Consider the following 57,671-nt stretch of genomic DNA (forward strand, 5'->3'; position numbering starts at 1 on the left):
TGAAACAGATGACTCCGCAAGAAACAACTTTAAGCCGTCAGCCGGAAGTTAATCTGGAGACAAGAGTGACCGATATGATACATGAGATTGGTATACCGGCCCATATCAAAGGATACCATTATCTGAGGGATGCGATCATTATGGCAGTGGAAGATATGGATGTGTTGAACGCCATAACAAAGGTACTGTATCCCACAGTAGCGAAGATGCACCAGACAACAGCAAGCAGAGTAGAACGGGCAATACGCCATGCGATCGAGGTTGCGTGGAGCAGAGGTAAACTGGATACACTGGACGATCTGTTCGGTTATACAGTAAGCAACGGAAAGGGAAAACCAACGAATTCGGAGTTTATCGCGCTGATAGCCGACACGATTCGTCTGGAATATAAAAACAGATAAGACTTTCCTTCTGAAATAAAATACGGTATAATAATACATATCGTGAGGTTGGGAGGAAAATCTGATGGAAAAAATATTATTTGTGGCTTCTGAGTCAGTGCCTTTTATAAAGACCGGGGGACTGGCCGATGTAGTCGGTTCTTTACCAAAATATTTTGATAAAGAAAAGTATGACGTACGAGTGATGTTACCGAAGTATATGTGCATGAAGGATGAATGGAAAGAAAAACTGACGTACTGTACCCACTTCTATATGGATTTGAACTGGAGAACACAATACGTCGGTATACTGGAATTAGAATACGATGGAATTACGTTCTATTTTATAGATAATGAATACTATTTTAATGGATTTGCGCCATATGGGGATATGTATTCGGATATTGAGAAGTTTGCATTTTTTTCAAAAGCAGTGCTCAGCGCTCTGCCTCTGATCGATTTCAGACCTGACATTTTACACTGCCACGACTGGCAGAGCGGTCTCGTCCCGGTATATCTCGATAACTTCCGCTATGGCAATGAGTTCTACAGGGGCATAAAGACGATCATGACCATACATAACCTGAAATTCCAGGGTACATGGGATACGAAGAGAGTAATGGATATTACCGGCCTGCCGAGATATTATTTCGCGCCGGATAAGCTGGAAGCATATAAGGATGCCAACTATCTGAAAGGCGGCATCGTATATGCCGACCGGATCACGACGGTGAGCAGTTCTTATGCGGAAGAGATCAAGACGCCGTTTTACGGAGAGAAGCTTGACGGGCTTATGAACGCCAGGGCAAACAGCTTATCCGGAATTGTGAACGGGATCGATTATGAAGATTATGATCCGGCGGACGACCCGCACATTGAGAAGAATTACACAGTGGACAATTTCCGCAAGGAGAAAGTAAAGAACAAGACCGCGCTTCAAAAAGAGCTCGGACTCGAAGCAGACCATCGGGTGATGATGATAGGTGTCGTATCGAGGCTGACCGATCAGAAGGGATTTGACCTTATCTCCTATGTCATGGACGAGTTGTGCCAGGACGCGGTACAGCTTGTAGTGCTCGGCACAGGGGAAGAACAGTATGAAAATATGTTCCGGCATTATGCGTGGAAGTATTCGGATAAGGTGTCGGCCAACATTTTCTATTCTGAGCCGATGTCACATAAGGTATACGCGTCCTGTGACGCATTCCTCATGCCGTCGCTGTTTGAGCCGTGCGGATTGAGCCAGCTTATGAGCCTGCGGTACGGGACTGTCCCGATCGTGAGAGAAACAGGCGGCCTCAAAGATACGGTCGAGCCGTATAATGAGTTTGAAAAGACGGGAACCGGGTTCAGCTTCATGAATTACAACGCACATGAGATGCTTGGAACCGTCCGTTATGCAGAGCGCATCTACTACGATAAAAAGAGAGACTGGAACAAGATCGTGGAAAGAGGCATGCAGAAGGATTTCTCATGGAAGAATTCGGCGAAGCAGTATGAAGAATTATACGAAAGCATACTCTGTTAACAGCAGAAAGAATTGATTACATCAAGAGGAGAACAGATGAAGATAAAAGATATACTGAGAGATGAGGAACCACACATTTCATTTGAGGTGTTTCCTCCGAAAACGGATGCGGGATATGAAAGTGTGCTGTCTGCGACAGAAAAAATAGCAGCATTAAAACCGTCATTTATAAGTGTAACCTATGGTGCAGGCGGCGGCACGAGCAAAAATACAGTCAATATCGCATCACATATACAGAACGATCTGGGCGTTGTGAGCCTGGCGCATCTGACCTGTGCTTCATCCACGAAGGAAGAGGTACATCAGGTGATCGAAAAGCTCAAGGAAAAGGGAATTGAAAACGTACTGGGACTTCGGGGCGATATACCCGATGATGTACAGTTCCCTGTGTCAAACCAGTATAAATATGCATTTGAACTTATTCGGGATATAAAATCTCAGGGCGACTTCTGTGTCGGAGCGGCCTGTTATCCCGAAGGACATGTGGAGACGGAACATAAGAAAGACGATATTGAGAATTTAAAAAACAAGGTGGAGTGCGGGGTCGATTTTCTCACAACACAGATGTTTTTTGACAACAATATTCTGTACAACTTTCTATACCGTATCCGCGAGAAGGGAATCACTGTTCCGGTGCTTCCGGGCATTATGCCGGTGACGAATTCCAAGCAGATGAAGAGAATATGCTCTCTGTCCGGAACGGCGCTGCCGGAGAGATTCCGCGCTATCGTGGACCGCTTTGGAGATGATCCGAAGGCCATGCAGCAGGCTGGAATCGCATATGCAACCGATCAGATCATAGACCTGATCGCCAACGGAATAAACAACATACATATTTATTCAATGAACAAGCCTGAGGTTGCAGGGGCGATCATGAAGAATCTGTCGGACATAGTAAAAGTATAAGCTTAGCATAAGGGGAAGACATGGATACAAGGACGAAGGAGGCAGTTCGTTACTTGGGTTATGGGAAACATGCGGTAGATGATTCTACACTTGCGCTGATCGGGGAAGCATTTGAAGAGCTGGACCGATTGGCAGCCAGGCGGATCGTCTACCGTATTTTTGATCTGACCGTAAAAGAACCGGACTGCATAGAGATTGGAAAGTTATGCATCAGAAGCAGAAGCCTCGGCAGAAATATGAAAGGCTGCGAAAAGGCCGTCCTGCTCGGGGCTACGCTCGGTATTGAGATAGATATGTATATGCGAAAACTGAGCATTACAAATATGGCCAAGGCAGTTGTCGTACAGTCGTGTGCGGCAGCTCTGCTGGAAGAATACCTGGACGGCTGTCAGCTTGCCATCGAGCAGGAGGCGGGCGGGCAGGGACTGTATCTGAGGCCCCGGTTCAGTCCCGGATACGGAGACTTTTCCATTGAGCATCAGGAGGAAATTGTCAGGATGCTGGATACAGCCAAGACGATCGGTCTGTCGGTGACTGGAAGCAGCATGCTGACGCCGTCAAAGTCTGTGACGGCCGTGATGGGACTGAGCAGGACAAAGGAACCGTGTCACAGAAAAGGCTGTGAGGAGTGCGGGATGACGGACTGTCCGTACCGAAGATGAAAAAGACAAGGGCAAAGGAGAAAGTGAATGATATCGCAGAGACTTGGTAGAGAATTATTATTTTTTGACGGCGGAATGGGCACACTGCTTCAGTCGAAGGGACTGAAGCCGGGAGAATTGCCTGAGACGTGGAATCTGACCCACCGGGAAGAAATTATTGATATCCACCGGCAGTACGTTGAGGCAGGCAGTGACATTGTGCTGACAAATACGTTTGGCGCCAATGCGCTGAAATTCCATGATACAGAGTATGATCTCGAGGAAATTGTAACTTCTGCGGTCGGAAATGTGAGGGAAGCGGCCAGGACCGGTGTGAACGACGGACGCAGGGTGTACACGGCGCTCGATATCGGTCCTACGGGAAAGCTGCTGAAGCCGATGGGAGATCTGGGGTTTGAGGAGGCGTACGAGGCGTTTAAGGAGGTTGTGCGGTACGGGGAGGCAGCCGGCGCAGATCTCGTTCATATTGAGACGATGAGCGACACGTATGAGGTGAAGGCTGCAGTGCTGGCGGTGAAGGAAAACACGGACCTCCCGGTATTTGCCACCATGATCTTTGATGAGAGAGGGAAGCTTCTGACGGGCGCAGATGTGCTCTCCGTCGTAGCCCTGCTGGAGGGGCTTAGAGTGGACGCGCTCGGGATCAACTGCGGGATGGGTCCTGAGCAGATGATGTCTATATTGGATGAGATCATGAGATACACGTCCATACCGGTCGTCGTAAAGCCGAATGCCGGTCTTCCGAAGCAGCGGGAGGGAGAAGTGTATTATGACGTGGACCCGGAGCATTTTGCAGAGGCAATGTGCAGGATCGTGAAAAAGGGAGCGTGTGTGATCGGCGGCTGCTGCGGCACAACGCCCGCACATATCAAGGCAATGACCGAGCGGTGCGCGGGGCTTGTGCCTGCTGTGCCGACGAGTAAGAAAGAGACCGTTGTTTCCTCCTACGGGCAGGGAGTCGTCCTCGGGGACAGGCCGGTGATCATAGGCGAACGGATCAATCCGACAGGAAAAAGTAAATTTAAGCAGGCGCTGAAAGAACATGATCTTGATTATATTCTGAGAGAAGGAATCACCCAGCAGGAGAAGGGCGCGCATATACTGGATGTGAATGTCGGCCTTCCGGACATAGACGAAGTGTCCATGATGAGGGAAGTCGTCTGTGAGCTGCAGAGTGTCACGAGCCTTCCGCTTCAGATCGATACGGTAGACATAGAGGCGATGGAAGCGGCCATGCGCATATACAACGGTAAACCGATGGTCAATTCCGTCAACGGAAAAAAGGAATCCATGGATGCTGTATTTCCTCTGATCCAAAAATACGGCGGCGTAGTCATCGGACTTACGATCGATGAAAATGGCATTCCGGATTCCGCAGACGGGAGAGTGAAGGTCGCCGGAAACATCATCGAGGAAGCTGCAAAATATGGCATCGACAGAAAGGATATTGTCATTGATGTGCTTGCGATGACGATCAGTTCCGAGCCGGAAGGGGCGAAGGTAACGCTTGAGGCGCTCCGCAAAGTAAGGGAATGCTACGGCGTGCGCACGGTGCTCGGTGTCTCCAATATCTCCTTTGGCCTCCCGTTCCGTCCGGCGGTCAATGCAAACTTTTACACGATGGCTATGCAGAGCGGGCTGAGCGCAGGGATCATCAATCCATCCTCGGAGGACATGATGCGGTCTTATTATTCCTTCTGCGCACTCATGAACTTCGACCATAACTGTGAGCAGTATATTGCACAGTACGGCAGCCAGACGTCTGCGCCTGTGCAGATGTCGGAGATGACGCTTAAAAGCGCGATAGAAAAGGGCCTGAAAGAGGAGTCGTACCAGGCGGCTCTCCGGCTTGTGAAAGAGAAGGCTCCGCTTGAGATCATCAATGAGTATCTCATTCCTGCGCTTGACGTGGTCGGGAAAGGATTTGAGAAAGGTACTGTTTTTCTCCCGCAGCTGCTCATGAGCGCGGATGCGGCAAAGCTTGCATTTGCCGTGCTGAAAGAGGAACTTGCCAGAAGCGGGGAGAGCGCGCAGAAAAAAGAAAAGGTCATCCTGGCGACTGTCAAAGGGGATATTCACGATATCGGGAAGAACATTGTAAAAGTGCTGCTGGAAAACTACAGCTTTGATGTCATTGATCTTGGGAAGGACGTGCCGCCGGAGGAAATTGTCCTCAGGGCTGTCTCGGAGGATGTGCGCCTCGTCGGACTAAGCGCGCTCATGACGACGACGGTGGTCAGCATGGAGCGTACGATAAAGCTCCTTCGCAGGGATAAGCCGGACTGCAAAGTCATGGTGGGCGGAGCGGTGCTGAACGAAGAATATGCGGAAATGATCGGCGCAGATTTTTACGGGAAGGACGCGATGCAGTCTGTTTATTACGCGCAGAAGATCTTGCAGACAGCGGAGTAAGATGAGTACCGGCGCTGCCGTAGTCTAAGCGGGGAATAAATTGCGCTTCATGTTTTTGATTTAGTACAAGTGCGGTTGTTGACAGAAATTTAACGATTCAGTATAGTGGTGGAAGAAGTAAATTAGTGGAAAATATTCAGGAGGAAACTGCTTTATGATGAGAGGACTGGATACGACGGTCAGGAAGCTGAGAAGAAGAGTATTCGAGGAAGTTGCCAGACTTGGTTTTAAGGCGAATGCAGAGACGCTGAACGATGATATGGAGGCTATTCCTTATAAGATGGTAAATGAAGATACCGCGAAGTACAGGGAGAGTGTGTACCGGGCCCGGGCGGTCGTGCGGGAAAGGCTGAGACTGGCCATGGGGCTGTCTCTTCGGCCGGAGAATAAGCCGGTGCATCTGACCGCCGGCGTGGAATCCAGTAATATTTCCGACAAATATTATGAGCCGCCTCTCATGCAGGTGATACCTTCTGCCTGTGAAGCGTGTGAAGAGCGGGGATATGAGGTCAGCAACATGTGTAAGGGCTGCCTGGCTCATCCGTGTATGGAAGTCTGTCCGAAGGACGCTGTTTCCATGGTAAAGGGCCGTTCTTACATTGACCAGGAGAAGTGTATCAAATGCGGTAAGTGTAAGTCTGTCTGCCCCTATGACGCTATTTCAAGGAAAGAACGCCCGTGCCAGAAGGCGTGCGGCGTGGGAGCGATAGAATCGGACAACTGCGGGCGCGCGCGCATCAACAATGAAAAGTGTGTATCATGCGGAATGTGTATGGTGAGCTGTCCGTTCGGCGCCATATCGGACAAGTCGCAGATATTCCAGCTGGCCCGCGCGCTTACAGAGGGGGATGAGATCGTAGCTGAGATCGCGCCGGCCTTTGCCGGCCAGTTCGGGGACAATATCACGCCGAGAAATCTAAAGGCCGCGCTTCAGGAACTGGGATTTTCAGAGGTGTACGAGGTGGCTCTGGGCGCCGACATCGGGGCGGTGGCGGAGGCACATCATTATGTCAATAAAGTGACAACAGGAGAGCTTCCTTTCCTTCTTACTTCCTGCTGTCCGTCCTGGGCCATGCTTGCCAAGAAGTATTTCCCGGATCTGATCGACCAGGTTTCACAGGAGCTGACGCCGATGGTGGCCACCGCCCGGACGATCAAACAGGAACACCCGGAGGCAAGGGTGGTATTTGTAGGTCCCTGCGCGGCGAAGAAGCTGGAGGCTATGCGCAGGACCGTCCGAAGCGATGTGGATTTCGTAATAACTTTTGAGGAGCTTCAGGCGATGTTTGACGCGAAAGAGATAGACCTGACCAAATATGAGGCGGAATCCTCCTTCCACAATGCGACCGGGGCCGGGCGCGGTTATGCGGTAGCCGGCGGTGTGGCGGAAGCCATCGAAAAATGTGTGAAGGAATACTATCCGGGCGTGGAAGTGAGTATTGAACACGCGGAAGGACTTGCAGAGTGCAAGAAGACGCTGGCGCTGGCAAAGGCAGGGAAGATGAACGGCTGTCTCATTGAAGGAATGGGCTGTCCGGGCGGCTGCGTGGCCGGGGCCGGAACGAACATCCAGGTTGTGAAAGCGCAGAAAAAGATAAAAGAGTTCGTGGCAGCATCCTCGAAACAGCTGCCGCCGAAAGAGTTAGAAGAAATAGAGCTGAAATAACAGCCAGGGACAGGGCAAAATGAGCTGGGGACGGGGGAAAATCGATTTTCCCCCGTCCCCAGCTCATTTTGCCCTGTCCCCGCCCGTTGACAAACAGCCGGGTTCTCTTTATAATTAAGACTTAAGTATCAAATAGTCCCGGACGCTTGCGGCTGACGGGGATTTTGGATATAGAAGCAGGAGGGCATATATGCAGAAATACGGAGTAAATGAATTGAGGAAAATGTTCCTGGAGTATTTTGAGAGTAAGGGACATCTGATTATGAAGAGTTTTTCACTCGTACCGCACAATGATAAGAGTCTGTTGCTGATCAACTCGGGAATGGCGCCGCTGAAGCCATATTTTACCGGCCAGGAGATTCCGCCGAAAAAGCGGGTCACTACGTGCCAGAAATGTATTCGTACAGGCGACATTGAAAATGTAGGAAAGACTGCCAGGCACGGGACGTTTTTCGAGATGCTCGGCAATTTCTCGTTTGGGGATTATTTTAAAAAGGAGTCCATCCGCTGGACGTGGGAGTTTTTGACAGATGTGGTCGGCCTTGAGCCGGACAGGCTCTATCCGTCTGTCTATCTGGATGACGATGAAGCCTGGGAGATCTGGAACAAGGATATAGGGATCGCACCGGAGCGGATCTTCCGTTTTGGAAAAGAGGACAATTTCTGGGAGCATGGTTCAGGACCGTGCGGGCCTTGCTCGGAAGTATATTATGACCGAGGGCCAAAATACGGCTGCGGCAGTCCGGATTGTACGGTGGGCTGTGAATGCGACCGGTATATGGAGATCTGGAACAATGTATTTACCCAATTTGACAATGACGGCAATAATAATTATACGGAGCTTGAACAGAAAAATATAGATACCGGCATGGGTCTGGAACGTCTGGCCTGTGTTGTACAGGGCGTGGATTCCATGTTTGATATTGATACGATCAAAGCGCTCAGAGACCATGTCTGCCACATTACAAAGACAGAATATGGACAGGATGATGAGACAGATGTATCCCTGCGCGTTATCACAGACCATATCCGCTCTGTGACCTTTATGATCTCGGACGGAATTATGCCGTCCAATGAAGGAAGGGGCTATGTACTGCGCCGTCTGCTGCGCCGCGCGTGCCGTCATGGAAGGCTGCTCGGCGTGGAAGGAGAATTCCTCGTAGAGCTGGCCCGTACTGTTATTGAAGGCTCCAGAGACGGATATCCCGAACTGGAAGAAAAGAAAGATTTTATATTTAAAGTCATAGCAAAGGAAGAGGAACAGTTTAACAAAACGATAGATCAGGGACTGTCTATTCTTGCTGAGATGGAAGCAGAGATGGAGAAGAACGGGGAAAAAACACTGTCGGGCGATCATGCGTTCAAGCTCTATGACACGTACGGATTTCCGCTGGACCTCACAAAAGAAATTCTTGAGGAGAAGGGCCTGTCTGTCGATGAAGAAGGCTTCAGGGCGTCTATGGAAGTTCAGCGCCGGACGGCGAGAGAAGCAAGAGAGGTGACGAACTATATGGGCGCGGACGCTACGGTGTATGAGTCCATCGCTCCGGAGGTAACGTCAGAGTTTGTCGGCTACGATAATCTGAGCTTTGAATCTTCTGTGACAGTTCTCACGACAGAGACGGAGATCACAGATGCATTGTCAGATGGAGACAGGGGGACGGTATTTGTAGAGAAGACACCGCTTTATGCCACGAGCGGCGGCCAGGAGGCTGATAAAGGGTATATACGTACGGCGGACGGAGAATTCCGTGTGGAGGATGTTGTAAAGCTTTTAGGCGGCAAGATCGGTCATGTCGGCTATGTGACAAAAGGTATGATCAAGACAGGAGATACGGTTACACTTGAGGTCGATGAGGAGAACAGGGCGCTGTCCGCGAGAAACCACAGCGCGACACATCTGCTTCATAAAGCGCTGCGGACTGTCCTTGGAACACATGTAGAGCAGGCCGGTTCTTCTGTAAATGCAGAGAGGCTCCGCTTTGATTTCACTCATTTCTCCGCGTTGACGAAGGAGGAACTGAAGAAGGTCGAAGAGATCGTCAATGCGCAGATCATGGCTGCTCTGCCGGTCAAGGTAGAAAATCTGCCGATCGAGGAAGCAAGAAAGACAGGAGCGGCTGCGCTGTTTGGGGAAAAATATGGCGATATCGTACGTGTTGTCAGCATGGGAGATTTTTCTGTAGAGTTCTGCGGCGGTACGCATGTGGAAAATACCGGTGTCATCACGGCGTTTAAGATCATTTCCGAGACGGGCGTCGCAGCCGGTGTGCGCCGGATCGAAGCGCTGACATCCAAGGGGCTGCTGGACTATTACGACGAGCTTGAGAAGCGGCTTGCGGAGGCGGCAAAGCTTGTAAAAGCCTCACCGGATAAGCTTGCGGAAAAAATCACACATCTTCTGGCAGAGAACAAGACACTGCACAGTGAGGTGGAAAGCCTTAAGAGCAAGCTCGCTCAAGATGCAATGGGCGATGTGATGGATCAGGTCACAGAAGTGAAAGGCGTGAAACTCCTTGCCACGGAAGTGGAGGGAGTGGATATGAACGGACTGCGCGACCTCGGCGACCAGTTGAAGGATAAGCTGGGCGAAGGAGTGATCGTCATTGCATCCGCTGCCGGAGGGAAGGTAAATCTGATGGCAACTGCCACGAAGGGCGCCATAGAAAAAGGAGCCCACGCCGGAAACCTTATCAAAGCGATCGCAGGCCTTGTCGGCGGCGGAGGCGGAGGACGCCCGAACATGGCGCAGGCCGGAGGTAAAAATCCGGACGGAATCAGCAGCGCGATCGCCAAAGCGGGAGAAGTTCTTGAGGAACAGTTATCATAGGGCATAAACTTCTTTGTCATAAGATTAACGTCATAAAAATAACTATGGTTGACAAATTTACCGGGCACACATATACTAAGTAAAGAATAAAGCCAGGTGAAGCGGCGAGGAAGATTTCTGCCTGATATACGGCAGAAAACCGATGAAGCAATTGGGAAGGCTCCTAATCTTTCCAAGAAACTTTCAGGTGCAGGTACCCGCCGTGGATGGGACTCTGGAAAGAGCCTTTAAAGGCCACCGTAGAAGTAAAGCTTTCAGGTAAAAATACAGAGGGTATAGGATACGCTATCAGTACGCCTATACCCTCTTTTGTATTGTCTGAATAGTGTGAGAATCTTCATAGGGGTCAGACCCCTGTGGGCAAAGGGGTCTGACCCCTATGAAAATTTCGGCGAAGGAGAATGTATTATGGAACAAAAACGGGAATTGAAGAAAAATTTAGGTGTGGCGACTGCCATGGCTCTGGTCGTGGGCTGTGTGATCGGGTCCGGCGTGTTTTTTAAGCCGCAGGCTATTTATACGGCAACGGGAGGGGCTCCCGGGCTTGGAATGATCGCCTGGGTCATCACAGGTCTCGCAAGTATTGCCGCGGCTCTTACTTTTGCGGAAGTAGCGATCATGATACCGAAGACAGGGGGAATGGTTGCTTACCTGGAAGAAATCTATAATCCGGTAGTTGGCTTTCTGGCGGGATGGGTACAGACGATCCTGTTTTACCCTGCTATGATCTCGGCGCTTGCGGTTGTGTGCGCGCAGCAGGCAGGTCTTTTTATCGGGGAAGGCTTTACTGTGCCGCTTGCGATCGGCATCATAATTTTGATCATATTTTTAAATAACCTCGGCTCGAAGGTCGGGGGGAGCATCCAGGTTGTATTTACCATATGTAAACTGATCCCGCTCATTCTTCTGATGATTTTTGGATTTGTAAAAGGCAGCGGCGCAAACCCCATCTTCAGCCCTATGGTTGGTGACGGACTGAGTCCGGCGGTGGTGCTCGGGCAGCTCATGGTCGCCATATTATTTGCCTTTGAAGGGTGGACCGGGGTCGGCGCGATCGCGGGAGAGATGAAAAATCCAAGCAGAGACCTTCCGATCGCGATCGTCGGCGGTGTGTCTGTGATCATGGGCGTATACTTTATCATCAATATCGCTTATCTGTGGGTGCTTCCGGCAAGTGAACTGGCGACGCTCACGGCTCCGGCATCCGCGGTGGCTCTGAAGGTGTTCGGTGACATCGGCGGGAAGATCATCTCGGTCGGCATCATGATATCCGTGTTCGGAGCCTGCAACGGCTTTGTGCTGTCCGGCTCGAGAGTGGCCTATTCTCTGGCAGCGGAAGGCAATTTCCCGTACAGCCGTAATCTTGCGAAGCTGAACAATGCACAGGTTCCAACAAATTCGATCATCCTCGTCGGCGGGATCGGCTGTATCTATGCCATCAGCGGGCAGTTTAACCTGCTCACAGACCTGGCCGTATTCTCAAGCTGGACCTTCTATACGCTGACCTTTATCGGTGTGATGAAGTTAAGGAAAGACCGCCCGGACGCAGTGAGAACATATAAGGTGCCGCTGTACCCGGTCGTGCCCATCATTGCTGTCGTCAGCGGAGTGTATGTGATCATTAACCAGCTGTTCATGTCGGGGCTCCAGTCAACGGTGCTCTCAGTGGGAAGTATTGTCATTATGTTAATAGGCCTTCCGGTGTATTCTGTAGTTATGAAAAACAAAGAAAAGAAAAAAACTGCAGCAAATGCCGAAAAAATATTGACGTAGTAGAAATATGTGCTATAATCTTATGTAGTGCAATAAATATACCCGAACAGTCGTATGGTGCACAATATAGGACTGGAGGGAGGTTAGGTGTGAGTCTATGTCAAATGTAATCGTAAAAGAAAACGAGACGTTAGATAGCGCTTTACGCAGATTCAAAAGAAACTGCGCCAAAGCGGGCATTCAGCAGGAAATTCGTAAAAGAGAACATTACGAAAAGCCAAGCGTAAGACGTAAGAAAAAGTCTGAAGCTGCTAGAAAACGTAAGTATAACTAATATGTGCAGATAAATAGAGTGTTGGGGTACAACACTCTATTTTTACGTTAATGAAACCTTTCGGCAGAAGTACCTAAGGAAGAGCAGAGGTGATAAACATGTGGTGGAATAAAGTGATATTTGGCTGGAGCGCGTATCATGTCGTGCTGTGGTTCCTTGTTTACAGTATACTCGGATGGTTTGTGGAATCTGTCTACATGTCATTGTGCAACCGGAAAATAACAAACCGGGGGTTTGCGCGGTGTCCGGTATGTCCCATTTACGGCGTTGGAGCGCTGACTGTATTTTTTATGCTGCAGCCGTACAGTGAACATCCCGTGAAGCTGTTTTTTATGGGAATGCTGCTTGCCACGTCTATCGAATTTATCACAGCCGGAATCATGAACAAGATATTCGGTGAGATATGGTGGGATTACCGCCGGAAACCATTTAATTATAAAGGGATCATATGTCTGGAGAGCTCTATTGCCTGGGGGTTCTACACGCTGGCGTTGTTTGCTTTCCTCCAGAATATGATAGTTGACATCGTGGGTGTCATACCTGTTATGATAGGAAGGATCGGCGGAAGCATTTTGATCATTGTTTATGCGGTGGATTTCTTCATTACTTTATACAGGGAGAAAAAGGAAGATATTCCGGAACGTCTATGGCAGGTAAAGGACAGACTGCTGGACAAGCTGTCGAAGGAATGATATACATAGGAAACAACAATTGACGGATCAATGGAAAAGGTCTATACTGAAAATGTCACAGACGAGGACGTCGTATTTTATATACGGTGTCCTTTTTTTATTTCAGAAAACTGTATATACGGCGCAGAAGAAAGTGAGGAGATTAGTATGAGACTGAGAGAAACCGGGCTTACGGCCGAAGAATTGAAGGCAATGACAGATAAGTATATGGTAGAGACTTATCCAAGGTATGATTTTGTCGCTGAGCGGGCGGAAGGAATGTACCTCTATGATGAGAAAGGAAATGCCTATCTTGACTTTTACGGAGGAGTCGCTGTAAACAGTGTGGGAAACAGAAATCACAGGGTGATAGAAGCAGTCAAAGAACAGGCGGATGATATCGTGCATACGTTTAACTATCCGTATACGGTTCCGCAGGCGCTGCTTGCAAAGAAAATTTGTGACACAGTAGGGATGGACAAAATATTTTATCAGAATTCAGGAGCAGAAGCGAATGAATGCATGATCAAGATGGCGAGAAAATATGGAACAGACAAATACGGAAAGAATCGTTATCATATTATAACGGCAAAGAATGGATTCCATGGAAGAACCTATGGCGCTATGTCGGCTACAGGGCAGCCGGACAGTGCCGTCCAGGAAGGTTTTATGCCTGTGGTTCCGGGATTTTCATACGCAGAATTCAACAACCTGGAAGATTTTGCATCCAAGGTGACCGCAGATACGATAGCTGTCATGATCGAGCCTGTGCAGGGAGAAGGAGGTGTATATCCGGCTACAAGAGAGTTCATGGAAGGACTGAGAAAACTTTGTGATGACAAGGAGATGCTTCTTCTGCTGGATGAAGTGCAGACTGGATGGGGAAGAACGGGCGCCGCAATGGCGTATATGGGATATGGAGTCATGCCGGATGCCGTTTCGATGGCAAAGGCCATGGGCGGCGGCGTGCCGATCGGAGCCTGTTGTGCAAGAACGGAAGTTGCCGAAGCCTTAAGCGCCGGGAGTCATGGTTCTACTTACGGCGGAAATGCACTTGCATGTGCAGCGGCGCTTGCTTCTGTATCAGAGATTCTGGACAACAACTTAAGTGAAAATGCCAGGACAGTAGGAAAATATCTCAGAAAAAAGCTCGCAGAACTTCCCCATGTTAAAGAAGTCAGAGGGCGCGGCCTGCTTGTGGGCTGCGAATATGATATTCCGATCGCGGCAGACGTGAAATGGAATGCCCTGAAAAGAAGGGTGCTCATAACAGCTATCGGGGACAGTGTGAACCGGATGACTCCGCCGCTGACGGCTGAAAAGAAGCATGTAGACAGACTTGTGGCAGCCATGAGAGAAGCTATAGAAGAAGCGGCAGAAGAACAGATAGTCAAAGCAGGCTGATCCGTATATTGTTTACATTAAGCCCTACGGTCACGGAGGCCATGATAGTGCCTTTCACAGCCATAATAAATTTCAGGATGACAAAGACAATTCCTCCCACAAGTGAAATCTTCAGGGTATTTTTTCGTATTTTACTCTGTGAAAATCAGTGTCCATGGAACGCACTCCTGTCTAATTCGTGATATAGACGTGCGATGGGCAGCCCGACGACATTGTTATAGTCGCCCTTAATGCATTTTACATGAATGGCAAAGGGTCCCTGAATACCATAGGCTCCCGCCTTGTCAAAAGGATCTCCTGTAGCGATATAGTCCTGCATATCATGGCGGGAAATAGGATAAAACGTTACATCCGTCACTTCATAAAAAGTGTGGACCGCCGGTGTCCGGGCGCTTCCTGTAACAAGTGAGACGCCGGTATATACCTGATGTGTGCGGTCGGACAGAAGGGAGAGCATATCAAGCGCCTCCCCGCGTCCGGAAGGTTTTCCGAGTATCTCGTCCTTGTATACAACGATCGTGTCGGCGCCGATGACAGTACATGTATCTTCTGACAGTGTCCGGCATACATGAAGCGCCTTCTGGCGGGCCAGATTCATTACGATCTCGGGCGGAGTGCCGCCGGAGATCGTCTCTTCTATATCAGCCGGGATAATATCAAAGGCAAAGCCGGCCTGGGCCAATAATTCCTTTCTGCGCGGTGACGCAGAAGCCAGTATATATTTCATAAGAATTCCTCCTTTTTACAACTGTTATAAATGACCCGTTACCGGGCCGCTATGTTCATTATGATAATAAGATACCACATTTGTGCCGGCTGGAACATATAAGAATGAAAAACTCTATTATTTACCGCGCCGGAAAGCGTCCTGCTGGAATTACGGCAAAGGCTGTTTGATGAATTGGTCTGTTTCTAAGCAGAATCAGACAGAGAAGAATTTAACGAAATTCCCTTTATAAATGCGGACGGTTATCACAGCAAAACGATCGCGGAATTTTCGCAACAGCTGGATCCGGATGCCCTTTTCCCATTATTGGATCATGCATATTGAAGCGTGTCTGCGCATCGAAAATAAAATAGACGGAAGGAAAGCGTAAATCTCGGGGATACATACGGCTTTATTTTTTTCTAGTTTTGCTCTATAATGAAATACGTGAAAATATATTGAATGAAAATAAGAGTAATGGAGGAATGAAGATATGTACATCAGTGAGATTACGACTACTGCACCCACCGATGAGAGGATGCCGCTGGAACGGAAAATGTATGAGACACTCGATAAATTGAAAATACCGTATGAGCGTGTGGATAATGATCCTGCGGCTTCGATGGAGGAATGCGCGGCTGTCGACAAGGCGATCGGAACGGAGATCCGTAAAAATGTATTTCTCTGCAATCAGAAGAAGACGACATTTTTCCTTCTGGTCATGCCTGCGGACAAGGCCTTTGACACAGCTTCTTTCAGTAAGAAACTGGGCGTGTCCCACATGTCGTTCGCTCCGCCGGAGAAGATGCTGGAGCACCTTGGCACTACTCCTGGTTCTGCAAGCGTGGCAGGACTTCTGAACGATGAGGATGACTATGTACAGGTGATCGTGGATAAGGAAGTGGCGGAGAGTGAGTGGTTTGGGTGCAACCCCGGAATTAATACGAGCCATCTGAAGTTTAAGACAAAGGATCTGCTCACGAAGTTTCTGCCTCATGTGCATCACAGGGCAAGGATCGTTGAGCTCTGAAACAGGTGTCGGACGTATTTATTATAATAGAGTAAGGGGCAGGGACATATGAAATCAGAAACAGAGTTAAAACAGTTGTTATACAGCATTGACCATAAGGGGTATCCGGCATATAAGGGTACGAGAGGCAGTTACCGGTTCGGCAGTTATGAATTGTCCATTGACCATGTTCAGGGCGATCCATTTGCCGCCCTGTCGAAGCTGAGTGTGAAAGTGGCGGGCCGCACCGCGGGATTTCCCGGCCGGCTGTATGATACAAAATATAAGCGCATTGCGCTTCAGGACTACGTGACGAGACAGTTTGCCGCCCAGGCCGGCCGTTATACGTTTCAGGCGAAAGGCTCAGGTAAGAGCGGCATTATTTCGGTGACCCGCTGCGGACAGGAGGTGCTGGAGCGGACATCCTGTACGATCGAGGAGCGAACGGGTGACGTGACAGTGCGGTTTGAAGTCGGATTTCCCGCAAACGGACGTACGATCAATGCAAGAGAGCTGATCAAGATACTATATGATTATCTGCCTGCGTGTGTGGAAAAATCCATGATGTACAAGGAGCTGAACGCCGGCAAAGTAGAGAAAGTCATGGAACTGAGTGTGGACAGGGAATTTATACGGGAGGAATTAAAGCGGCTTGACCTTGCGGCCTTCGTAGCCAACGGTTCGATTCTTCCGAGAGAGTCCGGAGTTTCCCAGAGACCGATGAAGGACGCGGTTGCATTTGTGTCGCCGGGATCAATGGAAGTCACGCTTGAACTGCCTTATAAAGGAACACTCACCGGCATGGGAGTGAAAAAGGGGATCACACTTATCGTTGGCGGCGGATATCACGGTAAGTCAACGCTGCTCAAAGCGCTGGAAGCCGGGGTATATCCGCACATTTCCGGGGACGGAAGGGAATATGTCGTTACGGACAGCACCGCAGTCAAATTAAGGGCAGAAGACGGGAGAAGCATCAAACATACGGATATCTCCATGTTCATCAATGACCTGCCGAACGGGAAAGATACAAACGCATTTTACACCGAGGATGCCAGCGGCAGTACATCGCAGGCTGCCAATGTGGTAGAGAGTCTTGAGGCGGGGGCGAAAGTATTTCTCATAGATGAGGATACAAGCGCCACGAACTTTATGGTCCGGGATGAACTGATGCAGCAGGTCATCCACCGCGATATGGAGCCGATCACGCCATTTATAGAGCGGGTCGGTGACTTGTATAAGACGTACGGTATCTCCACCATTATCGTGGCCGGCAGCTCCGGGGCTTATTTCCAGGTGGCGGACGAGATCATACAGATGGACCGTTACGTGCCGAAGGAAATTACCGAAGCGGCAAAAGCGGCCGCAAGAGAATATCCAAGCCTGGAACTGCCGGGCGATAAGCCGGAAATGCCGGAATTCAAGAGATTCGTAAGGAGCAATCCGGACCTGAAGCAGAAGGGGCGCATCAAGATAAAGACGCTCGGAAAAGACGGGGTACAGCTGAACCACGATACGATCGATCTGCGGTATGTGGAACAGCTGGCGGATGCAGAGCAGCTTACCTGTCTTGGCCATATCGTAAAATATATGGAAGAACATATGATGGACGGCAGGACAACGATGCAGCAGCTCATAGAAAAGCTGGCGGCTCAAATGGACAGCTCTGGGTTTAAAGTGATCTGTGAAGAGTCCTATCTTCCGGGAAATCTTGCAATGCCGAGAAAACAGGAGATCTACGCATGCCTGAACCGTTACAGACGGTTGGGGACACGTTAAAATGAATTGGGGACGGGGGTTTTTTAAAAAACCCCCGTCCCCAATTCATTTTAACGTGTCCCCGGTGCCTAGAGCAGCAGGTCGTTCAGGGCGTCTTTCAACGCGCTCTGGTAACTTACTTCATCTACGGTTTCTCCAGCCACGATATCTTTGCTGCCGATTTCTTTTCCGGCCAGATAATATTTCATCTCACCGATTTTGGTTCCTTTTTTTATCGGAGCTTTTAGTTTCTTTTTCATAACCTTTTTCTTTTCTATGCTGTTCAGATCCGCCCCGGTAGTATCTATGTACGCAAATGGCTCTGTCTGCTCAGCCTTGACTGTTTTTTTTACGCCCCGCGACAGTGAGACGGGCTTGATGGAGGCGATTTTGTCCTCCTCGTATTTGTTGCACTTTCCAAAGCCATAGTTCAGCAGCGTGGTGGCGTCGCTGAACCGTGCCTTATGGTCCGGGGCAGCCATGATGACCGCGATCAGTTCCATGCCGTTTTTCTCAGCGGTGGCGGAGACGCAGTATTTGGCTTTGTCTGTGGAGCCGGTTTTCAGGCCGGTCGCATATTCGTACTGTCGTACGAGCTTGTTTGTATTGGTCAGTCCGAATTCGGTAGTTCCTTTATTGGTGGTATGTGTTATGTTTTCCATCCATATCATGGAATAGTCCCGGATCTGCGGGTATGTAGTGATCAATTCGCGGGACATTAAAGCGATGTCCCTGGCTGTCGTGAGGTGTCCGTCTGTATCAAGACCATTGCAGTTCACAAAATGTGTATTGGTCATGCCGAGTCCTTTGGCCCGTTCATTCATGTTCTTGACAAATTCTTCCTCATTTCCACATATGTATTCTGCCATGGCAACGCAGGCATCATTTGCCGAGGCCACTGCGATACATTTTATCATCGTGTCGACGGTCTGTGTCTCGCCGGGTTCCAGGAAGACCTGAGAACCGCCCATAGAGGCGGCAAACTCGGACGTCGATACAGAATCGTCCAATTTGATTTTACCGTCCTTTAAAGCGTCGAATATGAGCAGCAGCGTCATGATCTTCGTCACGCTGGCCGGCGGCCGCTGCTCGTCGGCATCCTTTTCATAGATCACCTGCCCGGTGGACGCCTCCATAAGGACAGCCGACGGTGCGGAGACCGTAAGACCGGAAGCGGCATCCTGGCCGGATTCGGAATCCGAACCGGCGTCTGTGCCGTCATCAGCGCCGGCCTCGTTGTTTTTCTCCTGCTCCTGGCCCGTGTCCTCTTCGTAGAGGAGGGTATTGTCCGGCGGTGCGGCAAGAGCGACAGACTGGGTACATAAAAATACGCATATTAGTAGAGCAAAGAATCGCTTCATTGGCAACTCTCCATATAGATTCTATTATTACCAGTGTAGTGGAAAGAGTGAAAAAATATGACCGGGGACAGGGTAAAAATAAAAAGGGACACGCTGAAATGAGTTGGGGACGGAGGTTTTTTAAAAAACCTCCGTCCCCAACTGCCTTAAAAAAATTAAATTGCTCTTGTGTATCGTCTGAGCCATTCTTTTTCGTCTTCGCTCAGATGAGGGGAGACGATGTCGTATACTTTCGCATGGTATGCATTCAGCTGATCCTTATCTGCCTGGGACAGCAGTTCCGGCTTGACGGCGTCCAGATCTATCGGCACATAGGTGATCGGTTCAAAATAGAGGAACTGTCCATATTCCGTACAGTCACCTTTTCTTACGACCATCTCGTTTTCTGTTCGGATGCCGTGGGAACCTTCAATGTAAAGTCCCGGTTCATTCGTTATGACCATGCCGGGCTCCAGCGGATGTTTTTCCTTTTCGCGGATCGCGCAGCGGAAGCCGGTAGGCGCCTCGTGGATATTCATCAAGTATCCTACGCCGTGGCCGGTACCGTGATTGAAGTTCTGGCCGCGCTCCCAGAGCGGCTGTCTCGCGAGCACATCCAGATTATAACCCGTAGTCCCGTAGAGGAACACTGCGGCGGCAAGATGGAGATTGCATTTGAGAACAGCAGTGAAATCTTCCTTCATATTTTCCGGAACATCACCAAGGGCAAAGGTTCTGGTGATATCGGTGGAACCTTCATAGTATCCTCCGCCGGTATCGGTCAGGAAGAGAGAACCTTCCTTCAGAGGGACATTTGTCTCGGGAGTGGAGGTATAGTGCACGATCGCCCCGTGTTCGCCGAATCCGCAGATCGGTTCAAAGCTCTGCCAGAGATAACCTTCCTGTTCCCTGCGGAATTCCTCCAGTTTGTCGGCAGCGCTGAGTTCGGTGATCTCTGTCTCACCGACATTTTGTTTCAGCCAGTACATGAACTTTGTGACAGCTACACCGTCCTTAACATGCGCATTGACGATATTTTTAAGCTCCGTGTCATTTTTCATGGCCTTCATGACGATCGTCGGATTGTCCTGTTCAATTATCTTTGCGCCTTTCGGGATATTATTATACAGCGCATAGTTCAATCTGGAAGGATCCACGAGTATGGCATCGGTGTCCTTAAAATTTTTTACATCTTCATACACCGCATTGTAAGGATGCAGGGAAATATGATCCGCCGCAAGCTTTGCTTTCATGTCCCCAGTCAGCTTCTTCTCGTCGATGTAAAGCTTCATTTCATCCATTGTGATGACAGCATAGGAGAGCAGAAGCGGGAAAAATTCGATATCATTGCCGCGCAGATTTGTCGTCCAGCAGACGTCATCCAGCGCCGCGATAACGTGGATATCCGCGCCTGCGGCTTTCATGGCCCCGCGGATACGCGCTAGCTTTTCGGCTGTAGATTCGCCCGTATATGTTTCCCCAAGAGCAAAGGCAGGCTCCTCTGAAAGCGGCGGACGGTCAGTCCATATCTTGTCGATCAGGTCCTCGGAATAATCGATCGTTCCGTTTTTTGGGGCAACGGCCGCTTCAAGAGCCTGTCCTTCCCCCATCGCAACGACACGTCCGTCAAATCCCAACGTTCCGTTTTCCGGAAGCATATCTGTGATAAATTCTTCAACAGAAGGTACGCCCGGTTCCCCCATTTTGAACAGCTTGACGCCGCTTCCCTCAAGCTGCCTGGCAGCCTGGATAAAGTACCTCCCGTCTGTCCACAGGCCGGCCTCGTCCTGTGTGATCACGGCGGTTCCGGCAGAACCGGTAAATCCGGTGATAAATGCTCTTGCTTTGAAATGTTCCCCAACATATTCACTCTGATGATTGTCGTCTGTCGGCACCATATAGATGTCGAAGCCCTTTTCTGCCATCAAAGCACGCAGAGCGGTGAGTCTTTCTGGTATATTCATCTTAAAAACCTCCCTTTTTAGAAATGATCTCTAATAAGAGATTCTAACATATTTGTTTGCAAAAACAAAGGAATAATTATATAATTATCACGATAAAAAGGAGCAGAATATGTTAAAAGAGAAAAAGTATTTTTTATTTGATATTGACGGCACTCTCGCTGTGGATGACGTGCTGTTTGACGGAAGCCGGGAGCTTATCGCTCATATCGCGTCGATCGGAGGCCGTTCCTTCTACATTACGAACAATTCTACGAAAAGCAGAAAAGACTATATGGAAAAATTTAAGCGGTGGGGCATCCAGACGGACGAAGACCAGTTTATCACGGCGTCCTATGCCGCCTGCCGGTATCTGAAAGAGCAGTATCACGGCAGGAAGCTCTTTGTCATGGGAACGCCTTCCTTTGTGGAAGAAGTAAAAAGCTGCGGATTTGAAGTGACGGAGCAGGCTGAAAAAGATGTTGCGTGCGTGGTGGTCGGGTTTGACAGAACGCTTTGTTACGACAAGGTGGAGGCAGCCTGTGAACTGCTGTTCCGGCCGGAGGTAGATTATATTGGCACAAATCCGGATTACAGATGTCCGACGTCCTTTGGGTTTGTCCCGGACTGCGGCGGCATATGCGAAATGCTGAATGTGACCGTGGACCGGACTCCGCGTTATGCAGGCAAACCAGATAAAGGGATCGTGACGATGTGTATGGAACAGGTGGGGGCAAAGCCTGAGGAAGTGCTTGTTGTGGGAGACCGTCTGTATACGGATATCGCATGCGGCATCCGGGCAGGTGTGGAGACCGCCCTCGTATTCACGGGAGAAGCGAAGGAGAAAGACCTTGCCCAAACCGAATTTCGGCCGGATCATGTGTACAGAGATATCAGGCAGCTATATGAAGACTTCCGCGGACAAGGAGAATGATAAGTGACGGCCATTATAATAACAGGAATCATAATCGTGCTCTGTATCCTGGTGGAGATCCGGCGGGAGATGCGCACATTTCAAATGACGAGGTACACCGTGCGCTCCCGCAGGCTTGCCGGCATGAAAGGAACGAAAAAGATCCTGTTCCTGAGCGATCTGCACAACCAGACATACGGAGCACAAAACAGCAGGCTTGTGAGCGCGGTGCTGCGTGAGGATCCGGACCTGATCCTCCTCGGGGGCGACATGCTCGTAGGGAAAAGAGGACATTCCTATGAGCCGGCGCTTCAGTTTATAAAACAGCTCGCACCGATATGCCCTGTCTTCTATGCAGATGGGAATCATGAACAGCGTGTAAAAAAGAGGCCGCAGGAATACGGTCTGGACATGGACCGCTATGTACAGGAACTTGGGGAAGCAGGGGTGCGGTTTCTCAGCAACGAATCTGCCTGCATGGAACTGGGCGGCATACCGGTCCGTATCTATGGCCTGGAAATACCGGAGCGCTGCTACGGACATTTCAAAAGAGCGTCCATGGAAGCGGAGGAAATAACTCAGAATATCGGCAGGCGCGGGCCGGACTGCTATAATATACTGCTCGCTCACAATCCGGGCTATGCCGACGTATACAGAGCGTGGGGGGCAGACCTTATACTGTCGGGGCACTATCACGGCGGAATCGTCAGGATCCCGGGTATCGGGGGACTTGTGGCGCCCGGCTTTTTCCTGTTTCCGAAGTATTCCGGGGGGAAATACGAGGAAGGGGACAGCACCATTGTCGTGAGCAGAGGGCTGGGCATGCATACACTGCCTGTCAGGCTTTTTAATCCGGCCGAAGTGGTGGTGCTTAAGCTGAAGGGACAGCAATAAGCGGTATTCCTGCAGATTTAAAATATGAGAAAGAAAACTTGTGCAAACAGCCGGGAACCTGTATAATAAATTAGTTATACTTATTGAATCATCGTTGTTCAATAAGGCACGGCAGAATGAAACAGAGGAGTAATTATGGGAATACCAGTGAAACTTCAGGTGTTTGAAGGGCCGTTGGACCTTCTTCTTCACTTGATCGACAAGAATAAAATTGACATATATGATATTCCGATCGTTGAGATAACAAACCAGTATATGGAATATATCCGGGCCATGGAGAAGGAAGACTTAAATGTGATGAGCGAGTTCCTCCTTATGGCGGCGACGCTGCTGGATATCAAGTGCAGGATGCTGCTTCCGAAGGAAGTGAACGAAGAAGGAGAAGAGGAAGACCCTCGTCAGGAACTGGTAGAACAGCTGCTGGAATATAAGATGTACAAGTATATGTCCTATGAGCTTAAAGACCGGCAGGTGGACGGGGAAATGGTGCTGTATAAGAATCCTACGATTCCGGAAGAAGTGCTGGAATACGTAGAGCCTGTGGATATGGATGCACTTCTCGGTGAACTGACACTTGTGAAGCTGAACCGTATCTTCAGGGACGTGATGCGCAGACAGGTCGACAAGATAGACCCGGTGCGCAGCACATTCGGAAAGATTGAAAAAGAAGAAGTCACTCTGCCTGAGAAGCTGGATCATGTGACAGAGTATGCCAGGATACATAAGAAATTCAGTTTTCGTGAACTTTTAGAGAAGCAATGTTCCAAGGTGCAGCTTATTGTGACATTTCTCGCTGTTCTGGAACTGATGAAAGTCGGCACGGTTTTCATTGAGCAGGAACAGCAGTTTGATGACATTATCATTACATCCATGTTATAGATGAGAGTGGGAAAGGTAGTATGGAAGAAGTGGAGATTCGTAAGTTAGAAGGCGTGATAGAAGCCATTTTATTTACCATGGGGGAGTCGGTGGAACTGAGCAAGATCGCTTCCGCCATTGAACATGATGAAGATACGACGAGGAAAATAATCCGTCAGATGATGGTCAGGTATGACGAGGAGGACCGCGGAGTGCGTATCATAGAGTTGGAGAGTTCCTTTCAGATGTGTACGAAAAAAGAGATGTACGAGTATCTGATCAAGATCGCAAAGCAGCCCCGCAAATTTGTTCTGACAGATGTGCTGCTTGAGACTCTGTCGATCGTGGCATACAAACAGCCGGTCACGAAGCTGGAGATCGAAAAAATAAGAGGAGTAAAGTCGGATCATGCGGTAAATAAGCTCGTTGAGTATAATCTTGTCTGTGAAGTCGGCAGGCTGGACGCACCAGGGCGGCCGCTGCTATTCGGAACGACGGAGGAATTTCTGCGGAGATTCAGCATTCAGTCTGTAGAAGAGCTTCCCAGCCTCAATCCTGAGCAGATGGAGGACTTTAAGACAGAGGCGGAAGAGGAAGTGCAGCTTAAGCTGGATGTATGACAGCCGCGGCCCGAGGAACAAAAATGTTCATAGTATCCGCGCAGAGAACATAGATTACAGTAACACAGATTATATGCGGTGCTGTATATGAAAAAGAAATACTGGATATTAGGTATGATAATGACGATAGTTTTTTCCGCTTTTCCTTCCACCGGCACAGCTGCCGGGGATGGAGACATCCCGGAGGAACTGTCGCAGCTATACGCCCGGTCCGCAGTTCTTATGGATGCTGACAGCGGGCGTGTTTTATTTGGGAAGGATGAAGACGTGGTCAGGCCTATGGCCAGCACAACGAAGATCATGACCTGTATTCTTGCGCTTGAAAATATGCAGGAGGACCAGGTGACGGCAGCATCGGATCATGCTGCAAGCCAGCCAAAAGTCCGGCTGGGAGTAAAAGGGAAAGAGGAATTCCGTATAAAGGATCTTTTATATTCCCTTATGCTGGAGTCCCATAATGACAGCGCGGTAGTGATAGCAGAAGGGATCGCCGGATCGGTGGAGGCCTTTGCCGGCATGATGAATGAAAAGGCGGCAGAGCTTGGATGCAGCGATACATATTTTGTGACTCCCAACGGGCTGGATGGTTATGACGAGGGGGGGACACACTCAACGACTGCCAGAGACCTGGCAGCCATCATGAAATACTGCATCAAGGATTCCCCAAAGAAGGAACAGTTTCTGGAAGTGACCCGGACGAAGGATTACAGCTTCACAAATGTGAAAGGTGACAGAAGCTTTTCCTGCAGCAACCACAATGCCTTTCTGACTATGATGGACGGAGCGCTGTCAGGCAAGACGGGATTTACGGCAGACGCGGGATACTGTTATGTGGGGGCCCTTGAGCGGGACGGAAGGACGTTTATCGTGGCGCTCCTCGCCTGTGGCTGGCCGAACAATAAAGGATATAAGTGGAAAGACACGAGAAAGCTCATGGAATACGGAGTGGCCAATTATGAGTATCAGACCGTATGGCAGGATATGAAACTTAAAGACGTCAATGCAGAACGCGGCATTGAGAAGGGGAATGAATTCGGAGGGGATGCAAAGATTCCGGTCAAGATCGCGGATGCAGACAAAGAATTTAAGGTACTGCTCAGGGAGGGGGAGAAGGTAGACATAACATGTGACGTCAAAAAGAAGCTCGCCGCGCCGGTAGAGGAAGGAACAAAGGTCGGCACGGTCACCTATACGCTGGACGGAGAAGTGCTGAGGCAGTTTTCCGTCGTAACTGCGCAGTCCGCGGAAAGAAAAGACGCCGGGTGGTGTGCAGAGATTCTTTTAAAGAAACTTCTGATGCAGTGAGAAATCATCCATTAATAAATCTAATATCCCCATGATAAACGGTAATTTCCCAAACCTCCGGACAGATGATACTATATAAGTGAGGAAAGAGGAAACGGGTTCATGAGGAGGAGGTGTCATTATGGGAAACATCATAGGATGGGTCATCGTAGCTGCAGCGGCGCTGTATGGAATATATATAGTAATATCTGACAGAAAAAAGCACTTCTAGCCTGAAACAGGCGGTAAAGGCGGAAAGAGTAAGAAGCGGCTGCGGTCTGAATGCTTGTGTATGAACAGCAGACAGACTGCAGCCGTTTTATTTTCAGATAAGATTCTTTTTTACATACTGAAGAAAAAGTTTCATGGCCGGTGAAAGATCTTTGGAAGAACGAAGGGCAATTCCAAGATTGCGGTATGCGTTCGGCACGAGCGGACGCGTCACATAGTCTCCGTCGTATAAGGAGAGAAAGAGACGGGGCATGATACTTACGCCCAGTCCGTGTTCCACCATAGAGGCAATGGAATAATCATTCTTTCCGGTAAATTTTATGTCCGGCGTGATCCCGGCTTTTTCAAGCAGCGGGTGTATATCGGCGTCATTTACCCGGTCGTATATGATAAATGGCTGGTTTTCAAAAAGCTCTATCGGTACTTTTTCAAGCTTTGTGTACGGATGTCCTACCGGGAGGACTGCCAGGAGAGGGTCCTGCTCTACATGGATAAAATCATAGCTTTTATCTTTCTGAAAACTGGTAAGTCCGATATCCACGGTGAAATCTTCGAGCCACTTCGCGATCTCGCCGCCGCTGCCCTCCATGATCTGAAATATGATGCCCGGGTAGTCGGCCTGGAACCGCCGGATGATGTCCGGAAGCCAGTGTATGGAGCAGCTGACATAAGTACCGATACGCAGCGTCCCCTTTTTCAGCCCCTTCAGAAATGAAATCTCCTGATTCACCGTTTCGTTGGAAAAAAGCAGCGCCCGGATAGACGGAAGCAGTGCCTCGCCCTCCGGTGTGAGAGACACACCTTTGTGGCCTTTGTAAAACAGCGGGAAACCGACCTCGTTCTCAAGCGATTTCATCATCTGCGTGATCCCGGACTGTGTATAACCGAGCTTTTCACCGGCTTTTGTAAAGCTGCCGAGACTGATGGCAGTCAACAGTACCTCACATTTTTTTAGATCCATAAGCTTCGTCCCCCTTTCGCAACGGGCGGGATGTGTGTTTCTGCGCCTCTATTTGATTATATAACAGAACAGGCGGAGAAAGAAAGATTTAAAGGGTGGATTTTTCTGCAGATATATGTATAATCTACAGTATATGATCATGTGCAGGCCCCGGATGCCGGGGACAGATGAAGGAGGAGAAACGATGTCGGTAGAAAAGGTCAGGGAGTATTTCCGCCAGTATGGCATGGAAGAGCGGGTAAAAGAAGTGGACGAGTCCAGTGCCACGGTGGAGTCGGCAGCGGCAGCGCTCGGCTGTGAGCCGAAGCGCATTGCAAAGACGCTGTCCTTTCGCGCGGGGGAAGCTGTTCTTCTCATAGTGACGGCAGGCGATAGGAAGATAGATAACAAAAAGTATAAGCAGCGGTTCGGATGCAAGGCACAGATGCTCAGGGCGGAAGAAGTAGAGCCGCTTGTGGGCCATGGTGTGGGCGGGGTCTGCCCTTTTGGCATAAATGACGGTATTGATGTGTATATGGACGTGTCACTGCAGAGATTTGAAACAGTGTTTCCGGCGGCGGGAAGCGGAAACAGCATGATAGAACTCGGGATCGATGAACTGGAGCGGTACGGAAGAAGCAGCGGCTGGGTCGATGTGTGCCGGGAGCGTGAAGAGGCGGCCGCCGAAAAATAACAGGCTGCAGCGTTGCAAAAAACAAAAGATTCTTTTATAATGACAGCATGGAAGAATCGTTTGGAGGCTGGTCTTTTCTTTATATAATCTCAGGAGTATGAAAGGAGGGAGCAGGCGGTCAGATATATTTTTATACACGTATTTTTCACACATTAACCACCGGAGCAGTGTCACTGCTCCGGCGTCTTGACAAGGCGGTATGCCTTTTTTGAAAAATCACAGCCGTTTCTGGCAAAGACCACATTTTGATCAGGAAGAAGAGAAAAGCAGAAATATTCTTTCATTTTTGCCTATATTTTGTTGATTTTCATATTGACATTTGGCGGCAATTATAATACTATATTAATCGAGGAACGAACATTCGTTCGGTGACGAGAAGGAGAGCATGTTATGGTAAGTGATGATAAGAAAAAAGCGCTGGATGCAGCGATATCGAAACTAGAGAAAGATTTTGGAAAAGGCACGGTCATGAAGCTGGGTGATCCGGCAGCCCAGGTGCAGGTGGAGACTGTACCGACCGGTTCGCTGAGCCTTGACCTTGCCCTTGGGCTTGGCGGCGTTCCGAAGGGACGTGTCGTGGAGATATACGGCCCTGAGTCAAGTGGTAAGACGACGGTGGCGCTCCATATGATAGCGGAAGTGCAGAAGCGCGGAGGGATAGCGGGCTTTATAGATGCGGAACATGCGCTGGATCCGGTATACGCCGGCAACATAGGCGTTGATATCGATGAACTTTACATATCACAGCCGGACAGCGGCGACCAGGCGCTTGAGATCACAGAGACAATGGTGCGTTCCGGCGCGATGGATATCGTAGTTGTCGATTCTGTGGCGGCGCTTGTGCCGAGACAGGAGATCGAAGGCGATATGGGGGACAGTCATGTGGGGCTTCAGGCCAGACTTATGTCCCAGGCGCTTAGAAAGCTGACACCTGTGATCAGTAAATCAAACTGTGTCGTGATCTTTATCAACCAGCTGAGAGAGAAGGTAGGCATCATGTTCGGCAATCCGGAGACAACTACCGGAGGACGCGCGCTCAAGTTCTATGCCTCTATCCGCATGGATGTCAGAAGAATCGAGACATTAAAGCAGGGCGGAGAGATGGTCGGCAACCGCACAAGGGTCAAAATTGTAAAGAATAAGATCGCGCCGCCGTTCAAAGAAGCCGAGTTTGATATCATGTTCGGAAAGGGCATCTCCCGTGAAGGGGATATACTGGATCTGGCAGCCAGCATCAATGTGATCAATAAAAGCGGCGCATGGTATGCATACAATGGAGATAAGATCGGACAGGGGCGTGAAAACGCCAAGATTTATCTTGCGGAGCATCCGGATATACTGGAGGCGGTAGAGACGAAGATACGGGCCCATTATCACCTTGGTGAGGACGCGCAGGCAGCGGCAGAAGAGGCCGGAGAACAGGAAGACAAGAAGAAGGAATCCAAGAAAAAGGAAGAGGATAAATAACAATGACAGTCACAAAGATAGAGCCTGTGACAAAGACGAGATACCGGATATATGTGGACGGACAGTTTGCCTTTATATTGTATAAAGGCGAGCTGTCCCGTTATCTTATAGCGGAAGACGCTGAGATCACAGAGGAGACATATGAGACGATCCGGACAGAAGTTATATTAAAGAGGGTAAAGCTTAAGGCCATGCACCTGCTAAGCGACATGGACCGGACGGAAGGACAGTTGAGGACGAAGCTGAGGCAGGGAGGATACACGGAAGATATGATAGACGCGGCCGTGGATTATGTGAAGTCTTTCGGCTATATCGATGACGAAGCCTATGTGAAAAGATTTATAGCCGGCAGGAAAGATAAAAAGAGCAGAAGGGAAATATATGCGGCACTCTGCCGGAAAGGAATTCCAAAGGAACAGATAGAGGCGGCTATGGAAGACTGTTATGAAAAAGAGGATTCCTGTGGAGCCATACGGAAGATCCTGGAAAAGAAGAAGTATGATCCCGCCACGGCAAAAGACGAGGAAAAGCGCAGAATCATGGGCTTTCTGACACGCAGGGGATTCAGTTATGACGACATCCGTCAAGTAATACAAGTTTCTGAGTGGAATGCTTGACATCTTTGTGAAAACAGTATAAAATTTAAGTGTTGTATTTGTACAATGAAAATTAAATAAGGAGGTGCTCCTGTGCCGATAGGAATAGTAATTGCTGTAGCCGTGGTGCTTGTTATAATAACAGCGGCAGTCAGTCATTTTGTTACGGTCTCCAATCTGAAGAAGAATGCAGAATCCAAGATTGGAAATGCGGAAAGCAAGGCCAGAGAAATTATTGACGATGCGGTGAAGACAGCCGAGGCCAAAAAAAAGGAGTCTCTCTTGGAAATCAAGGAAGAGTCTATCAAGAACAAGAATGAGCTTGAAAAAGAGACAAAAGAACGCAGAGCAGAATTGCAGCGTTATGAAAAAAGAGTCCTTTCCAAAGAAGAGGCACTGGATAAGAAGTCAGAGGCTATCGAGAAGCGCGAGTCAGGGTTCGCAGCAAAAGAAGAACAGCTTAAGCAGCGCGAAGCGAAAGTGGAAGAGCTGAGTAAGCAGCGAGTACAGGAACTAGAAAGAATCTCAGGACTTACCTCCGAACAAGCAAAAGAATATTTGTTAAAAACTGTTGAAGAAGATGTTAAACATGATACCGCTAAAATGATCAAGGAGCTGGAGACGCAGGCGAAGGAAGAAGCGGACAAGAAGGCAAAGGAATATGTCGTCACCGCCATCCAGAGATGTGCAGCAGATCATGTAGCGGAAACTACAATTTCGGTTGTACAGCTTCCAAGTGATGAAATGAAAGGAAGGATCATCGGAAGGGAAGGACGCAATATCCGTACCCTGGAGACGCTTACGGGCGTAGAGCTTATTATCGATGATACTCCGGAAGCCGTTGTCTTGTCAGGCTTTGACCCGATAAGGAGAGAAGTGGCAAGAATAGCGCTTGAGAAGCTGATTGTTGACGGACGTATACATCCGGCAAGAATTGAGGAGATGGTAGAGAAAGCGCAGAAAGAAGTAGAGACAATGATTCGTGAAGAAGGAGAGGCGGCAGCTCTCGAGGTCGGCGTACATGGAATTCATCCGGAGCTTATCAAGCTTTTAGGACGGATGAAATTCAGAACAAGTTACGGCCAGAATGCACTGAAGCATTCTATTGAGGTATCACAGCTGTCAGGTCTTCTGGCGGGAGAGATCGGTCTTGACGTCAGAGTGGCGAAAAGAGCAGGTCTTCTGCACGATGTCGGAAAATCTATTGATCATGATGTGGAAGGCTCACATATTCAGATCGGTGTGGATCTCTGTAGAAAATACAAAGAATCTGCGACGGTCATCAATGCGGTAGAGGCCCATCACGGGGATGTAGAACCGGAAACTTTGATCGCATGTGTTGTACAGGCAGCGGATACCATATCTGCGGCCAGACCGGGTGCGAGAAGAGAAACAATTGAAACATATACAAACAGGTTAAAACAATTAGAAGATATCACCAATCAGTTTAAAGGTGTTGAGAAATCTTTTGCAATTCAGGCAGGTAGAGAGATTCGTGTAATGGTAGTTCCAGAGCAGGTATCTGATGCAGACATGGTATTGATGGCCAGAGATATAGCGAAGCAGATAGAGTATGAGCTTGAATATCCCGGTCAGATCAAAGTCAATGTAATCCGTGAATCACGTGTTACTGACTATGCCAAGTAGAAGATAAATGTTGAAGGGAACTGTCACGTTGAGAGATCAGCGGGACAGTTCTCTTTTTTTGTTAAAAAGCCCCTGAAACATACGTGTACAATATACCTGAAAGGTGTATAATGAGTTAAATCATATAAGCCGGCTCTTATTCTTCAGCCGGCTTATATGCTATGAGTACGATATCTTTTTCTGTCTGTTGTCTCAGCTTTTCCTGAAGTTCGTTTATTTCTTTTATACAGTCAGATGAGATGTCTGCTATCTGATATTCTTTCTCCACAGTGCTCACCTCCCCAGTTAGTATTTGGAGAACAGAAGAAAACATACGGAAGATGTACTTAAATTATTTGCCGTCACCGCTCCCCATTCTTTTTGACACGTTTTTTATTTTAAGAATGAAATCCTGCATGTCTGAACATCCTTTCTTTATACAAATAAATTCCTGTTACAATGAGAATACCGGCATGCACATATAACGTCTCTGCTGCACCCTTTGTTTAGCGTTAAAAAAGTAACGTTTGACATTCTATACTGTAATAATTATAATTACAGTATCCGGAGGCATACATTTATACTGTCTGTCAAAGATTGTGAAAAGAGGACTGTATATATAAGCGGTGTTCTGCCGGAATTTACTCGTGTATGGAGGCTGTGATGGAAGAAGACAGAAAAAAGATATGTAGTAATACGGATGTGATAAAGAAGGAGAGACTGTGGCAGGAAGTCTATGCCGGAACGTATACTTCCGAGAAAAGTAAAGGCGTGTACCGCTTTTTGTTCAACAGAGAAAACGCAGAGATGACAGAACCGGAACTTTTTTATGAGGCCGGCAATGCAAAGTGGGTGTCTCTGTCGGGAGATATGCTTGCATTTCCTGTGGAGAAGGAAGGCCGGGCGGGTACTTGTTTTGTCAGTCTGAAGGATAAGGCGGCAAAGCGCGTAGGAGAGATTCTGGAGGAGAAGGATACGCCGTGCTTTATCCTGCAGGACGGTGAGTTCACGTACACAGCCAATTATCATGACGGCACGGTCATGGTATACCATATGGGAAAAGATGGACCCGTCATTGCAGGAAGGATAGAAAACGGCAGAGAAGCGGGATGCCATCAGGTCATAGTACATGGGGCGTACATCATGGTCCCGTGCCTCACACAGCATGTGATACGGCTGTTTGACCGGAGAAACGGTTTCAGAACTGCCGGTACGATACAGTTTCCGGACGGAAGCGGGCCGAGACATGGTGTATTTGATCATTCCCATTCAAAGCTGTATGTGGTGAGTGAGTGGAGCAATGAGCTGTTTATATTTGATGTGCAGGACAATACGTTTCTGCTCCGTCAGCAGCTGTCTGTGCTTCCGGCAAAGACGGCCGGGGGTGAGAATAAACAGAAGGCCTCTGCCGCGGCAGTGCGCCTTGCGGAGGATGAACGTTTCCTGTATATATCGGTGCGCGGACTGGATCTGCTTACAGTTGTGGACGTTAGCGGCAGGAAGGCGGCGGTGCTGGAACATGTGTCCAGCGGCGGTGAACATCCGAGAGATTTCGTCCTGACGGGAGAAGGAGGGCATCTTCTTGTGGCCAACCGCTTTTCCGGAGGCATAGTCAGCATGAAAAGAAACAGAGAAAGCGGCAGGATCACCGGTATCCAAAGCCGTATCAGCATGCCGGAGGGGGTATCTCTGGTCATAAGACAATAGAAATTTTGATGAAGGAGGAATATATGATGCAGAAAACAGATATAGGCGTGATTGGTCTGGCGGTTATGGGCAGAAGCCTTGCTCTTAATATGGCGGACCATGGATTTAAAGTTGGAGGATATAACAGAAGCCGGGAGGTGACGGATGCACTGGTGAAGGAGCACCCGCATGATAACCTTGTGCCGTTTTATGATCTGGAGACACTCGTTGCTTCCCAGGAACGGCCGAGACGTTTCCTCATAATGGTGAAAGCGGGAAAGCCGGTGGATATGGTGATCGACCAGCTCGTTTTGCTTCTGGACAAAGGAGATATGATACTGGACGGGGGCAATTCATTCTTTGAGGATACGAGAAGGCGTGAAAAGCGGCTGAAGGCAGAGGGCATATACTATTTTGGAACCGGTGTGTCGGGGGGAGAGCACGGTGCGCGTTTCGGTCCTTCCATCATGCCTGGAGGGGAGGAGTCTGCCTACAGACATATTGCTCCTGTTCTGGAAGCTGTTGCCGCAAAAGCGCAGGGGGAACCGTGCTGTGCCTATATGGGGCCTGACGGCGCCGGACATTATGTGAAAATGGTGCACAATGGAATTGAGTATGCGGATATGCAGCTTATCGCGGAGGCGTATTTACTGCTGAAATATGCAGGAAATTATACGAATGAAGAACTTGCCGACCTGTTTGAAGAGTGGAATGAAGGGGAGCTGAAAAGCTATCTCATAGAGATCACAGCCAGGATTTTCCGGGAGGCGGATGATTATGCCGAGGGAGAGCTGGTGGACCACATACTGGACAGCGCCGGGCAGAAAGGCACCGGACGGTGGACGAGTCTGGAGTCTCTGAAACAGGGAGTAAACGTTTCCATGATCACAGCCGCGTGCAACGCCAGGATCATGTCAAACAGAATTGCGGAAAGAAACGCGGCGAAAGCGCTCATAAAAGAAGCTGCGAAACAGCCTGCCGCGGATAAGAAAGCCTTTGGCGAGAGCGTCAGGAAAGGGCTGTACACAGCGAAGATCGTGGCATATGCCCAGGGCTTTGACTTGCTGCGCCACGCTTCCTCCGAATATGGATGGGACCTCAATTATGGCAGGATCGCTTCCATATTCCGGGCGGGGTGTATCATTCAGGCGCAGTTTCTGGATGACATAACAAAAGCATTTGAAAACGACTCGGAACTTTCAAATCTGATGCTGGACTCTTATTTCCTGGAGGGTATCAACAGCGGAAAAGGAAGTCTTCAGAGTATTTTGTGTCTTGGCATTCAAAATGGCATTCCGCTGCCGGCCATGAGCCAGGCGGAAGCTTATATCGATGCGTTCAGAGGAACGCCGACGGGCGCTAATCTTATTCAGGCGCAGAGAGACTGCTTCGGGGCGCACACATATGAACGGACAGACCGAGAAGGCGTATTCCATCACGACTGGGGGCAGGACAATGAATAAAGAACAGACTTTTACCATATTCGGAGGTACCGGTGATCTGACTTTCCGTAAGCTGATCCCGGCGCTTTATAATATGGCGGCGGCAGGCAATGAGCAGCTCAATGGCCGGATCGTCGTGATCGGGAGGAGAGATTACACGAGTGAATCTTACCGGAAGCTGGCGGGAGAGTGGGTGGAAAAGTTCGCGCGCCTTACCTACCGTGAAGAGATATACGATAAACTGGCGGAGCGTATCGTGTATTACCGCATGGATTTTACCGACGAGGATGAGTATAGAGGACTCGATGCATTTTACACAGAGATCGGCGCCAGGGCCCATATCTTTTACTTTGCGGTTGCGCCCCGCTTTTTCGGAACGATCGTGCAGGGGCTTAAAAGTGTACACGGAGCCGGGAGCGGCAAGGTGGTTATCGAGAAACCGTTCGGAGAGAACCTTCTGGCCGCAGAAGAACTTAACGTGAGGATGGAAGCGTTTTTCGGGCCGGACCACATATACCGCATCGACCATTATCTTGGCAAAGAGATGGTCAGGAATATACAGACGATCCGGTTTGCCAATCCTATCTTCAGCAATATATGGGATGCGGGCCATATAGAGTGCATTCAGATCTCTGCGCTTGAGGAAGTCGGCGTTGAGACGCGGGGCGGATATTACGACCACAGCGGCGCGCTGAAAGATATGATGCAGAACCATCTGTTCCAGATACTGACGATCGTTGCCATGGAACGGCCCGAGGGGCCGGGGGTGGAAGAGATGCACCGGGAACAGATGAAGGTCCTGAAGGCACTTTGCATGCCGGAAGCAGCTGCCGGCAGTATGGTGCTCGGACAGTACGGCGGATACCGGAAGGAGCAGGCGGTGGATGAGAATTCTGCGACCGAGACTTATGCGGCGCTGCGCCTTTTTGTGGAGAATGACAGGTGGGGAGGCATGCCGTTCTATATCCGAACAGGAAAGAAGCTGAGAAAGCGGGAGATGCAGGTGGCAGTTGTATTTAAGAGTCCGGTTCCCGGCGTTCCGCAGAACATTCTTAATATCAAGATACAGCCGACGGAAGGCGTATATCTTCAGTTCAATATAAAAAGGCCGGGTGAGGCGGATGAGATCATACAGGCGAAGATGGATTTCTGTCAGAGCTGCTCTTATATCAACCAGATGAATACGCCGGAGGCATATGAGAGGCTGCTCGGCGCATGTATCCGAGGGGAACGCTCCTGGTTTTCACAGTGGGACCAGATCGAGACGAGCTGGAAGTACGTGGATGCTATACGGGAGCAGTATGTAAGCGGGAGTCTTCCGGTGTATAGTTATGAACCAGGGACTGCAGGGCCAAAAGAAGCGGATGAGATGCTTAGACAGCACGGCCATGCCTGGTTCGACTGACCGGAGGGAACAGCCGTATAAGATGAGATGCGGCAATGGATATGCAGGATTGAATGCTTGAAATTGCAAAAATAGTATATCAACGCCGTAATAACGTTGAAGCGATCGGGAAAAAGAATATATTGGAAAATAATCTTGCAAATAGAAACATCTTATACTATAATGAATAACTAGAATGTTTAATAAAATATGAAAAGATAGGATGGATGGAACAATGGCGTTAACATTATCAGAAAAGGCGGCTAGAGTAAAGCCGTCATCTACACTTGCGATCACGGCAAAAGCAAAGGCGATGAAGGCAGAAGGGATTGATGTAGTAGGATTTGGAGCTGGGGAACCGGATTTTAATACACCGGATAATATTAATGAGGCTGCGATACGTGCCATCCGGTCCGGATTTACAAAATATACCCCGGCATCCGGTACTGTGGAGCTCAAAAAAGCCATCAGCAGCAAATTCCGGGAGTTTAACGGCCTTGATTATGCGCCGGATCAGATTGTCGTCAGCAACGGCGGAAAGCATTCTCTCACGAATATATTCCAGGCGATCACAAATCCGGGTGATGAGGTGATCATACCTGCTCCGTACTGGCTGACCTACCCGGAGATCGTCAAATTATGCGACAGCGTGCCGGTCGTTATTTACGGTACAAAAGAGACGGGCTACAAAGTGACGGCAAAGCAGATCGAGGACGCGGTCACAGACAGGACAAAGGCTTTGATCTTAAATACGCCGAGCAATCCGACGGGCATGGTATATACGGAAGAAGAACTGCGCGCGATCGCGGACGTGGCTGTCAGAAACGACTTTTATGTCGTTGCGGATGAGATGTATGAATATCTTATCTACGGGGAGAAGAAGCATGTTAGCATCGCGTCTCTCGGAGAGGAGATCTACAGGAGGACGATCACATGCAGCGGTCTGTCGAAGAGCTATTCCATGACGGGATGGAGGATCGGCTACACCGGTTCCAGTGTCGAGATCGCGAAGCTTATGGGGAGTATTCAGAGCCATCAGACGTCCAACCCGAACTCCATCGCACAGAAAGCGGCGCTGGAGGCGCTTTCTGGCCCGCAGGATGCAGTGGAGGCCATGAGAAAAGAGTTTGATGCCAGAAGAAAATATATGTATGAGCGTGTGCAGAACATGCCTTTGTTAGAGTGTCTGGAGCCGGAAGGTGCGTTTTATACATTTGTGGACTTCACGAATGTTCTCGAAAAGTCCTATAAGGGAGTCCGCATCGGAACGGCGTCGAGGGCGGCGGAGATTCTTATTGAAGATTACAGCGTGGCTGTCGTGCCGTGCCAGGATTTTGGATTTGACAATTTCGTGCGCCTGTCCTATGCTATTTCCATGGAAGGCATAGAGAAGGGATTGAATCGGATAGAGGATTTTGTGACTTCTCTGTAGGTTATAGAAAAAGAAAAAAGAAAAGGCAGGGCGCGTCATGAGTGGTGAAGTCAGACGGATAAAGAGAGAGCTCGTCTATAAGGGAGCGATCCTGGAAGTTTATAACGATACGATGGAATTTGCTAATGGAAACAGAGCCGGCTGGGATTATATTCATCACGTGGGGGCGGCAGCGGTCGTGCCTGTGCTTGACGACGGAAGGATCCTCATGGTGAGACAGTACCGCAACGCGCTGGAGCGGGAGACGCTGGAGATGCCAGCCGGAAAGCTGGACGCGGCAGGAGAAGCAGGCATCGAGTGCAGCAGAAGAGAGCTGGAGGAAGAGACGGGCTATAGGGCGGGACAGCTGGAGTGGCTCATAACGATACGGCCTACAGTCGCCTACTGTGACGAGCGGATCGAAATCTATGTGGCAAGAGACCTGACAATGTCTGTGCAGGATCTGGATGAGAACGAGTATGTACTTGTCAGGCCGTACAGTCTCGATGAATTGAAAGGAATGATCTATGACGGTACAATAGAAGATTCCAAGACCGTCGCAGCGCTGCTCGCCTATGAAGACAGGTACCTCCGGTGACGGAGAATGCCCCTGCCAGATGAGGGATGCAGACATATAATAAGAATATATCAGAAGACCCGGCATATAATGAAGTATCTTGACAAGAGGAGGAGTATTTGTGAGGATACGGGAAAACAAAAAGTTTTTTGTTTTATTTTGTATGCTGGGTTTTTTCATTGGAATCCTGTATGCCAATATTGTGTCGAAAGACTACATAACAAGTATGGGTATTTTTAATGATTTCTTTTTAAACGAGTATGCCCAGACGGATATCGGCATGGCGGAGTATGCGTGGTATATTATCCGTATACGGATGATGCCGGTCATACTGCTCTTTGCGCTGGGATGCACCAGATTCAGGAAAGGGATCGTTGTCGCGTTTCTGCTTTGGACAGGCTTTTCGTGCGGTATGATCATGACGTCGGCTATTATGAAGATGGGAATTAAGGGGATCGTACTGTGCCTTCTGGCCATGACGCCGCAGTTTGCCTTTTATATCGCAGGCTATGTCGTTCTGCTCTGGTACCTGTTTTCCTATCCGGAATCCAAGTGGAACCTTACGAAGACCGTCTGTTTTCTGCTTTTGATCGCGCTTGGCATTGTCCTCGAATGTTATGTCAATCCGGTGCTGATGAAAATGTTCCTGAAAACCCTTTAAAGAGAAAGGCGTGCCATGGTCTGGCTGTATAAGCTGTATGCGCCGCGAAAGCCGAAGGAGAAAAGAATGGAGATAAGAGTAAAAGAATACATAGAGTATCTTGAGGCGAGAAAACACATCTCTGCGAACACAAGATCCGCGTATTTAAGAGACCTGGAGCGGATGTACGGATATCTGAGAGAGCACGGAATCGAACAGTTTGAGGATGCAACGGCGGCGACGCTGAACTCTTTTCTGCTCTTTCTTGAGAAAAATGGCCTTGGCGGCGCCACCATCGCCAGAAATGCGGCGGTGGTCCGCGGGTTTTACCAGTATCTTTTCCGGAAAAAAATCATAGAGGACGACATCACCGAGATGATGGAGGCGCCGAAGGTGGAGAGAAAACTGCCAAAGAGCGCCCGGAGAGAAGATATAGACAAAATACTGTCCGTTCCCGAAGGCGGTTCGCCAAAGGCGCTGCGCGACAGAGCCATGATAGAAGTGCTGCGCTGTACGGGTATTCTTGTGGAAGAACTGATAAAACTGCGGACAGAAGACGTTAAGCTGGAGCTGGGGTATGTGCAGTGTCATTTTCCGGGCAACCAGAACGCATATCCGCTGGACGGACCGAGCCTCGGGGCGCTCCGCCGGTATCTGGAAGAAGGCAGGGGAAAGCTCATACGCAGGGAACAGGACGAAGTGCTGTTCCCTAACGTGAGGGGGGCCTATATGAGCAGACAGGGATTCTGGAAAGTGATCCGAAGATACTCCGAAGAGACAGATGGGGAGCAGAAAATAACGCCCAGTATGATCAGACATACGTAGACGATATAAGGCCGGTGCTTGCGCATCGGCCTTTAAATTGTCAAAATAGTGCGGGAATTTTTATAGGGGTCAGACCCCTTTGCCGGCAGGGGTCTGACCCCTATGCACCTTTCTGCGAATTGTCAGATAATAATACAGATAAAAGATGCAGAACAGGAAGATGCAGAGCTGGCTTGCCAGCAGTCCCCACAGGTAGCCGCGGATCCCGTACACCGGGATGAGCAGGAGCACGCTTCCGATGCGGATGAGCAGGCCGATGGCATTGATGACAAAGGAGAGCGTCGTCTTCCCGATCCCGTTGATGATGCTGATGAGTGTATTGTCCGTATAGAGGAACGGGCATATCCAGGCGAGGGTGACGATGAAGCTTCCGGCTGCCGGGCTTTGGAACAGGAAGGTGCCGATCCAGCTTCCGGACAGGAGGAGGAGGGCGCAGCAGCCGCTTCCAAGCAGCACACAGCAGGAGACGACTTTTTTGATAATGGCGGACATCTCCCGCTGGTCATCGAGCGCCTGTATCTCCGCCACGGTCGGGAGGAGCATGGTTGAGATAGAATTGGTGATGGCGGAAGGAAACATGATGCACGGAAGCGCCATGCCGGTCAGCACCCCGTATGTACTGAGCGCGGCCTTGTTCGTCATGCCGTACGCCTGAAGCTTAAGCGGGATGGAGATGGCCTCCACGCTCTGGAGGACGTTGAGCAGCACCCGGCTTCCGGTGAGCGGGACGGACAGAAAGAGAAGCTCCCTTATATTTCTGCCGAAGGAGGGGAGGCCGGGCCGGATCTTCCGCATGGACATGGATTTACCGGTGATGGCTCTCAGACAGAAGAGCGAGGATACGACTTCGCCGGCAATGAGGCCGGCCACAGCGATCGAGATACCGAAGGTGATGCCGTTCTTCTGGCCGAATACGTAGATCAGATACACGGACATGATCCTGGCCACCTGCTCAATGAGCTGGGATGTGGCCGGCACGCCCGTCATCTTAAGGCCAAAATAATAACCGCATATACAGCTGTGGACCGCCGCGAAAGGAAACGCGTACGACAGGATAACGAGCAGTTCGGCGCAGCGCTCATCTTTCAAAAATGCGGAGGAGATGAACCATGCGTATTTCTGCAGCAAAAGAGTAGTGATACAGGAAATTATCACAGTAAATATAATGCTTGTGTACAATAATTCCCTTGCTTCCTTTTCCTGGCCGAGCGTAGTGCGTTTGGCAACGCAGCGGGACAGGGCTATTTCAATTCCGGCGGAAGTAAGGGAAAAGCACAGGGCATAGATGGGGAAAATGAGCTGGTAGAGCCCGACGCCTTCTTCGCCGAAAGTATGGCTCAGAAAAATCCGGTAAAAAAAGCCCATAAATCTGGTGGCAAAACCGGTGAGAGTAAGGATGAAAGTTCCTTTGATAATGGCACGTTTTCTGGACATAATTAACTCCTGTGGGATATCGTTATAAGATATTCAGGATATATGCTTGACAGAACAGATTTAAAAGTGTTATTCTACAGAAAGATAAATCCCAGTAAAATACTAGGAATTAAAAAAGAAGGTGATAGCATGAAGCTTTCTACAAAAGGCAGATACGGCCTGCGGGCGATCATCGACCTGGCAAGGTATGCGGAGACAGAGCCTGTCTCCATAAGCAGCATAGCGGCCAGGCAGGAGATATCGGAACGGTATCTCGAACAATTGGTCGGCCTTATGAAGAAGGCAGGACTTGTAAAAAGTATACGTGGTGCCGGAGGGGGATATGTGCTGGCCAGAGATATGAAAGACATATCGGTCGGAGATGTTCTGCGTGCACTGGAAGGAAGTCTTGAGCCGGTAAAGTGCGCGGCGTTCTATGCGGAAGAGGGCTGCATGGCATCGGACGGTTGCGTGACAAAGTATGTCTGGCAGAAGATCAACGACAACATCAACCACACGGTAGATGAGATCAAACTGGATGAATTAGTTCTGGAGAGCAGGCGCGTCAATCCCGAGGGGGAATGTGCCAATCCCCAGTGCAATAAATAAAAGACAAAAAGGAGGAAAAAATAATGGGACGATTCATATATTTGGACAATGCTGCAACGACAAAGACAGCGCCGGAGGTTGTGGAGGCAATGCTTCCTTATTTCACGGAGAAATTCGGGAATCCGTCAAGCGTATACGGCTTTGCCGCGGCAAATAAAGATGTCATAACAGCACAGAGGGACATCATCGCGCGCGCGCTCGGCGCAAAGAGCAGCGAGATCTATTTTACGGCCGGAGGGTCAGAGTCAGACAACTGGGCACTGAAAGCGACGGCAGAAGCATATGGGCACAAAGGGAAACACATTATCACGACAAAGATCGAACACCATGCCATCCTGCATACAGGGGAATATCTTGAGAGCAAAGGCTTTGATGTGACATACCTTGATGTGGACGAAGACGGTGTCGTTAAACTGGAGGAACTGAAAAATGCGATCCGTCCGGATACCATCCTCATATCGGTAATGTATGCCAACAACGAGATAGGCACGATCCAGCCGATAAAAGAGATCGGCGCCATCGCCCACGAACACGGGATACTGTTCCACACAGATGCTGTACAGGCGTTCGGCCAGGTGCCGATCAATGTGGATGAGTGTCATATCGATATGCTCAGCGCCAGCGGACACAAATTAAACGGGCCGAAAGGGATCGGGTTCCTGTATATCCGCACAGGAGTCAAGATCCGTTCGTTCGTACACGGCGGTGCGCAGGAGAGAAAGCGCCGGGCGGGAACAGAAAATGTTCCGGGCATCGTAGGCCTCGGCACAGCGGCAGACCGGGCCGTGAAAACAATGGAAGAACGCAGCGCCAGGGAAACAGCGCTGAGAGATTACATGATAGAGCGGGTGCAGAAAGAGATCCCGTACTGCAGACTAAACGGACACAAGACGGACCGTCTTCCGAACAATGCCAACTTCAGCTTCCGGTTTATTGAGGGAGAATCTCTTCTGATCATGCTCGATATGAAAGGTATCTGCGCGTCAAGCGGTTCTGCCTGTACCTCAGGCTCACTTGATCCTTCTCATGTTCTGCTTGCCATCGGGCTGCCCCATGAGATCGCGCATGGTTCGCTGAGGCTTACACTGAGCGATGAGACGACAAAAGAAGATATTGATTACGTGATAGATAATCTAAAAGAAATTGTGGAACATCTCAGAAAGATGTCGCCGCTGTATGAAGACTTTGTAAAGAAAAATAGTTAAGACAGACACAGAAGGAGGAAAACAGATATGTATTCAGAGAAAGTAATGGACCATTTCCAGAACCCGCGCAATGTAGGCGAGATAGATGACGCCAGCGGCGTCGGAACAGTAGGAAACGCAAAATGCGGAGATATCATGAGGATGTATCTTGACATAGATGAGGACCATATTATCCGCGATGTGAAATTTAAGACTTTTGGCTGCGGCGCAGCCGTTGCCACGAGCAGTATGGCGACAGAGCTTGTAAAAGGCAGGACGATAGAAGAGGCGCTTAAGGTGACGAACAAAGCTGTTATGGAGGCGCTTGACGGTCTTCCGCCGGTAAAAGTACACTGTTCTCTTCTGGCCGAGGAGGCGATCCACGCCGCGCTTTGGGACTACGCAGAGAAAAACGGCATCAAAATAGAAGGGCTGGAAAAACCGAAGTCAGATATCCATGAGGATGAAGAAGAGGAAGAAGAAGCATATTAGGCGAAGGTAACAGGATGGAAAAGAAAAAAGTTGTCGTTGGGATGTCCGGCGGAGTTGATTCCTCTGTGGCGGCTTACTTGTTGAAAGAACAGGGCTATGACGTCATCGGCGTCACGATGCAGATATGGCAGGAAGAAGAGCGCGCGGTGCAGGAAGAAAACGGAGGCTGCTGCGGTCTGAGCGCCGTGGATGACGCCAGAAGAGTGGCGGCTCAGCTCGGTATCCCGTACTATGTGATGAATTTCAGGCAGGAATTTAAAGAACATGTCATTGATTATTTTGTGGATGAATATACGCATGGCCGTACGCCGAACCCGTGCATTGCCTGTAACCGGTATGTAAAGTGGGAGTCTCTTTTAAAGAGGAGTATGGATATAGGAGCTGATTATATAGCTACCGGCCATTACGCAAGGATCGAACAGCTTCCGAACGAAAGATACGCACTGAAAGTCTCTGCCACAGACACGAAGGATCAGACATACGCGCTCTATAATCTGACGCAGGAGCAGCTTAGGCGCACCCTCATGCCCGTCGGCATGTACGAAAAAGAAGAGATACGCAGGATCGCCGGAAGTCTTGGCCTTGAGGTGGCAAATAAGCCGGACAGCCAGGATATCTGCTTTGTCCCGGACGGGGATTATGCCTCTTATATTGAAAAAGAGGCCGGGGTTAAAAGCCTTCCGGGAAACTTTGTCACTTCCGACGGTACCGTTGTCGGAACGCATAAGGGTATCGTGCATTATACGGTGGGACAGAGAAAGGGTCTGGGGCTGTCTCTCGGACACCCGGTATTTGTCCTTGACATCAGACCCGGGACGAACGAGATCGTAGTGGGGAGCAATGAAGAGTCCATGTCCAGATATGTGAGGGCCGATAACGTAAACTTCATGTCTGTCGGCGGACTGCCGGAGAAAAAGAGAGTGTGGGCCAAGATCCGCTATAACCACAGAGGCGCATGGTGTACGGCAGAAAAAACCGGACCGGATGAGATCGTCTGTACATTTGATGAGCCGCAGCGGGCCGCCACACCGGGACAGGCAGTCGTTCTTTATGACGGAGAGTATGTTCTCGGCGGCGGAACAATTATAGGAGATGAGTAGAAAGATGATGAGAGCAGATGTGCATATGCATACGTCGTTTTCACACGATTCAAAAGCCGCGCCTGAGGAGATGATCCTCGGCGCCATAGACAAAGGCCTTGAGATGATATGTTTTACCGACCATTATGATAAGGATGATATGGAATGGGGGGAAGAGAGCATCTTCGACCCGGAAGAATACTTTAAAGTGCTGCTCCCCCTAAAGGAGAAGTACAGCGGCAGGATGGACATACGTATCGGGGTGGAGCTTGGCCTGCGCCCGTATCTTGGAGATTATTACCGCAAGTTCACGGCTGCCTATCCGTTTGATTTCGTGATAGGGTCCGTACACAGCGTTGAATCCACCGACCCGGCCACAGGGAAACTCTTTGAGGGAAGAACAGATGAAGAGGCATACCGTACCGCTTTTGAGGAAATACTGACAGATATCCGTTCCTATAAAGACTATGATGTGCTTGGTCATCTCGATTACGTGGTGCGCTATGGCGCGGGAAGAGAGAAGGCATACACATACCGCACGTTTGCCGATGTCATTGATGAGATACTCAGGCAGCTGATAACCGACGGCAAGGGGATGGAACTGAACACTGCAGGACTTAAATACGGACTTCCGTTCGCACACCCCCATCCGGATGTACTGAAGCGTTACCGGGAACTGGGCGGAGAGATGATCACCGTCGGGGCGGACGGACACTGCCCGGAACATATCGCGTACGGCTTTGACAGGGCGGAAGAGATCCTGAGATCATGCGGCTTTAAATATTATACAGAATTTTCCGGCAGGAAGCCTGTTTTTAAGCAACTTCCATAAAAATGGTAAAAGCCCTTGAATTTTTGTATCAAATTTAGTACAATTATAGACGGTTGATGATTCTTTAACGATGTTAAGGGATTTCAAGAATAAAGGCTGTGTAACAGTTAATAAACAAACTTTAGGAGGAATTAATCATGGCAGTAAAAGTAGCGATTAATGGATTCGGGCGTATTGGACGTCTTGCATTCAGACAGATGTTCGGAGCAGAAGGGTATGAAGTAGTGGCGATCAACGACTTGACATCTCCAAAAATGTTAGCTCACTTGTTGAAATATGACTCTTCACAGGGAAAATATGCTTTGGCTGACAAAGTAGAATCTACAGATGACTCTATCATCGTAGACGGCAAAGAGATCAAGATCTACGCCAAAGCAAATGCTGAAGAACTTCCATGGGGAGAGATCGGCGTTGACGTTGTCCTTGAATGTACAGGATTCTATACATCAAAAGAAAAAGCATCTGCGCATGTGAAAGCAGGAGCAAGAAAAGTTGTTATCTCAGCACCGGCTGGAAACGACCTGCCAACTATCGTATATAATGTAAACCACGAAACACTGAAACCGGAAGACACAGTGATCTCTGCTGCTTCCTGTACAACAAACTGTCTTGCGCCAATGGCTCAGGCATTGAACGATCTTGCAAAGATCAAGTCTGGTATCATGTGCACGATCCACGCTTACACAGGTGATCAGATGACACTTGACGGACCTCAGAAAAAGGGCGATCTGAGAAGATCACGTGCAGCTGCCGTAAATATCGTTCCTAACAGCACAGGCGCCGCTAAAGCGATCGGTCTCGTTATTCCTGAACTGAACGGCAAGCTGATCGGATCTGCACAGCGTGTTCCTACTCCGACAGGTTCTACAACAATACTGACAGCAGTTGTGGACGGAACAGTGACAGTTGACGAAGTAAATGCAGCTATGAAAGCAGCAGCTACAGAATCCTTCGGATATAACACAGATGAGATCGTATCCAGCGATGTGATCGGTATGAGATATGGTTCTCTGTTTGATGCTACTCAGACAATGGTACTGCCTTTAGATAACGGAACTACAGAAGTACAGGTCGTATCCTGGTATGACAATGAAAACTCCTACACAAGCCAGATGGTAAGAACGATCAAATACTTCTCTGAATTAGCATAAATCTGCTTTAAGACTCACAAAGGGGTCCGGTCTATATTGGGCCGGATCCTTTTTACAGCCCTGCTGCGGCAAAACGCTGCTTAAGGACTGGCCGCAGCCGGTTTTGCCGCCTGTGGGTATCTACTTCTAATGCAATATAAAAAACGGAGGCCAACATATGCTTAATAAAAAATCAGTGGATGATATCAATGTAAAAGGGAAAAAAGTACTTGTAAGATGTGATTTTAATGTGCCGCTTATCGACGGGAAGATAACAGATGAGAACCGTCTCGAAGCCGCGCTTCCGACGATCAAGAAGCTGGCCGCGGACGGCGGCAGAGTGATTCTCTGTTCCCATCTGGGCAAGCCAAAGGGAGAGGCTGTGCCTTCACTTTCTCTTGCGCCGGTTGCGGCGCGTCTTAGCGAACTGCTCGGACAGGAAGTAAAATTTGCGGCAGATCCGGAAGTGGTAGGGCCAAATGCAAAAGCTGCCGTTTCAGCCATGAAAGACGGAGAGATAATCCTGCTTGAAAATACGAGATACCGGGCAGAGGAGACGAAGAACGGAGAGGCATTTTCCAAAGATCTGGCTTCCCTGTGCGACGTGTTCGTCAATGATGCGTTCGGCACTGCACACAGAGCGCACTGCTCTAATGTAGGGGTTACCCAGTTCGTTGACACGGCGGTCGTAGGTTATCTGATGCAGAAGGAGATCGACTTCCTCGGCAATGCGGTGAATAATCCGGAAAGGCCTTTTGTCGCCATTCTTGGAGGGGCAAAAGTGTCAAGTAAAATATCTGTGATCGAAAATCTGCTGGATAAGGTTGATACATTGATCATCGGCGGCGGAATGTCTTACACATTCAGCAAAGCACAGGGCGGAAATGTAGGAAAGTCTCTGCTGGAAGAAGATTACTGTGATTATGCTCTGGATATGCTCAAGAAAGCGAAAGAGAAAGGTGTTAAGCTGCTCCTTCCTGTAGATACCGTTATCGCAGATGATTTTTCCAACGACGCAAATTCCAGAGTTGTAAAAGCGGGAGAGATTCCGGCAGACTGGGAAGGTCTTGATATAGGACCTGAGACCGCAGCTATGTTCTCAGAGGCGGTAGAAGACGCGAAAACAGTTGTCTGGAACGGACCGATGGGATGCTTTGAGATGCCGAACTTTGCAACAGGCACGGAGGCAGTCGCAAAAGCGCTCGCAGAGACGGACGCCACGACGATCATCGGCGGCGGAGATTCCGCAGCGGCCGTAAACCAGCTTGGATACGGCGACAAGATGTCGCATATATCCACAGGCGGAGGCGCTTCACTTGAGTTCCTGGAAGGAAAAGAACTGCCGGGAGTAGCAGCGGCAAACGACAAGTAAAAATCAGGCAGATATGTCAACCGCGCTGCACATAAAATATAAAAGAGAATTAGGAGAGTAGGAAGATGGCAAGAAGAAAAATTATAGCTGGCAACTGGAAGATGAATAAAACACCGAGCGAGGCGGTCGCTCTCGTTGAAGAATTAAAGCCGCTCGTGGCAAACGACGAGGCAGATGTCGTATTCTGCGTTCCCGCAATAGATATCATTCCAGTTGTGGAGGCATGCAAGGGCACCAATATCCAGGTGGGAGCTGAGAATATGTATTATGAGGAGAGCGGGGCTTACACCGGAGAGATCTCACCTGCAATGCTCACAGACGCAGGCGTAGCATATGTGGTTCTCGGCCACTCTGAGAGAAGAGAATATTTTGCCGAGACGAGCGAGACTGTAAATAAAAAGATGCTGAAGGCGTTTGAGCACGGTATCACACCGATCATGTGCTGCGGCGAGACGCTCGAGCAGAGAGAACAGGGCGTGACTATGGACTTCATCCGCCAGCAGGTCAAGGTTGGTTTTATGGGAGTCACAGCAGATCAGGCGAAGACGGCAGTTATAGCCTATGAGCCTATCTGGGCGATCGGCACAGGAAAGACTGCCACAACAGAGCAGGCACAGGAAGTGTGCGCGGGCATCCGTGCATGTATCGCCGAGATCTATGATGAAGCTACGGCGGAGGCGGTCCGCATTCAGTACGGCGGCTCTGTTAACGCGGCTACGGCGCCGGAATTATTTGCCCAGGCAGATATCGACGGCGGTCTTGTAGGCGGGGCTTCCCTCAAGGCAGATTTCGGAAAAATCGTAAATTATAAATAAGCAGTACCGGGAGCCGCAGGAAGCAGATTCCTGTGGCTTTTCCTTGTGAAATTAAAATCTGGAAAAAATAAATGGCAGGAGAGGAATATATGAGCAAAAAACCAACAGTATTGATGATTCTTGACGGATACGGATTAAATGACAGCAGGAAGGGAAATGCCGTTGCAGAGGGCAGGACACCTGTTATGGATAAGCTGAGGGCAGAATGCCCGTTCGTGAAAGGATATGCCAGTGGAATGGCAGTCGGGCTTCCGGACGGACAGATGGGAAACTCTGAGGTCGGCCATCTCAATATGGGGGCGGGCCGGATCGTATACCAGGACCTCACAAAGATCACAAAGGCAATTCAGGACGGGGATTTCTTTGAGAATAAAGCACTGCTGGCTGCGTGTGAGAATGTGAAGAAAAACGGCACATCTCTCCATTTGATGGGGCTTGTCTCCGACGGAGGAGTCCACAGCCACAATGAGCATATCTACGGACTTCTTAGGCTGGCAAAGATGCAGGGCATTGAAAAAGTATATGTGCACTGTTTTCTGGACGGCCGTGACACTCCGCCTGCATCCGGGAAAGAATATGTGGAAGAACTCGTCTTAAGGATGAAGGAGATCGGTGTCGGCGAAGTCGCCACCGTTATGGGACGTTATTATGCCATGGACAGGGATAACCGCTGGGAGCGTGTGGAGAAGGCATACCGCGCGATGGCCGAGGGAATAGGAGAAGCGGCGTCAGGAGGGCCGGAAGGCATTCAAGCCTCCTACGACAAAGACAAGACAGATGAATTCGTTCTGCCTGCGGTCGTGATGAAAGACGGCGCGCCTGTAGCTACAGTGAAGGACGGAGACTCTGTTATATTCTTTAACTTCCGCCCCGACCGCGCAAGAGAGATAACGAGAACCTTCTGTGACGATAAGTTTGAAGGGTTTGACAGAGGAGACAGGATCAAGACGACCTTTGTGTGCTTTACAGAATATGATGTGACGATCGGCAATAAGCTCGTCGCTTTTGTGAAAGATGAGATCACGAACACATTCGGCGAATTTCTGGCAGCAAGCGGAAAGACGCAGGCGCGTATCGCAGAGACGGAGAAGTACGCGCATGTCACATTTTTCTTCAACGGCGGCGTGGAAGAGCCAAACAAAGGGGAGGACAGAATCCTCGTAAAGTCACCGAAGGTGGCGACCTATGATCTGAAACCGGAGATGAGTGCATATGAAGTATGCGGTAAGCTCGTCGATGCCATAAAGTCCGATAAATATGACGTCATCATCATCAACTTTGCCAATCCGGACATGGTCGGCCATACAGGTGTGGAAGCGGCAGCGATCAAGGCGATCGAAGCCATCGACGAGTGTGTTGGAATGGCAGTGGACGCACTGAAGGAAGTGGACGGACAGATGTTTATCTGCGCGGACCACGGCAATGCGGAACAGCTTATCGATGATGAGACTGGAGAGCCGTTTACAGCGCATACGACAAACCCGGTTCCGTTCATTCTCGTGAACGCCGATCCGGCCTTTAAACTGAGAGAAGGAGGCTGCCTTGCAGATATTGCCCCCACGCTCATAGAGATGATGGGAATGGTGCAGCCGAAAGAGATGACGGGAAAGTCATTGCTCATCAGAGAATAACTTTCATATGCCGATCGCATAAAAGACGGGGCTGTAAAAAAGTCCAAAGGAAGAATCGCCAGAACCGGTATTTGCCGGAACTGGCGATTCTTCCTTTAGGAGAGTTTTACACCCTGTTTTTTAATTTCTGCCGTGATCCGGCTATTACCCCTCCATATTCTTATTGGCGGTCGACAGCATCAGTTTGATGCGGTTCAGCTGGTTGACCTCGCTGGCGCCGGGGTCAAAGTCAATGGCGACTACATTGGACTTCGGATACCGTCTGCGCAGCTCCTTTATGACACCTTTGCCCACAACGTGATTCGGCAGGCAGGCAAAGGGCTGTGTACATACAATGTTGGATGCGCCGCTGTGGATCAGTTCCAGCATCTCACCGGTGAGGAACCATCCCTCCCCTGTCTGGTTGCCGAGGGAGACGATCTCAGATGCCATGCGTCCAAGGTCCTCGATATGCGCGGGCGGGTCAAAATGTCTGCTGGCTCTGAAGGCCTCTGTCGCCGGGGCACGGAACCACTCCAGCACTTTGATGCCGAGATTGCCCATTGTCGCTTTGGACTTCTTAAATCCAAGATGTGATACCTTGAAATTCTGGTTGTAGAAGCAGTAGAGCAAAAAGTCGAGCAGATCCGGTACCACGGCCTCAGCGCCTTCATTTTCCAGAAGATCCACAAGATGGTTATTGGCAGCCGGAAGGAACTTCACAAGTATCTCCCCGACGACACCGACTCTCGGCTTCTTCACATCAAGTAATTCTATGTTGTTGTCAAAATCTTCAATGATCTCCCTGCACAGCTTTTTGAACCTGCGTCTGGAAGGATATCCGGCCGATACAAATTCAGCACACACCTTTACCCATTTCCTGTGCATAGCGTTTACGGAACCGGGAACCGCCTCATACGGGCGCAGTCTGTATACGCATTTCATAAAGATATCTCCAAATATGGCAGCGTATACGCCGCGCAGCGCGAGGGCGGGAGTGATCTTAAATCCCGGGTTTCCTTCCAGCCCGCTTAAGTTGATGGAAATGACCGGAATATGGGAATATCCGGCTTTCTTAAGAGCCCTGCGGATAAAGCCGATGTAATTGGAGGCACGGCACCCGCCTCCGGTCTGGCTGATGATGACCGCCAACTTGTCGGTGTCATATTTCCCGGAAAGGATCGCTTCCATGATCTGTCCGACGACCATAAGAGAAGGATAACAAGCATCGTTATTGACATACTTCAGTCCAACATCTACTGCCTGTTTGTTGTCGTTGGGCAGTACGTCTACCTTATATCCGGAAGCGCGGAATGCCGGTTCAAGCAGCTCAAAGTGCATAGGTGACATCTGAGGGCAGAGGATCGTATAATCGCTGCGCATCTCTTTTGTGAACGGCACCTTTTCGATCGCCGAGGAAGTGACGGTGCGCTTCGTGCTTCGCTGTTCTCTGACGCGGATGGCGGCAAGAAGTGAACGTACACGGATCCTTGCGGCTCCGAGGTTATTTACCTCATCGATCTTAAGAGAAGTGTATATTTTATCAGAATCCGTCAGTATATCGGCCACCTGGTCGGTTGTGACGGCGTCCAGCCCGCAGCCGAAGGAATTCAGCTGTATGAGATCCAGATTGTCTACTGTTTTCACATAGTTGGCCGCCGCGTACAGTCTTGAATGATACATCCACTGGTCCATGACATTGAGCGGACGCTCCACCGGGTTTAAGTGGGAGATGGCATCTTCGGTGAGCACGGCGATATTATAAGAATTAATGAGTTCCGGCAGACCGTGGTTGACTTCCGGGTCAATGTGGTAGGGGCGTCCCGCCAGGACGATGCCCCGGTTTCCGGTCTCCTTCAGGAACTTGAGCGTTTCCTCACCTTTACGTCTCATATCATCCCTGCATGCCTCCAGTTCCTGCCACGCTTCATGGACGGCCGCTTTGATATCGTCCTCCAGGATAGAGAACTTTTTGGCCAGTTCCTCTGTCAGGCGGTGAGCCAGGGCAGCTTCATCTGCAAAAGATATAAATGGATGTATGAAATCTACTTCCCCGTTGGCAATGGCATCAATATTGTTCTTGATGTTTTCCGGATAGGATGTAACGATCGGACAGTTATAGTGATTGTTGGCGTCTGCAAACTCATTGCGCTCATAGGGGATGGACGGGTAGAAAATATGCTCAATGCCCTCGTCGATGAGCCACTGAATGTGTCCGTGAGCCAGTTTGGCAGGGTAGCATTCAGATTCGCTCGGAATGGATTCGATCCCAAGCTCATATATTTTGCGGGTGGAGGCAGGCGTCAGCACGACCCTGAATCCAAGCTTTGTGAAAAAGGTAAACCAGAACGGATAATTCTCATACATGTTCAGTACGCGGGGAATACCGATGATACCGCGGACTGCCTCTTCATCGCTGAGCGGAGTGTAGTCAAAGTAGCGTCTCGTCTTATAATCAAACAGGTTCGGCAGCTTGTTTTCGTTCTTTTCCTTGCCAAGTCCGCGTTCGCAGCGGTTGCCGGTGATAAACTTGCGTCCGCCGCTGAAATGATTGACAGTAAGCCGGCAGTTGTTTGTACAGCGTTTACATTTTGTCATGGTTGTCCGGTATTCCAGGGCATTGATGTCCTCAATGGAGAGCATGGTCGTTCCTTCGCAGTCTATGTAACGTTCCCGCGCGATCAGGGCAGCGCCGAAGGCGCCCATGATCCCTGCGATGTCAGGACGTATGGCGCGGCAGCCGGCAATTTTCTCAAAGCTTCTAAGGACCGCATTGTTGTAGAAGGTACCCCCCTGAACGACAATGTGGCTGCCGAGCTCTGCAGCACTTGACACTTTAATGACTTTAAACAGAGCGTTCTTGATAACAGAATAGGCGAGTCCCGCGGAGATATCGGCCACTTCGGCCCCCTCCTTCTGTGCCTGCTTTACCTTTGAATTCATGAATACGGTGCACCGTGTGCCGAGATCGATCGGATTTCTGGCAAAAAGGGCCTCATGCGCGAAGTCTTCCACCGTATAGTTCAGTGATTTGGCAAACGTCTCAATAAAAGAACCGCAGCCGGAAGAGCACGCTTCATTGAGCTGTACACTGTCCACGGTCTGGTTCTTGATCTTGATGCATTTCATGTCCTGTCCGCCGATGTCGAGGATACAGTCTACATCCGGCTCAAAGAACGAGGCGGCATAATAGTGTGAGACTGTTTCTACCTCCCCCTCATCCAGCAGAAGGGCAGCCTTGATCAATGCTTCCCCGTATCCGGTGGAGCAGGAATGTACGATCTCAACGTCTTCCGGCAGCTGGCTGTAAATGTCTTTTATGGCAGAGATAGTTGTCCCGAGCGGATCTCCTTCATTGTTGTGGTAAAAAGAGTAGAGCAGGGTGCCGTCTTCGCCTACAAGGGCGGCTTTGGTAGTTGTGGAACCGGCGTCGATACCGAGGAATGCTTTGCCTTTATAAGTTGCAAGGTCCTTGACCGGAACCTGATGCTTTTCATGGCGTTCCTTGAATTCCAGATAGTCCGCCTCACTGGAAAAGAGAGGCTCCATTCGGTCGACTTCAAACTCCATCTTTATCTTGCCTGCAAGGCGGTTCTGCATCTCCTGGATCGGTATGTCCAGATCCTTTTTGGAACTGAGTGCCGAGCCGATGGCGGCAAAAAGGTGCGAATGCTTCGGTGCGATCGTATGCTCGTCATCGAGCTTCAGCGTGCGCACAAACGCTTCCTTAAGCTCAGACAGGAAGTGAAGCGGACCGCCAAGAAAAGCCACGTGGCCTCGTATCGGCTTACCGCATGCGAGACCGCTGATCGTCTGGTTTACAACTGCCTGAAAGATGGAGGCAGCCAGGTCTTCTTTGGAAGCCCCTTCATTGATAAGAGGCTGTATGTCAGATTTTGCAAATACGCCGCAGCGGGCAGCTATGGAATATAAAGCTTTGTAATCTTTCGCATACTCATTCAGCCCCGAAGCGTCTGTCTGCAGGAGGGAAGCCATCTGGTCGATGAAAGAACCCGTACCTCCTGCGCAGACACCGTTCATACGCTGCTCCACGTTGCCGTGCTCAAAATAAATGATCTTAGCGTCTTCTCCGCCGAGCTCGATAGCCACGTCTGTCTGCGGGGCGTAGTCCTGCAGGGAGGTTGATACGGCGATGACCTCCTGCACGAAAGGAACTGCAAGGTGCTTGGCAAGCGTAAGCCCGCCGGAACCGGTAATGACCGGCGACACCTGGATCGGTCCCAGTTTATAGACCGCTCTTCCGAGAAGATCGGAGAGGGTTTCCTGAATATTGGCAAAGTGTCTTTCATAGTCCGAGAAGACAACGTCGCCGGCTTCGTCCAAAACGGCAATTTTTACCGTGGTTGAGCCGATATCAATACCCAATGTATATAATTCTTTATGACTCATGATATGTACTCCTTATACTGGAAAAATATGTATTACTTCTTATTAAATGTAGTAAGCTATTTACAACTTGTAACATTATACGACAAAAAATGCGAAAAGACAATTCACAAAAGTAATAGATTTATAAAATTGCTGTTAAACTTCATAGGTATAAATTGACAAACAGACTATGAAACGGTAGAATGTCTACAGTGTCTAACATATGAAAGCAGGGAGTAAATATATGAATTGGTTGAATAAACTTGAGCGGAAATTCGGCAGATATGCCATTCCGAATCTGATGTATTATATTATTATCTTATATGGGGCAGGCTTCGTGCTCAATCTTCTGAATCCTCAGTTTTATTATCAATATCTGAGCCTGAATGCGGAGGCCATTCTGCACGGACAAGTGTGGAGGATCCTGACGTTTATCATTCAGCCGCCTTCAAAAAGCATTATATTTGTTGTGTTTGCGCTTTACCTGTATTATCTGATCGGCAGGCAGCTTGAGATGGCGTGGGGGGCGTTCCGTTTTAACCTGTATTTTTTTGCGGGGATGCTGTTCCATGTGATCGCCGCGATTCTGGCATACTTACTGACAGGATTATCCCTGCCTCTTGACGTATGGTATCTGAATCTGTCTCTGTTTTTTGCATTCGCCGCGCTGTATCCGGACGTACAGTTTCTGCTGTTCTTCATTATACCGGTGAAGGTAAAGTGGCTGGCATGGCTGGACGGGGCTTACTTTATCTGGGCGGTTGTCCAGGCGTTCCTGCCGTCTTACGGCGGAGGTGTTTACGGCATTTATTATAAGGCAAATGCACTCGCCGCGGCAGTTTCTCTTCTCAATTTTGTCATCTTTTTCCTCGGTTCGCGGAACATGAAGCCTTATTCTCCGAAGCAGGTGAAAAGGAAGAAAGAATTTTATAAAAAAGTACAGCAGGCGAGAAGGCCGGATAACGTATATGAAAACGGAGCGAGACACAAATGTGCGGTATGCGGCAGGACAGAGCTCGACGACCCGAATCTGGAGTTCAGATACTGTTCCAAATGCAGCGGCAATTACGAATACTGCCAGGATCATCTGTTTACGCACACACATGTAAAGTAATAGTGAAAGAGAGAATATAGAGAGGTATGACTATGAAGAAAACGAAAATAATCTGTACTATGGGACCAAATACGAATGATGCAGGTCTGATGAGAAGGCTTGTTCAAAACGGCATGGACATTGCGCGTTTTAACTTTTCCCACGGCGACCACGAAGAGCAGAAGTCCAGAATGGATATGCTCAAGAAGATCCGGGAAGAAGAGAAAAAACCCATCGCCATTCTGCTTGATACGAAAGGTCCCGAGATACGTACTGGAGTATTAAAAGGCGGTAAAAAAGTCACTCTGAATGCCGGCGATAAATTCGTACTGACGACAAAAGAAATAGATGGGGACGCGGCAGGAGTATCCATTACATATGGGGGGCTTGTGGAGGACGTCCAGATCGGAAAGAAAATTCTCATCGATGACGGTCTCATAGAGCTGACCGTGCGCGAAAAGACAGATACGGATATCATCTGTACGGTAGACAACGGCGGCGAGCTTGGAGAACGCAAAGGGGTCAATGTGCCGAATGTGCCGATACGTCTTCCGGCCATTACGCAAAAGGATAAAGAGGATATTAAATTCGGCGTTGAGCAGGAAGTGGACTTTATCGCGGCGTCATTTGTAAGAAATGCGGAATGCATCCTGGAGATCAGGGCATGGCTCAAAGAGTGCGGTTCTCCGTATATCCCGATCATCGCCAAGATCGAAAATGCCGAGGGGATCAAAAATATTGAAGAGATCATACGGTGTGCGGACGGTGTTATGGTAGCCCGCGGCGATCTCGGTGTGGAGATACCGGCTGAGGAAGTACCTTATCTGCAGAAGATGCTTATACAGAAATGCAATGATTATTATAAACCTGTCATCACCGCCACGCAGATGCTGGACTCCATGATCCGCAACCCGCGCCCGACAAGAGCGGAGGTGACCGACGTTGCGAACGCGGTATATGACGGCACCGATGCCGTGATGCTCTCCGGCGAGACGGCGCAGGGGAAATATCCGCTGGAAGCGCTCCAGATGATGGTGCACATTGTGGAGAATACGGAGGAGCACCTTGACTACGAGGTGATTCTGGAGAAGGCGGCGGAACATAAGAGAAAGGGCATTTCCAGCGCCATCGGTTACGCGTCGGTAGCGGCGGCGGACAATCTCGGTGCAAAATGTATCGTGACTCCGTCTGTTTCCGGCGCTACGGCGAGAGTAGTATCAAAGTTCAAGCCAAAGGCAGACATTATAGGTGTGACCCCGAATGAGTCGACACTGAGAAGAATGCAGATATACTGGGGTGTGAGACCGTATAAATCCATTGAGTTCAATACGACGGAGGATATCCTGACAGGCGCCATCGAACTGATAAGCGCCAAGCAGGTGGTAGAGCCGGGAGACATTATTGTGCTGACGGCAGGAATACCGTCTCCAAATATAAAGCGGTCAAAAGAAGGCGTCAGCAATATGATGCGAATAGCGGTTATAGATTAGTTAGAGGGCACAGGTATTTCTGTGCCCTTTTTAATGTTAAGGCAAGGATCCAGGGTGAACTTTGAGAAAAAGTGGAGGCCGAATATGTACGATTATAAAGAAAAAAACAAAGACAGGGCGGAAAGAAAAAGGCATTTAAATGTAAATGCAGGTACATCAGAGTCGGGGCAAACGATACAAAGACATACAGCAGTGCCGGGCACAGACTTCAGGAAGTCGGCCCCAGGGCCCGATGGGAAGCGGCATATAATGGTAAAGAAGAATGAAGCAGCAACCATCTATATTCGGAACGACTGCCCCTTTATTCCTGCTGAGTTCCGTCCTCTTGGCATATCTGTGATGGGAAGTATTATCGATCCGGAGGACAGCCGGTCAATTTATAATGTTTTTGTGCAGGGACCTGTGCCGGAGTCTGATATCCAAATACGTCATTTAGATAACATGGTAAAAAAGGCGGGAGGACGGGAACGTACGAATGAGGAACAAGTGCATGCGGCAGAACGGCTTGAGCTTCAGAAGAGTTATCTTACCGAGGCGATCCGTGCGGTCGATTCTTTGGATTTGATGATCGATGCTCTGATAAGCGGCGACACTAAAATACAAGCTCCAGTGGTGTACCAGGATATAGACACAATTTTGAAAGGACTGACCGCTCATCATATGTCAGCTGACCCTGAACAGCGCATTACCGCAGCTGCCCTGGGAATGGACATACTGTATGCGGTTTATGCCATGAAAGAAATTCTGGAGAAAATATGGCCGAAATTAGTACAGTATGTAAAGCCTGAAGTTGGGCCTCCTTACGAAATTCTTTCACAG

At 49.4% G+C, this 57,671-nt stretch carries 48 protein-coding genes and 2 riboswitches (2 of these 50 running past the window's edge); of the genes, 41 read left to right on the plus strand and 7 right to left on the minus strand.

Annotation, left to right across the window (positions count from 1 at the left end; all coding sequences use genetic code 11):
* The 11 genes from spo0A to LAJLEIBI_RS07730 form a co-directional block, all read left to right on the plus strand.
* Positions 1-401 carry the 3' portion of a sporulation transcription factor Spo0A gene (spo0A, locus tag LAJLEIBI_RS07680; RefSeq protein WP_006444102.1) on the plus strand. Its footprint begins 391 nt before the window's first position, so only the last 401 of its 792 coding nucleotides appear in the window; the start codon falls outside the window, past its left edge; it ends in the stop codon at positions 399-401.
* Positions 402-465: 64 nt separating this feature from the next.
* Positions 466-1,908, plus strand: a complete 1,443-nt coding sequence (gene glgA / locus LAJLEIBI_RS07685) for a glycogen synthase GlgA (RefSeq protein ID WP_006444103.1) — start codon at positions 466-468, stop codon at positions 1,906-1,908.
* 36 nt (positions 1,909-1,944) lie between these two features.
* Positions 1,945-2,814 (plus strand): methylenetetrahydrofolate reductase [NAD(P)H], encoded by an 870-nt coding sequence (gene metF, locus LAJLEIBI_RS07690; protein WP_006444104.1) that lies wholly within the window; start codon positions 1,945-1,947, stop codon positions 2,812-2,814.
* Between the two features lie 20 nt (positions 2,815-2,834).
* Positions 2,835-3,476 (plus strand): hypothetical protein, encoded by a 642-nt coding sequence (locus tag LAJLEIBI_RS07695; RefSeq protein WP_006444105.1) that lies wholly within the window; start codon positions 2,835-2,837, stop codon positions 3,474-3,476.
* A 27-nt stretch (positions 3,477-3,503) separates the two neighbouring features.
* Complete coding sequence (locus LAJLEIBI_RS07700) at positions 3,504-5,888, plus strand: homocysteine S-methyltransferase family protein (protein WP_006444106.1); 2,385 nt, start codon at positions 3,504-3,506, stop codon at positions 5,886-5,888.
* A gap of 154 nt (positions 5,889-6,042) precedes the next feature.
* Positions 6,043-7,554, plus strand: a complete 1,512-nt coding sequence (locus LAJLEIBI_RS07705; RefSeq protein ID WP_138263635.1) for a 4Fe-4S dicluster domain-containing protein — start codon at positions 6,043-6,045, stop codon at positions 7,552-7,554.
* Positions 7,555-7,744: 190 nt separating this feature from the next.
* Positions 7,745-10,384 (plus strand): alanine--tRNA ligase, encoded by a 2,640-nt coding sequence (gene alaS / locus LAJLEIBI_RS07710; RefSeq protein WP_006444109.1) that lies wholly within the window; start codon positions 7,745-7,747, stop codon positions 10,382-10,384.
* A 96-nt stretch (positions 10,385-10,480) separates the two neighbouring features.
* A riboswitch (glycine riboswitch) is annotated at positions 10,481-10,593 on the plus strand.
* Positions 10,594-10,596: 3 nt separating this feature from the next.
* Positions 10,597-10,656: riboswitch (glycine riboswitch) on the plus strand.
* Between the two features lie 136 nt (positions 10,657-10,792).
* The gene (locus LAJLEIBI_RS07715) at positions 10,793-12,157 is read left to right on the plus strand and encodes an APC family permease (RefSeq protein ID WP_040435215.1); all 1,365 of its coding nucleotides are present in this window, start codon (positions 10,793-10,795) and stop codon (positions 12,155-12,157) included.
* Between the two features lie 97 nt (positions 12,158-12,254).
* The gene (gene rpsU / locus LAJLEIBI_RS07720; protein ID WP_004054229.1) at positions 12,255-12,431 is read left to right on the plus strand and encodes a 30S ribosomal protein S21; all 177 of its coding nucleotides are present in this window, start codon (positions 12,255-12,257) and stop codon (positions 12,429-12,431) included.
* 98 nt (positions 12,432-12,529) lie between these two features.
* Positions 12,530-13,123: a putative ABC transporter permease gene (locus LAJLEIBI_RS07725; protein WP_006444112.1), complete on the plus strand. Its 594-nt coding sequence runs from the start codon at positions 12,530-12,532 to the stop codon at positions 13,121-13,123.
* 147 nt (positions 13,124-13,270) lie between these two features.
* A complete protein-coding gene (locus LAJLEIBI_RS07730; protein WP_040435699.1) occupies positions 13,271-14,506 on the plus strand; it encodes an aspartate aminotransferase family protein in 1,236 nt (411 codons plus the stop codon).
* Positions 14,507-14,651: 145 nt separating this feature from the next.
* Here the strand turns inward: LAJLEIBI_RS07730 and LAJLEIBI_RS07735 are convergent, their stop codons facing one another.
* Positions 14,652-15,233, minus strand: a complete 582-nt coding sequence (locus LAJLEIBI_RS07735; protein WP_006444114.1) for a Maf family protein — start codon at positions 15,231-15,233, stop codon at positions 14,652-14,654.
* Positions 15,234-15,705: 472 nt separating this feature from the next.
* Between LAJLEIBI_RS07735 and LAJLEIBI_RS07740 the strand changes: the two genes are divergently transcribed.
* The gene (locus LAJLEIBI_RS07740) at positions 15,706-16,242 is read left to right on the plus strand and encodes a prolyl-tRNA synthetase associated domain-containing protein (RefSeq protein ID WP_006444117.1); all 537 of its coding nucleotides are present in this window, start codon (positions 15,706-15,708) and stop codon (positions 16,240-16,242) included.
* 48 nt (positions 16,243-16,290) lie between these two features.
* Positions 16,291-17,997, plus strand: a complete 1,707-nt coding sequence (locus tag LAJLEIBI_RS07745) for an ABC-ATPase domain-containing protein (RefSeq protein ID WP_006444118.1) — start codon at positions 16,291-16,293, stop codon at positions 17,995-17,997.
* A 68-nt stretch (positions 17,998-18,065) separates the two neighbouring features.
* On the opposite strand, the gene LAJLEIBI_RS07750 is transcribed toward LAJLEIBI_RS07745, so the two are convergent.
* Both LAJLEIBI_RS07750 and LAJLEIBI_RS07755 read right to left on the minus strand, forming a co-directional pair.
* Positions 18,066-19,337: a D-alanyl-D-alanine carboxypeptidase family protein gene (locus LAJLEIBI_RS07750; RefSeq protein ID WP_006444119.1), complete on the minus strand. Its 1,272-nt coding sequence runs from the start codon at positions 19,335-19,337 to the stop codon at positions 18,066-18,068.
* 155 nt (positions 19,338-19,492) lie between these two features.
* Positions 19,493-21,280, minus strand: a complete 1,788-nt coding sequence (locus LAJLEIBI_RS07755; RefSeq protein WP_006444120.1) for an aminopeptidase P family protein — start codon at positions 21,278-21,280, stop codon at positions 19,493-19,495.
* Positions 21,281-21,389: 109 nt separating this feature from the next.
* On the opposite strand from LAJLEIBI_RS07755, the gene LAJLEIBI_RS07760 reads away from it, so the two are divergent.
* The 5 genes from LAJLEIBI_RS07760 to LAJLEIBI_RS07780 all read left to right on the plus strand — a co-directional run bounded on the left by LAJLEIBI_RS07760 (position 21,390) and on the right by LAJLEIBI_RS07780 (position 25,846).
* The gene (locus tag LAJLEIBI_RS07760) at positions 21,390-22,190 is read left to right on the plus strand and encodes an HAD-IIA family hydrolase (protein WP_006444121.1); all 801 of its coding nucleotides are present in this window, start codon (positions 21,390-21,392) and stop codon (positions 22,188-22,190) included.
* Between the two features lie 3 nt (positions 22,191-22,193).
* Complete coding sequence (locus tag LAJLEIBI_RS07765) at positions 22,194-23,063, plus strand: metallophosphoesterase (protein WP_006444122.1); 870 nt, start codon at positions 22,194-22,196, stop codon at positions 23,061-23,063.
* A 135-nt stretch (positions 23,064-23,198) separates the two neighbouring features.
* The gene (locus tag LAJLEIBI_RS07770; protein ID WP_006444123.1) at positions 23,199-23,942 is read left to right on the plus strand and encodes a segregation and condensation protein A; all 744 of its coding nucleotides are present in this window, start codon (positions 23,199-23,201) and stop codon (positions 23,940-23,942) included.
* 20 nt (positions 23,943-23,962) lie between these two features.
* Positions 23,963-24,541, plus strand: a complete 579-nt coding sequence (gene scpB / locus LAJLEIBI_RS07775; protein WP_006444124.1) for an SMC-Scp complex subunit ScpB — start codon at positions 23,963-23,965, stop codon at positions 24,539-24,541.
* An 87-nt stretch (positions 24,542-24,628) separates the two neighbouring features.
* Positions 24,629-25,846: a D-alanyl-D-alanine carboxypeptidase family protein gene (locus tag LAJLEIBI_RS07780; RefSeq protein WP_006444125.1), complete on the plus strand. Its 1,218-nt coding sequence runs from the start codon at positions 24,629-24,631 to the stop codon at positions 25,844-25,846.
* A 304-nt stretch (positions 25,847-26,150) separates the two neighbouring features.
* On the opposite strand, the gene LAJLEIBI_RS07785 is transcribed toward LAJLEIBI_RS07780, so the two are convergent.
* Complete coding sequence (locus LAJLEIBI_RS07785) at positions 26,151-27,017, minus strand: LysR family transcriptional regulator (RefSeq protein ID WP_006444127.1); 867 nt, start codon at positions 27,015-27,017, stop codon at positions 26,151-26,153.
* 184 nt (positions 27,018-27,201) lie between these two features.
* Between LAJLEIBI_RS07785 and LAJLEIBI_RS07790 the strand changes: the two genes are divergently transcribed.
* The 4 genes from LAJLEIBI_RS07790 to rny all read left to right on the plus strand — a co-directional run bounded on the left by LAJLEIBI_RS07790 (position 27,202) and on the right by rny (position 31,400).
* On the plus strand, positions 27,202-27,690 hold the full coding sequence (locus LAJLEIBI_RS07790; RefSeq protein WP_040435221.1) for a YbaK/EbsC family protein: 489 nt from the start codon (positions 27,202-27,204) through the stop codon (positions 27,688-27,690).
* A 390-nt stretch (positions 27,691-28,080) separates the two neighbouring features.
* Complete coding sequence (recA, locus tag LAJLEIBI_RS07795; protein WP_006444129.1) at positions 28,081-29,157, plus strand: recombinase RecA; 1,077 nt, start codon at positions 28,081-28,083, stop codon at positions 29,155-29,157.
* Positions 29,158-29,159: 2 nt separating this feature from the next.
* Positions 29,160-29,774, plus strand: a complete 615-nt coding sequence (locus LAJLEIBI_RS07800) for a regulatory protein RecX (RefSeq protein WP_006444130.1) — start codon at positions 29,160-29,162, stop codon at positions 29,772-29,774.
* A gap of 72 nt (positions 29,775-29,846) precedes the next feature.
* The gene (rny, locus tag LAJLEIBI_RS07805) at positions 29,847-31,400 is read left to right on the plus strand and encodes a ribonuclease Y (RefSeq protein WP_006444131.1); all 1,554 of its coding nucleotides are present in this window, start codon (positions 29,847-29,849) and stop codon (positions 31,398-31,400) included.
* Positions 31,401-31,536: 136 nt separating this feature from the next.
* Here the strand turns inward: rny and LAJLEIBI_RS18680 are convergent, their stop codons facing one another.
* Positions 31,537-31,668, minus strand: coding sequence for a hypothetical protein (locus tag LAJLEIBI_RS18680; RefSeq protein WP_278141758.1), 132 nt, complete (start codon positions 31,666-31,668; stop codon positions 31,537-31,539).
* Positions 31,669-32,042: 374 nt separating this feature from the next.
* Here LAJLEIBI_RS18680 and LAJLEIBI_RS07810 point away from each other — a divergent pair, with 374 nt between their 5' ends.
* From LAJLEIBI_RS07810 to LAJLEIBI_RS07840, 7 genes are all read left to right on the plus strand, one after another.
* Positions 32,043-33,086 carry a lactonase family protein gene (locus LAJLEIBI_RS07810; protein WP_242654918.1) on the plus strand — a complete coding sequence of 348 codons (1,044 nt, stop codon included), beginning with the start codon at positions 32,043-32,045 and terminating at the stop codon, positions 33,084-33,086.
* A gap of 26 nt (positions 33,087-33,112) precedes the next feature.
* Positions 33,113-34,528, plus strand: a complete 1,416-nt coding sequence (gene gndA / locus LAJLEIBI_RS07815; RefSeq protein ID WP_040435222.1) for an NADP-dependent phosphogluconate dehydrogenase — start codon at positions 33,113-33,115, stop codon at positions 34,526-34,528.
* Positions 34,521-35,912, plus strand: coding sequence for a glucose-6-phosphate dehydrogenase (gene zwf, locus LAJLEIBI_RS07820; RefSeq protein ID WP_006444138.1), 1,392 nt, complete (start codon positions 34,521-34,523; stop codon positions 35,910-35,912). The genes gndA and zwf overlap by 8 nt, the downstream gene beginning before the upstream one ends.
* Positions 35,913-36,126: 214 nt before the next feature.
* Complete coding sequence (locus LAJLEIBI_RS07825) at positions 36,127-37,323, plus strand: pyridoxal phosphate-dependent aminotransferase (RefSeq protein ID WP_040435223.1); 1,197 nt, start codon at positions 36,127-36,129, stop codon at positions 37,321-37,323.
* Positions 37,324-37,360: 37 nt separating this feature from the next.
* Entirely contained in the window at positions 37,361-37,900 is a 540-nt protein-coding gene (locus LAJLEIBI_RS07830; protein ID WP_006444140.1) for an NUDIX domain-containing protein, read from the plus strand.
* A 142-nt stretch (positions 37,901-38,042) separates the two neighbouring features.
* Positions 38,043-38,540, plus strand: coding sequence for a hypothetical protein (locus LAJLEIBI_RS07835; RefSeq protein WP_006444141.1), 498 nt, complete (start codon positions 38,043-38,045; stop codon positions 38,538-38,540).
* Positions 38,541-38,606: 66 nt separating this feature from the next.
* Positions 38,607-39,344 (plus strand): site-specific integrase, encoded by a 738-nt coding sequence (locus LAJLEIBI_RS07840; RefSeq protein WP_167534361.1) that lies wholly within the window; start codon positions 38,607-38,609, stop codon positions 39,342-39,344.
* Positions 39,345-39,413: 69 nt separating this feature from the next.
* Here the strand turns inward: LAJLEIBI_RS07840 and LAJLEIBI_RS07845 are convergent, their stop codons facing one another.
* Positions 39,414-40,778 (minus strand): polysaccharide biosynthesis protein, encoded by a 1,365-nt coding sequence (locus tag LAJLEIBI_RS07845; RefSeq protein WP_006444143.1) that lies wholly within the window; start codon positions 40,776-40,778, stop codon positions 39,414-39,416.
* Between the two features lie 129 nt (positions 40,779-40,907).
* Here LAJLEIBI_RS07845 and LAJLEIBI_RS07850 point away from each other — a divergent pair, with 129 nt between their 5' ends.
* From LAJLEIBI_RS07850 to gpmI, 9 genes are all read left to right on the plus strand, one after another.
* A complete protein-coding gene (locus LAJLEIBI_RS07850) occupies positions 40,908-41,366 on the plus strand; it encodes an RrF2 family transcriptional regulator (RefSeq protein ID WP_040435227.1) in 459 nt (152 codons plus the stop codon).
* Positions 41,367-41,389: 23 nt separating this feature from the next.
* A complete protein-coding gene (nifS, locus tag LAJLEIBI_RS07855) occupies positions 41,390-42,571 on the plus strand; it encodes a cysteine desulfurase NifS (protein WP_006444145.1) in 1,182 nt (393 codons plus the stop codon).
* A gap of 27 nt (positions 42,572-42,598) precedes the next feature.
* Positions 42,599-43,042 (plus strand): Fe-S cluster assembly scaffold protein NifU, encoded by a 444-nt coding sequence (gene nifU / locus LAJLEIBI_RS07860; protein WP_006444146.1) that lies wholly within the window; start codon positions 42,599-42,601, stop codon positions 43,040-43,042.
* A gap of 14 nt (positions 43,043-43,056) precedes the next feature.
* Positions 43,057-44,142 (plus strand): tRNA 2-thiouridine(34) synthase MnmA, encoded by a 1,086-nt coding sequence (gene mnmA, locus LAJLEIBI_RS07865; RefSeq protein ID WP_006444147.1) that lies wholly within the window; start codon positions 43,057-43,059, stop codon positions 44,140-44,142.
* The gene (locus LAJLEIBI_RS07870) at positions 44,135-44,953 is read left to right on the plus strand and encodes a histidinol-phosphatase HisJ family protein (RefSeq protein ID WP_006444148.1); all 819 of its coding nucleotides are present in this window, start codon (positions 44,135-44,137) and stop codon (positions 44,951-44,953) included. The genes mnmA and LAJLEIBI_RS07870 overlap by 8 nt, the downstream gene beginning before the upstream one ends.
* Before the next feature lie 137 nt (positions 44,954-45,090).
* The gene (gene gap / locus LAJLEIBI_RS07875) at positions 45,091-46,104 is read left to right on the plus strand and encodes a type I glyceraldehyde-3-phosphate dehydrogenase (RefSeq protein ID WP_006444149.1); all 1,014 of its coding nucleotides are present in this window, start codon (positions 45,091-45,093) and stop codon (positions 46,102-46,104) included.
* 157 nt (positions 46,105-46,261) lie between these two features.
* The gene (locus LAJLEIBI_RS07880; protein ID WP_006444150.1) at positions 46,262-47,455 is read left to right on the plus strand and encodes a phosphoglycerate kinase; all 1,194 of its coding nucleotides are present in this window, start codon (positions 46,262-46,264) and stop codon (positions 47,453-47,455) included.
* Between the two features lie 65 nt (positions 47,456-47,520).
* Positions 47,521-48,270 carry a triose-phosphate isomerase gene (tpiA, locus tag LAJLEIBI_RS07885; protein ID WP_006444151.1) on the plus strand — a complete coding sequence of 250 codons (750 nt, stop codon included), beginning with the start codon at positions 47,521-47,523 and terminating at the stop codon, positions 48,268-48,270.
* Positions 48,271-48,359: 89 nt separating this feature from the next.
* Entirely contained in the window at positions 48,360-49,901 is a 1,542-nt protein-coding gene (gene gpmI / locus LAJLEIBI_RS07890) for a 2,3-bisphosphoglycerate-independent phosphoglycerate mutase (protein ID WP_040435229.1), read from the plus strand.
* 144 nt (positions 49,902-50,045) lie between these two features.
* Here the strand turns inward: gpmI and LAJLEIBI_RS07895 are convergent, their stop codons facing one another.
* Entirely contained in the window at positions 50,046-54,290 is a 4,245-nt protein-coding gene (locus tag LAJLEIBI_RS07895) for a 2-hydroxyacyl-CoA dehydratase (protein WP_006444153.1), read from the minus strand.
* A gap of 223 nt (positions 54,291-54,513) precedes the next feature.
* Here LAJLEIBI_RS07895 and LAJLEIBI_RS07900 point away from each other — a divergent pair, with 223 nt between their 5' ends.
* The 3 genes from LAJLEIBI_RS07900 to LAJLEIBI_RS07910 form a co-directional block, all read left to right on the plus strand.
* Complete coding sequence (locus LAJLEIBI_RS07900) at positions 54,514-55,383, plus strand: rhomboid family intramembrane serine protease (protein ID WP_040435231.1); 870 nt, start codon at positions 54,514-54,516, stop codon at positions 55,381-55,383.
* A 32-nt stretch (positions 55,384-55,415) separates the two neighbouring features.
* Positions 55,416-56,852 carry a pyruvate kinase gene (gene pyk, locus LAJLEIBI_RS07905; protein ID WP_040435233.1) on the plus strand — a complete coding sequence of 479 codons (1,437 nt, stop codon included), beginning with the start codon at positions 55,416-55,418 and terminating at the stop codon, positions 56,850-56,852.
* 249 nt (positions 56,853-57,101) lie between these two features.
* A protein-coding gene (locus LAJLEIBI_RS07910; RefSeq protein ID WP_147570395.1) for a hypothetical protein crosses the window boundary here: on the plus strand, positions 57,102-57,671 show its 5' portion. The gene runs 912 nt beyond the window's last position; 570 of the gene's 1,482 nt are visible here — the first part of the coding sequence; it begins with the start codon at positions 57,102-57,104; its stop codon lies off the right edge, out of view.

This window comes from [Clostridium] hylemonae DSM 15053 (genome assembly GCF_008281175.1).
Lineage (GTDB): Bacteria > Bacillota > Clostridia > Lachnospirales > Lachnospiraceae > Extibacter > Extibacter hylemonae.

What these genes read in the sequence shown, in the direction of transcription:
- LAJLEIBI_RS07870 (WP_006444148.1), top strand. Translation starts at nt 44,135, where the DNA reads ATGAGTAGAAAGATGATGAGAGCAGATGTGCATATGCATACGTCGTTT.
- LAJLEIBI_RS07780 (WP_006444125.1), top strand. Translation starts at nt 24,629, where the DNA reads ATGAAAAAGAAATACTGGATATTAGGTATGATAATGACGATAGTTTTT.
- LAJLEIBI_RS07830 (WP_006444140.1), top strand. Translation starts at nt 37,361, where the DNA reads ATGAGTGGTGAAGTCAGACGGATAAAGAGAGAGCTCGTCTATAAGGGA.
- gndA (WP_040435222.1), top strand. Translation starts at nt 33,113, where the DNA reads ATGCAGAAAACAGATATAGGCGTGATTGGTCTGGCGGTTATGGGCAGA.
- LAJLEIBI_RS07725 (WP_006444112.1), top strand. Translation starts at nt 12,530, where the DNA reads ATGTGGTGGAATAAAGTGATATTTGGCTGGAGCGCGTATCATGTCGTG.
- LAJLEIBI_RS07750 (WP_006444119.1), bottom strand. Translation starts at nt 19,337, where the DNA reads ATGAAGCGATTCTTTGCTCTACTAATATGCGTATTTTTATGTACCCAG.
- rpsU (WP_004054229.1), top strand. Translation starts at nt 12,255, where the DNA reads ATGTCAAATGTAATCGTAAAAGAAAACGAGACGTTAGATAGCGCTTTA.
- scpB (WP_006444124.1), top strand. Translation starts at nt 23,963, where the DNA reads ATGGAAGAAGTGGAGATTCGTAAGTTAGAAGGCGTGATAGAAGCCATT.
- nifU (WP_006444146.1), top strand. Translation starts at nt 42,599, where the DNA reads ATGTATTCAGAGAAAGTAATGGACCATTTCCAGAACCCGCGCAATGTA.
- LAJLEIBI_RS07705 (WP_138263635.1), top strand. Translation starts at nt 6,043, where the DNA reads ATGATGAGAGGACTGGATACGACGGTCAGGAAGCTGAGAAGAAGAGTA.
- LAJLEIBI_RS07825 (WP_040435223.1), top strand. Translation starts at nt 36,127, where the DNA reads ATGGCGTTAACATTATCAGAAAAGGCGGCTAGAGTAAAGCCGTCATCT.
- LAJLEIBI_RS07810 (WP_242654918.1), top strand. Translation starts at nt 32,043, where the DNA reads ATGGAAGAAGACAGAAAAAAGATATGTAGTAATACGGATGTGATAAAG.
- LAJLEIBI_RS07770 (WP_006444123.1), top strand. Translation starts at nt 23,199, where the DNA reads ATGGGAATACCAGTGAAACTTCAGGTGTTTGAAGGGCCGTTGGACCTT.
- LAJLEIBI_RS07700 (WP_006444106.1), top strand. Translation starts at nt 3,504, where the DNA reads ATGATATCGCAGAGACTTGGTAGAGAATTATTATTTTTTGACGGCGGA.
- LAJLEIBI_RS07790 (WP_040435221.1), top strand. Translation starts at nt 27,202, where the DNA reads ATGTCGGTAGAAAAGGTCAGGGAGTATTTCCGCCAGTATGGCATGGAA.
- LAJLEIBI_RS07800 (WP_006444130.1), top strand. Translation starts at nt 29,160, where the DNA reads ATGACAGTCACAAAGATAGAGCCTGTGACAAAGACGAGATACCGGATA.
- LAJLEIBI_RS07695 (WP_006444105.1), top strand. Translation starts at nt 2,835, where the DNA reads ATGGATACAAGGACGAAGGAGGCAGTTCGTTACTTGGGTTATGGGAAA.
- LAJLEIBI_RS07880 (WP_006444150.1), top strand. Translation starts at nt 46,262, where the DNA reads ATGCTTAATAAAAAATCAGTGGATGATATCAATGTAAAAGGGAAAAAA.
- metF (WP_006444104.1), top strand. Translation starts at nt 1,945, where the DNA reads ATGAAGATAAAAGATATACTGAGAGATGAGGAACCACACATTTCATTT.
- LAJLEIBI_RS07835 (WP_006444141.1), top strand. Translation starts at nt 38,043, where the DNA reads ATGCTGGGTTTTTTCATTGGAATCCTGTATGCCAATATTGTGTCGAAA.
- recA (WP_006444129.1), top strand. Translation starts at nt 28,081, where the DNA reads ATGGTAAGTGATGATAAGAAAAAAGCGCTGGATGCAGCGATATCGAAA.
- LAJLEIBI_RS07735 (WP_006444114.1), bottom strand. Translation starts at nt 15,233, where the DNA reads ATGAAATATATACTGGCTTCTGCGTCACCGCGCAGAAAGGAATTATTG.
- nifS (WP_006444145.1), top strand. Translation starts at nt 41,390, where the DNA reads ATGGGACGATTCATATATTTGGACAATGCTGCAACGACAAAGACAGCG.
- LAJLEIBI_RS07845 (WP_006444143.1), bottom strand. Translation starts at nt 40,778, where the DNA reads ATGTCCAGAAAACGTGCCATTATCAAAGGAACTTTCATCCTTACTCTC.
- zwf (WP_006444138.1), top strand. Translation starts at nt 34,521, where the DNA reads ATGAATAAAGAACAGACTTTTACCATATTCGGAGGTACCGGTGATCTG.
- alaS (WP_006444109.1), top strand. Translation starts at nt 7,745, where the DNA reads ATGCAGAAATACGGAGTAAATGAATTGAGGAAAATGTTCCTGGAGTAT.
- pyk (WP_040435233.1), top strand. Translation starts at nt 55,416, where the DNA reads ATGAAGAAAACGAAAATAATCTGTACTATGGGACCAAATACGAATGAT.
- LAJLEIBI_RS07755 (WP_006444120.1), bottom strand. Translation starts at nt 21,280, where the DNA reads ATGAATATACCAGAAAGACTCACCGCTCTGCGTGCTTTGATGGCAGAA.
- LAJLEIBI_RS07840 (WP_167534361.1), top strand. Translation starts at nt 38,607, where the DNA reads ATGGAGATAAGAGTAAAAGAATACATAGAGTATCTTGAGGCGAGAAAA.
- LAJLEIBI_RS07850 (WP_040435227.1), top strand. Translation starts at nt 40,908, where the DNA reads ATGAAGCTTTCTACAAAAGGCAGATACGGCCTGCGGGCGATCATCGAC.
- LAJLEIBI_RS07760 (WP_006444121.1), top strand. Translation starts at nt 21,390, where the DNA reads ATGTTAAAAGAGAAAAAGTATTTTTTATTTGATATTGACGGCACTCTC.
- LAJLEIBI_RS07895 (WP_006444153.1), bottom strand. Translation starts at nt 54,290, where the DNA reads ATGAGTCATAAAGAATTATATACATTGGGTATTGATATCGGCTCAACC.
- LAJLEIBI_RS07745 (WP_006444118.1), top strand. Translation starts at nt 16,291, where the DNA reads ATGAAATCAGAAACAGAGTTAAAACAGTTGTTATACAGCATTGACCAT.
- tpiA (WP_006444151.1), top strand. Translation starts at nt 47,521, where the DNA reads ATGGCAAGAAGAAAAATTATAGCTGGCAACTGGAAGATGAATAAAACA.
- LAJLEIBI_RS07740 (WP_006444117.1), top strand. Translation starts at nt 15,706, where the DNA reads ATGTACATCAGTGAGATTACGACTACTGCACCCACCGATGAGAGGATG.
- LAJLEIBI_RS07785 (WP_006444127.1), bottom strand. Translation starts at nt 27,017, where the DNA reads ATGGATCTAAAAAAATGTGAGGTACTGTTGACTGCCATCAGTCTCGGC.
- LAJLEIBI_RS07730 (WP_040435699.1), top strand. Translation starts at nt 13,271, where the DNA reads ATGAGACTGAGAGAAACCGGGCTTACGGCCGAAGAATTGAAGGCAATG.
- gap (WP_006444149.1), top strand. Translation starts at nt 45,091, where the DNA reads ATGGCAGTAAAAGTAGCGATTAATGGATTCGGGCGTATTGGACGTCTT.
- mnmA (WP_006444147.1), top strand. Translation starts at nt 43,057, where the DNA reads ATGGAAAAGAAAAAAGTTGTCGTTGGGATGTCCGGCGGAGTTGATTCC.
- LAJLEIBI_RS07900 (WP_040435231.1), top strand. Translation starts at nt 54,514, where the DNA reads ATGAATTGGTTGAATAAACTTGAGCGGAAATTCGGCAGATATGCCATT.
- glgA (WP_006444103.1), top strand. Translation starts at nt 466, where the DNA reads ATGGAAAAAATATTATTTGTGGCTTCTGAGTCAGTGCCTTTTATAAAG.
- gpmI (WP_040435229.1), top strand. Translation starts at nt 48,360, where the DNA reads ATGAGCAAAAAACCAACAGTATTGATGATTCTTGACGGATACGGATTA.
- LAJLEIBI_RS07715 (WP_040435215.1), top strand. Translation starts at nt 10,793, where the DNA reads ATGGAACAAAAACGGGAATTGAAGAAAAATTTAGGTGTGGCGACTGCC.